Below are 57,325 nucleotides of genomic sequence, written 5' to 3'. Positions count from 1 at the left end.
GCGGCATGGCCGTCCTCGAACCGGCCGACGGCCTCGGCCCCGCCACCACCGTCGGGCTGGGCCTCGCCCACGCCGACCTCGGCACCATCGAGACCGTGCCGCGCAGCGCCACCTCGTACGGCCGCATCCTGGAGGGCCTGCCCGACGGGCGGCCGCCGGATCCGGTCGCCGTCCCCGACCTGCTCGGCGAGGAGGACCTCGACCCCCGCCACCGCGAGGTCGCCGCCCGCCTCGGCTTCGCCGCCAGCTATGCCGTACCGCTCGCCACCGAGGGCGCCGGGAAGCTCGGCGCCGCCGTCTGGCTCTACGACGAGCCCGCCGAGCCGCCCGAGCGCGCCCGCCACCTCGTCGGCCTCTACGGCCGGCATGCCTCCGAGCACCTCGCCCGCCTCCTCGAACTCCAACGCGCCCGCGCCACCCTGGCCACCCTCACCGAGGAACTGCTCCCGAGCCGGCTCCCCCGCGTCCCCGGTGTCCGGCTCGCCGCCCGCCGCCGCACCTCCGCCCGCGGCGGCGGCGACTGGTACGACGCGCTGCCGCTGCCCGACGGCGCCCTGGGCCTCGCCGTCGGGTCCGTCGCCGGCAGCGGGCCGAGCGCCCTGGCAGCGACGGGACGGCTGCGCGCCTCGCTGCGGGCGTACGCCGTGATGGAGGGCGAGGACCCCGTCGCCGTCCTCTCCGACCTGGAGCTGCTGCTGCGGCTGACCGAGCCGGCCCGCTCCGCCACCGCGCTCTTCGCGTACGCCGAACCCGCCGGGGTCCCCCATGCCGGCGGCCGGGGGAGCAAGCTCGTCCTGGCCGGGGCCGGGCACACGCCGCCGCTGATCGTGGGCGAGCGGCGCACGGAGTTCATCGAGACCTCGCTCTCCGCGCCGCTGGGCATGCTCGCCTGCTGGGAGGCGCCCAGCGTGGAGATCACCGTCGAGCCCGGCGAGACCGTGCTCCTCTACACGGACGGCCTGCTGCGGCGCACCGGCGAGTCCGGCGAGCCCGAGTCCATGGACCGGGCCTTCGCGCGGCTGCACGCCGCGGCCGCGAGCGTACCGAGGGCCGACCGGGCCGACCCGGGCGCGATCGCGGACCACGTGCTGCGGACGCTGTCGCCGGAGAACGGCGCATGCTCACGGGACGACGCGGGCGACGCGGGCGACGCGGAGGACGTGGTGCTGCTGGCGGCCCGTTTCGACTGATCCGCGCGGGTGACTTACGGCCCTGGGAGCGGCTGCCGCCCGACCGTACGATGGGGATTAGTTCAGCGTCGTACAACAGGAGGCGGACCCGTGGCCGAAGAGCTCACCCCGGAGACCCCGGACGAGGCCGAAGAGCCCATCAAGCAGCGCAAGAACGGCCTGTACCCGGGCGTGTCCGACGAGCTCGCCGAGAACATGCGGACCGGCTGGGCGGACACCGAGCTGCGCGACCTGCAGCCGATCCCGCAGGCCGACCGGACCGCCGCCCGGCGCGCCGCGCTGTCGCGGCGCTTCCCCGGCGAGCGGCTCGTCATCCCGTCCGGCAACCTGAAGACGCGGTCCAACGACACCGAGTACGCCTTCCGGCCGTCGACCGAGTACGCGTACCTCACCGGCGACGACACCCACGACAGCGTCTTGGTGCTGGAGCCCCGGCGCGGCGGCGAGGGCCACGACGCGACGCTCTACCTGCTGCCCCGCTCCAACCGCGAGAACGGCGAGTTCTGGCTGGACGGCCAGGGCGAGCTGTGGGTCGGCCGCCGGCACGCGCCGGCCGAGGCCGAGCAGCTGTTCGGCATCCCCGCCAAGGACGTCCGCGAGCTGGCGGCCGCCCTCAAGGAGGCCACCGGCCCGGTGCGCGTCGTGCGCGGGCACGACGCGGGCATCGAGGCCGCCCTGACCGACAAGGTCACCGCCGAGCGCGACGAGGAGCTGCGCGGCTACCTCTCCGAGGCCCGCCTGGTGAAGGACGCCTTCGAGATCGGCGAGCTGGAGCGCGCCTGCGCGTCCACCGCGCGCGGCTTCGAGGACGTCGTACGCGTCCTGGACAAGGCCCGGGCCACCAGCGAGCGGTACATCGAGGGCACCTTCTTCCTCCGCGCCCGGGTCGAGGGCAACGACGTCGGCTACGGCTCCATCTGCGCGTCCGGCCCGCACGCCACCACGCTCCACTGGGTGCGCAACGACGGCCCCGTGCGCGAGGGCGACCTGCTGCTGCTCGACGCCGGTGTGGAGACCACCACCTTCTACACCGCGGACGTCACGCGCACGCTGCCCGTCAACGGCCGCTTCACCGAGCTGCAGCGCAAGATCTACGACGCCGTGTACGACGCCCAGGAGGCCGGCATCGCGGCGGTCAAGCCGGGCGCCAAGTACCGCGACTTCCACGACGCGGCGCAGCGCGTGCTCGCCGAGAGGCTCGTCGAGTGGGGCCTGGTCGAGGGCCCGGTCGAGCGCGTCCTGGAGCTGGGCCTCCAGCGCCGCTGGACGCTGCACGGCACCGGCCACATGCTCGGCATGGACGTCCACGACTGCGCGGTCGCGCGGACGGAGACGTACGTGGACGGCGTCCTGGAGCCGGGCATGTGCCTGACCGTCGAGCCGGGCCTGTACTTCCAGGCGGACGACCTGACGGTGCCGGAGGAGTACCGCGGCATCGGCGTCCGCATCGAGGACGACATCCTCGTCACGGAGGACGGCAACCGGAACCTCTCCGCCGCGCTGCCGCGCCGGTCGGACGAGGTCGAGGCGTGGATGGCGGACCTCCAGGCCTGACGCGTCACCCTGGCCGGCCGGGTGCGGTGCCCGGCCGGTCAGGTCGCCACCGGCTGCCCCCGCCGGTCAGGTCGCCACCGGCTGCCCCCGCCGGTCAGGTCGCCACCGGCTGCCCCCGCCGGTCAGGTCGCCACCGGCTGCCCCGGCCGGTCAGGTCGCCACCAGCGGTGCGTCCGGCTTCCACTTGACGATCTTGTCGAAGCTCACCACCGCGCCGCCGCGCCCCGACCTGTTCCCGATGTGGACGTGGTCCGCCAGCTCCTCGATGAGGCTCAGGCCCCGGCCGTGCTCGGCCTCCGGCGTCGCCCTGCGGGGCGGGCGCGGGGGGCCCACGGGGAAGCCCGGGCCCGAGTCGGCCACCTCGATGCGGCACTTCTCGCCGTCCAGGTACGCGGTCACCCGGTACTCGGCGGAGCCGTCCCCGCAGCCGTGCTCGACCGCGTTCGCGCAGGCTTCGCTGAGCGCGAGCGACAGGTCGTACGAGATCTCCGGGTCGACGCCGGCGGTTTCCATGGTGCCCAGGAGGAGGCGGCGGGCGAGCGGCACGCTCGCAGCCTCGCGCCGCAAGTGGAGAGACCACCAGATGCTCATGCTCCAGCCTCCAGGCTGCGGCTCGACATATCGTTTCGTATTGCCCCCACTTGTCGGTCGTAAGCGCGACGTTGACGCCGAAACCCTCATTCGGCGGATGTGCGTAGCCCGTACGCCGTTGTATGTCGCAAAGGGAATCTTCCGGACCTGCCGTGTGGCGGCTCGGGGCGCGGTGCGATGATGGCCCGGCCATGTCTGCCCTTCTCGCCGCGCCACGGCTGCTGAGGGCCGCGGTGTTCGCCGCGGTCTGCGTCGTGCTGTCCGGAGTCGGGCACGCGCTGGCCGCCTGCGCGACCGTCCCGTGGTGGACGCTGGCCGTCGGGTTCGCCGGCGTCTTCGCCGCCGTCGCGCCGTTCGCCGGCCGGCAGCGGACCCTCCCGGTCATCGCCGCCTCGCTGGCGGGCGGGCAGCTGGCGCTCCACACGCTCTTCGGGCTCGGACAGGGCCGGCACCTGGAGCTCGGCGGCGCCCAGGCGGACGAGGCGCTCATCCGGACCGCCGCCAAGCTGGTGTGCGGGGCCGGAGCCTCCTCGCTCAGCCCCGCGGACGCCCGGCGGATCGTCACCCTGGCCGGCATCGACCCGGCGACCGCCGCCGCGGGGCACTCGGGGCACGTCGGCCATGCGGCCGAGTCCGCCGCCGGGCTGTGGCCCAGCCTGCCCATGGTCCTCGGCCACCTGCTGGCGGCCGCGGCGACCGGCTGGCTGCTGCGCCGCGGTGACCTCGCGCTGCTGAAGCTCGCCCGGCTCTCCGCGCACGGCGCCACCGAGGTCGCCGACGCCGCGCTCGTACGGAGCCTGCGCGCCGCCCTCGTCCTCGTACGCACCCTGGTCTCCGGGCTGCCCGCGCTGCCCGCGGGCGGGCCGCGTCCGCCGCGTACCGACGACGACCGTCCGGCGCCCGCCGCGGCGGAGGCACTTCTCCACACGGTGATCAGGCGCGGCCCCCCGGCCGTATCCACCTGCGTCCTCGCAGCCTGACACGGCCCACTCGACGGGAGCGGGCCGTGGTGCGCGCCCGCGCGCACGCCGCCTACCTCTCATCGCATGTGGAGTGTGTTCCCCCATGAACGTTTCGCGTACGAACGTGTCCCGCGTCGCCCTCGCCGCCGGCGTCGCCGTCTCCTCCGTCGTCCTGCTCTCCGGCACCGCCTTCGCGCACGTCAGCGTGCAGCCGCAGGGCGAGGCCGCCAAGGGCGGGTACGCCACCGTCAACTTCAAGGTGCCGAACGAGCGCGACAACGCCTCGACCGTGAAGCTGGAGGTCTCCCTCCCCGCCGAGCACCCGCTGGCCTCGGTCTCGACGCAGCCCGTCCCCGGCTGGAAGGCGGAGGTCACCAAGACCAAGCTGGCCACGCCGCTGGAGGTGCACGGCAAGAAGATCACCGAGGCGGCCACGAAGATCACCTGGACCGCGTCCGGCTCGAAGATCGCCCCCGGTGAGTTCCAGCAGTTCACGGTCTCGCTGGGCCGGCTCCCCGAGAACACCGACAAGCTCGTCTTCAAGGCCCTCCAGACGTACGACAACAACGAGGTCGTCCGCTGGATCGAGGAGCCGAAGGAAGGCGCCGCGGAGCCGGCGACGCCCGCCCCCGTCCTGAAGCTGTCCGCGGCGACGGACGACCACCACGGGGGCGGCGCGGCCGCCGGCGCCTCCGACGACGACAAGGCGAAGGCCAAGGGCCACGGTGCGGAGACGAAGGCGTCCGACGCCGGCTCCGCGGGCTCTTCCGACACCACCGCCCGGGTCCTGGGCATCGTCGGCATCCTGGTCGGTGCCGCCGGTGTCGCCTTCGGCGTCCTGGCCGGGCGGCGCCGTACCGACGCGTCGGCCTGACGGCGCGGCCCGCAACGCCCGCACCCTCCGAGAGAGAACCTGATGCACCTCCAGAAGTCAGACGACGCGCAGGCCCGTCCCCGCCGGCGTACCCCGCTCATCGCGGCGGTCGCCGGCGTGGCGGCGCTCGCCCTCGCCGCCGGCGGCTTCGCCCTGGCGCAGGGCGACGACTCCGAACCGTCCGCGAACGGGCCCATCGTCCTCTCCGGCGAGCAGTCGCAGAAGGCCGCGACCGTGCTCGACCGGCCCATGACCAAGCCCGACCTCGTCCTCACGGACACCAAGGGGCAGCCGTTCGACCTGCGCGAGCGCACCAAGGGCAAGCCGACGCTGATCTACTTCGGCTACACGCACTGCCCCGACGTGTGCCCGATGACGTTGAGCAACATCGCCCTCGCCAAGTCGAAGCTCCCCAAGGCCGACCAGGACAAGCTCCAGGTCGTCTTCGTCACCACCGACCCCGAGCGGGACACCGCCGCCGAGCTCGCCAAGTGGCTGCCCGCCGCCGGCGACCCCTCCTTCACCGGGCTCACCGGCGACTTCCCGACCATCCAGGCGGGAGCGCGCCAGCTCGGCATCGGCATCGACCCGCCGAAGAAGGAGAAGGACGGCACGGTCGTCTCCATGCACGGCGCGCAGGTGTTCGCCTTCTCGCCCAAGACCGACCAGGGCTACGTCCTGTACGGCGAGGACACCACCTGGCAGGACTACGCCAAGGACCTGCCGAAGCTCATCAAGGGGGAGGCTCCGTGACCCCGGTGACCCCCGTGACCTCCGGGATCCCCGGGATACGGCCACGGCCCCGTACCGCCGTGGCCGCCGCCACGGCCCTGGCGGCCGCCTTCGCCCTGGGCGGCTGCTCGTCCCAGGAGGCGGACGGGAAGCCGGAGCTGAAGGTCAGCGGTGCCTTCATGCCGAAGCCGGTCGGCGACATGGCCGCCGGGTTCCTCACCATCGGCAACAGCGGAGGCGCCGCCGACAAGCTCACCTCCGTCACCAGCCCGCTCTCCGACGACGTCCAGATCCATGAGGTGAAGGACCAGAAGATGCGGCGGGCGACGTCCTTCGAGATCCCCGCCAACGGTGAGCTGCGGCTCGAACGCGGCGGCAGCCACATCATGTTCATGGACATCAAGCGGGAGCCGAAGCAGGGCGACAAGGTCGCCGTCGAGCTGCACTTCGAGAGGTCCGACCCGATCACGGTGGACCTCCCGGTGGAAGCGGCCGGCCACAATCCGGCGCACCGATAGGGATCCGGGGGACACACCACCATGACAGCCACCACCGCCCTGTCCCGGCCGCGCGGGTTGTCCCGGCTGCTGCTCGTCACGGCCGTGCTGCTCGGCGCGCTGTTCACCGGCGCGGCACCCGCCTCCGCGCACGCCGCACTGACCGGGAGCGACCCGAAGGACGGGGCGGTGGTCGCCACCGCACCCAAGGGCGTCACGCTCACCTTCTCCGAGCAGGTCGCCATGGACGACGACTCGATCCGGGTCCTCGAACCGAGCGGCAAGCGCGCCGACACCAAGAAGCTGCGCGACCTGAGCACCGGAGCGGTCGTCCGCTACGGCGTCGACCTGCACGCCGGGCTGCCGAACGGCACGTACACCGTCGCCTGGCGCGCCGTCTCCGCCGACAGCCACCCGATCGCCGGCGCGTTCACCTTCTCCATCGGAGCGCCGTCGAAGACGAGCGTCGCGCTGCCGCGGCAGGAGGCGGGCGGCGGTGCCGTCGGCGTCCTGTACGACATCGCGCGCTATGTCTCGTACGCCGGTTACATACTGCTGGCGGGTGGCGCCGCCTTCATCCTGGCCTGCTGGCCGCGCGGCGCCTCGGTGCGTCCGCTGCAGCGGCTCGTCGTACGCGGCTGGCTGGCGCTGACCGCCGCCACGCTCGCGCTGTTGCTGCTGCGCGCGCCGTACACGGCGTCGGGGTCCCTCGCCGACGCCTTCGACCTGGGCGCGCTCGGCACCGTCCTGGAGACCAAGACGGGCGCCGCGCTCGTCTCACGGCTGCTGCTGCTCGGCGCGGCGGCGCTCTTCGTGGCCGTGCTCTTCGGCGCGTACGCGCGGAACGACGACGAGGCGCAGACGAAGGACCTGACCTTCGGGCTCGCGATCGGCGGCACGGTCATCGCCGCCGGCATCGCGGGCACCTGGGCGCTCTCCGAGCACGCCTCCGCCGGGCTCCAGCCGGGCATCGCGATGCCCGTCGACGTCCTGCACCTGCTGGCGATGGCCGCCTGGCTGGGCGGGCTCGCCGCGCTGCTCGTCACGCTGTACCGCCACCCGTCGATCGAGCGGGCGGCGGTACGGCGGTTCTCGCGGCTCGCGTTCGGGTCCGTGGTGGTCCTCGCCGCGACCGGGATCTACCAGTCGTGGCGGCAGGTCGGCTCCTGGTCGGCGCTGACCGGCACCTCGTACGGGCGGCTGCTGCTGGTCAAGGTCGCGCTGGTCGCCGTGCTCGTCGGGGTCGCGTGGACCTCGCGGCGCTGGACGGGGCGGCTGGCGGAGACGCCGGCCGCCCGGCCCGAAGAGGAGGAAGCGGAAGAGGCGCAGGAGGAGGAGCCGGTCACCGTGCCGGAGGACGGCGAGCGGGCCGCCCAGCTCGCCCGCCAGCGGGCCGCCGTGGCGGCCGCCCGCGCCAAGCGGTCGCGCGACGCCGACCCGGGGCGCGCCGGGCTGCGCCGCTCCGTCCTCGCCGAGGCGGCCATCGCCGTCGTCCTGCTCGCCGTCACGACCGTGCTGACGACGACCGAGCCGGGCCGTACGGAGGAGGAGGCGGGAGCGGGGCGTACGCAGCCGGCGGCGACCGCCCCCGTACCGAACCGGCCCGTCGACCTGCGGCTGCTCTTCGACACGGGCGGCGTGAACGGAAAGGGCACCGTACGGATCAGCCTCACGCCCGCCCGTTCCGGCGCGAACGCCCTGCACGTCTTCGTCGACGACGCGAACGGCCGGCCCCTCGACATCCCCGAACTGAAGGTGTCCTTCACCCTGGACGCCCAGCAGATCGGCCCGCTGCCCATCACACCGGACCGGGTCGCGGCAGGACACTGGAGCGCCGAGGGCGTACAGATCCCGATGCCCGGCGAGTGGCGGCTCCAGGTCACCGTGCGCACCTCCGACATCGACCAGACCACCATCGACAAGAACGTGAAGATCGGCTGACCGTGAACGACCACCTGGAACTCTCGAGGCGACGGCTGCTCGGCACCGTCGGGGCGGCCGGCGCGACCGGGCTGGTGCTGGGCGCGGCCGGCGGCGCCGCCACCTACGCCGCCACGTCCGGCGCGGAGCCGGGCACACCGCTGGCGGCGGTGGGCCGGGCCACCGTGCCGTTCCGGGGCGCGCACCAGGCGGGCATCGTCCAGCCGCTGCAGGCGCGCGGCCACCTGGTGGCGTTCGACCTGGCGCCGGGCGCGGGGCGCCGGGAGGCGGCCGCGTTGATGCGCCGCTGGTCGGCGGCGGCCGAGCTGCTGATGGCGGGCGAGCCGGTGGGCGACGGGGACAGCGGCGTGGCCCTGGACGCGGGACCCTGCTCGCTGACCGTCACCTTCGGCTTCGGCGCGTCCTTCTTCGACCGTACGGGGCTGGCGGCGCGGCGCCCGGCGCAGCTGGACCCGCTGCCCGCCTTCTCCTCCGACCGGCTGGACCCGAAGCGGTCGAACGGCGACCTGTGGGTGCAGATCGGCGCGGACGACGCGCTCGTCGCCTTCCACGCGCTGCGCGTGATCCAGCGGGAGGCGGGCGCGGCCGCGAAGGTGCGCTGGCAGATGAACGGCTTCAACCGCTCCCCGGGCGCCACCACCCACCCGATGACCGCCCGCAACCTGATGGGCCAGGTCGACGGCACCGGGAACCCGAAGCCGTCGGAACCGGACTTCGACGAGCGGGTCTTCGTCCCGAAGGGCGGCCCCCAGCCGTGGATGGCGGGCGGTTCGTACGCCGTCGTGCGCCGCATCCGGATGCTGCTGGACGACTGGGAGAAGCTGCCCCTGGCCCGGCAGGAGCGGGTCATCGGGCGCCGCAAGTCGGACGGTGCCCCGCTGACGGGCGGGAGCGAGACCACCGAGCTCGACCTCGACAAGACGGGTCCCGACGGCAAGCTGGTCATCCCCGACAACGCCCACGCCCGCATCTCCGCGCCGGAGCAGAACGGCGGCGCGGCGATGCTGCGGCGCCCGTTCTCCTTTCACGACGGCATCGGCCCGGACGGGACCCCCGACGCCGGGCTGCTGTTCATCGCCTGGCAGGCCGACCCGATGACCGGCTTCGTACCGGTGCAGCGCAAGCTGGACCGGGGGGACGCGCTGTCGCCCTTCATCCGCCACGAGGCGAGCGGCCTGTACGCCGTCCCGGGCGGCCCGGCCGAGGGCGAGTACGTGGGCCAGCGGCTGCTGGAGGGCTAGCCGCCTCGGGCACCGGCCCTCGCGGCGGACTGGGCCGAGCGGACTATGGTGACGGTATGTCGGCCACGCGCTATACGTATCTCGGTCCCGAGGGCACCTTCACCGAAGCGGCCCTGCGTACGCTCCCGGAAGCCGCCACCCGGGAGCTCGTGCCGATGGTCTCGGTGCCGGCGGCCCTGGACGCCGTGCGCAACGGGGAGGCCGCCGCCGCCCTCGTACCCATCGAGAACTCGGTGGAGGGCGGGGTGACCGCGACCCTCGACGAGCTCGCGGCCGGCGAGCCGCTGATGATCTACCGCGAGGTGCTGCTGCCGATCGCGTTCGCGCTGCTGGTGCGGCCCGGCACGAAGCTGTCCGACGTCAAGACGGTGACCGGGCACCCGGTGGCCCAGCCGCAGGTGCGCAACTGGCTGCGGGCCCATCTGCCGGAGGCGGTGTGGGAGTCGGCCGCCTCGAACGCGGACGGGGCCCGGCTGGTGCAGGAGGGCCGGTACGACGCCGCCTTCGCGGGTGCGTTCGCGGCGGCGACGTACGGGCTGGAAGCCCTGGTGACCGAGATCCACGACGCCGAGAACGCGGAGACGCGGTTCGTGCTCGTGGGCCGGCCCGGCCGGCCGGCCGCGCCGACGGGCGCCGACAAGACGTCGGTCGTCATCTGGCTGGGCGACGACCACCCGGGCGCGCTGCTGGAGCTGCTCCAGGAGTTCGCGGTACGGGGGGTGAACCTGATGCTCATCCAGTCGCGCCCGACCGGCGCCGGCATCGGCAACTACTGCTTCGCCATCGACGCCGAGGGCCACATCGCGGACCGCCGGGTCGGCGAGGCGCTGATGGGCCTGAAGCGCATCTGCCCGAAGGTGCGGTTCCTGGGGTCGTACCCCCGCGCGGGCGTGGCCCCCGAGGAGGTGCGCGCCGCGCGGCCCGGGACGTCGGACCACGACTTCACGGCCGCCTCGGACTGGCTTGCGCGCTGCCTGGACGGCCGGGCCTGAGGCTCGGGCTGAGCCGGGCCTGAGGCTCGGGGACGCATGGCTGGGGCTTGAGCCTGAGGCTCGGGTCTGAGGCCCGGCTGCCGCGCGCCGAAAGTTATCCACAGGGCCGCTTCTCGACCTGGGGACAAGTCGACACGGCAGACCCGACACACACCGCCAAGGTCGACAAATCGCCCCAGTCACCGTAGGTGCCCTCAGGTACCCCCACGGGGTGCCATGTCGCCCCTCGTCAGCCTCATCCCCTTGATCACCCCCTTAGGGGGTTGAATTCCCACTCGAATGAGCGCCAGAACGGGGTTTGACCAAGGAATCCCGTGGTTCGATGGCCGCATTCGCTGTGATCTTTTCCGGAGTCCACAGAACTTCCGCACAGTCTGTGGATAACTCAGCATTCGGACAGCCCCCTGTGGACAACACCCCCGCGCACACGGCCGCGTGACCCGCTTCGCCCTCCGTGCACCCGCTCCGCCCTCCGTGCGCCCGCCCACGGAATCGCTCCTTCCGGAGAAGGAAATCCCCCTTTATCACCCGTCACTCGGCGCACATGTTTCCCAGATGAGCCCACAACGGAGTGTCCGGCGATATCGGGTGGGGTGGCGCGAGCACGCGACGGTAGCCTGGTGGGGTGATTGACCTTCGCCTGCTCCGTGAGGACCCCGACCGTGTTCGCGCCTCCCAGCGCGCCCGTGGAGAGGACGTCGACCTCGTCGACGCCCTGCTCTCCGCCGATGAGCGGCGCAGGTCGTCCGGCGTCCGCTTCGACGAACTGCGCTCCGAGCAGAAGGCGCTCGGCAAGCTGATCCCCAAGGCGTCCCCCGAGGAGCGCGCCGAGCTCCTGTCGAAGGCCGAGCAGCTCAAGGCGGACGTCAAGGCCGCCGAAGCCGAGCAGAACGAAGCCGACGAGGAGACCCGCCGCCTCCTGCTCAAGCTCGGCAACCTCGTCCACCCCGACGTGCCCGTCGGCGGCGAGGAGGACTTCGTCGTCCTGGAGACGCACGGCACGATCCGCGACTTCGGCGCCGAGGGCTTCGCGCCCAAGGACCACCTGGAGCTCGGCGAGGCGCTCGGCGCCATCGACGTCGAGCGCGGCGCGAAGGTCTCCGGCTCGCGCTTCTACTACCTGACGGGCGTCGGCGCCCTGCTGGAGCTCGCGCTGGTCAACGCCGCGATCGCGCAGGCGACGGCGGCCGGGTTCACCCCCATGCTGACGCCGGCGCTGGTGCGCCCGCGCGCCATGGAGGGCACCGGCTTCCTCGGCCAGGCCGCCGAGAACGTGTACCACCTGGAGAAGGACGACTACTACCTCGTCGGCACGTCCGAGGTGCCCCTCGCCGCGTACCACATGGACGAGATCATCGACGCCGACAAGCTGCCGCTGCGCTACGCCGGCTTCTCGCCGTGCTTCCGCCGCGAGGCCGGCACGTACGGCAAGGACACGCGCGGCATCTTCCGCGTGCACCAGTTCGACAAGGTCGAGATGTTCTCGTACGTCGCCCCCGACGAGGCGGAGGCCGAGCACAAGCGGCTCCTGGAGTGGGAGAAGCAGTGGCTGACCTCGCTGGAGCTGCCGTTCCAGGTGATCGACGTCGCCACCGGTGACCTCGGCGCGTCCGCCTCGCGCAAGTACGACTGCGAGGCGTGGATCCCGACGCAGGGCAAGTACCGCGAGCTGACGTCCGCCTCCAACTGCGACGGCTTCCAGGCGCGCCGCCTGTCCGTCCGCATGCGCGACGGCAAGAAGGTCCAGCCGCTGGCGACCCTGAACGGCACGCTGTGCGCGGTCCCGCGCACCATCGTCGCCCTCCTGGAGAACCACCAGCTCGCGGACGGCTCCGTGCGCGTGCCGGAGGTCCTCCGCCCGTACCTCGGCGGCCGCGAGATCCTGGAGCCGGTCTCCAAGTGACCTCCCGCCCGTACGGCTTCCCGTACAAACTCGTCGCGACCGACCTCGACGGGACGCTGCTGCGCTCCGACGAGTCGATCTCGGCCCGTACGCGCGACGCGCTCGCCGCCGTGACGGCGGCGGGCGCCGCGCACATCGTCGTCACCGGGCGGGCGGTCCCGTGGACCCGCCACATACTGGACGACCTCGGTTACGACGGTCTGGCGGTGTGCGGCCAGGGCGCGCAGGTCTACCACGCCGGCGAGGACCGCCTGCTGACCTCCGTGACCCTCGACCGCCAGCTCGCGGGCCTCGCCCTCTCCAAGCTGGAGGCGGAAGTCGGCCCGCTGGCGCTCGCCGCGAGCCGCGACGGCCTCGACGGCGAGGTCCTCGTCGGCCCCGGTTACCGCGTCCAGGAGGGGCCGCTGCCGTACGTCGCGTACGACGACCCCACCGAGGTCTGGGCCGCCCCGCTGACCAAGGTCTACATCCAGCACCCGGATCTGGACGACGACGCCCTCGCCCTCGCCGCCCGCGAGACCGTCGGCGGCCTGGTCGACGTCGTCATGGCGGGCCCCGGCGTGGTGGAGATCCTCCCCCTGGGCCTCAGCAAGGCGACCGGCCTCTCTCTGGCGGCCCGCCGCCTGGGCCTGAAGGCCGCGGACACGATCGCGTTCGGCGACATGCCGAACGACATCCCGATGTTCGCCTGGGCCGCGCACGGCGTCGCCATGGCCAACGCCCACGACGACCTGAAGGCCGTGGCCCACGAGGTCACCGCCTCGAACGAGGCGGACGGCATCGCGGTGACGCTGGAAGCGCTCCTGGCCGGCGCCTGAGCGATCGAGCTCCTGACGCCCGCGCCGGAGAGCTCCTGAGCAGGGACCCCGGGTGGGGGCGGCCCGCACGGCCCGCATCGCGGGACGCGCGCTCGAAGCGGCCGCCCCCGGTCTCGGTGGGATCCCGCCCCACCAATGTCCCGCGCCCACGCGCCGCGGCGCCACCGGATTAACCACCGGTGACGCCGCGGGACCGCATGCGGAGGGGCCTCAGAAGTTGATCATGTGGCCCGCGAGGCCGTGCACGGCCTCCTTGACCGCCTCGCCCAGCGTCGGGTGCGCGTGGACGTTGCGCGCCACCTCGTGGACGGTCAGGTCCCACTGCTGCGCCAGCGTCAGCTCGGGCAGCAGCTCCGTGACGTCCGGCCCGATCAGGTGCGCGCCGATGATCTCGCCGTACTTCGCGTCGCTGATCAGCTTCACGAAGCCGGTGGTGTCACCGAGCCCGTGCGCCTTGCCGTTCGCCATGAAGGGGAACTTCGCGACCTTGACGTCGAAGCCCTTCTCCCGCGCCTGCTCCTCCGTCCAGCCGAAGCTGGCGATCTGCGGCTGGCAGTAGGTGGCGCGCGGGATCATCGGGTAGTCGAGCTCCATCGTCTCCGCGCCCGCGATGGTCTCGGCCGCCACGACACCCATCGCCTCGGCGGTGTGCGCGAGCATCAGCTTCGCGGTCACGTCACCGATGGCGTAGATGTGCGGCACCGAGGTGCGCGAGCGGCCGTCGACGTCGATCGCGCCGCGCTCGGTGAGCTTCACGCCGGTGTTCTCCAGGCCGTAGCCCTCGACGTTCGGCGCGAAGCCGATCGCCTGGAGCACCTTGTCGGCCTCCAGCACCTGCTGCTTGCCGTCCTTGCCGGTCACGGTGACCCGTACCTGCGGACCCGACTCGTCGATCGTCTCGACGCGCGTGGAGGTCAGGACGTCGATGCCGAGCTTGCGGTACTGCTTCGCCAGCTCCGCCGAGACGTCCTTGTCCTCCAGGGGCGCGATCCGGTCCAGGAACTCGACGATGGTGACCTTCACGCCGTAGTTGTGGAGCACGTACGCGAACTCGATGCCGATCGCGCCCGCGCCCGCGATCACGATCGAGCGCGGCAGCTCATCGGCGAGGATCTGCTCCTCGTACGTCACCACGCGCTCGCTGCGGCGCGTCCCCGGCAGCAGGCGCGGGGTGGCGCCGGTCGCGATGATGCAGTGGTCGAACGAGATGGTCGTCTCGCCGCCGTCGGCCAGCGCGACCCGCATCGAGTTCGCGTCCAGGAAGGTGCCCCGGCCCGTGAACTCGGTGATCTTGTTCTTCTTCATCAGGAAGTGGACGCCCTTGACCCGGCCGTCCGCCACCGTGCGGCTGCGCCGGAAGGCCTCGCCGTAGTCGAAGGACACCTCGCCGTCGACCTTGATGCCGTACGTCTTCGCCTCGTGCGTGAAGAGGTGCGCCAGCTCGGCGTTGCGCAGCAGCGCCTTGGTGGGGATGCAGCCGACGTTCAGGCAGACACCGCCCCAGTACTTCTCCTCGACCACCGCGACGCGCTTGCCCAGCTGGGCGGCGCGGATCGCGGCGACGTATCCGCCGGGGCCTGCTCCGAGTACGACGACGTCGAAGCGGTCTGACATGGCTTGCTCCCCAGGTTGTGAGTGCGTGCGAGTCGTTCGGCCCCACAGTAATCCCGGGGAGCAGCGGCCACCCGCCGTTGAGACGTACGCCCTACTCGTCCCCCGCCAGGGTCAGCGTCCGCAGCTTCTGCCCCGCGTACCAGGTCGCCGCCACCGTCACCCCGGCCAGCAGCACCGTCGCCACCGGCAGGGCGACGTCCGAGGCGATGAGCCCCTCGCCGCTGACCTTCTCGGCCACCGCCAGCGCCCACTGCTGGACGCTCAGCGTGCGCGCCCCGGCGATCAGGGAGCCGAACAGGGCCTCCCACAGCAGCGCGTACACGAGCCCGATGACCACCGCGTGGCGGCTGACCGTGCCGAGGAGCAGGAAGAGCGCGCTGTACGCGATCGAGGCGACGAGCGCGGCGACGGTGTACGCGACCGCCACCTGTTGGCCGTTGCCGTTGAGGATCAGCCCGGCGAGGAACGTCGGCACGGCCGAGAAGACCATGGTCACGGCGATGGCCACGATGAGCTTGGTGAAGATGATGGTGGGCCGCTTCACCGGCTTGGCGAGCAGATAGACGATCGAGCCGTCGTCGATCTCCGGACCGATCGCGCCGGTCCCGGCGATGACGCCGATCAGCGGCACCATCGTGGCGAGCGCGAACCCGCCCAGGACGTCGGCGGCGATCTGGTCGTCGGCGCCGTTGAAGGCGCGGACGGCCGCCGCGATGAGCAGCAGCAGCGCGGGCAGGACGAAGAGGATCGCGGCCCGGCGGCGGCCGAGCAGGGCCCGGTAGGTGAGCCGGGCGACAGTGGGGTTGTACATGGTCGTGAGGCTCCCTTCAGGCCGTGACGAGGTACGAGAAGACCGATTCGAGGGACTCGTCCGAGGGCGAGACCGTCAGCAGCCGGATGGAGTGCGCGCGGGCGACCCGCGGCAGCAGCTCCGTGAAGCGGCCGAAGTCCACCGCCTGGATGCGCAGGGCGCCTTCCGTCACGTCCACCTCGATGCCGGCGGTCGACGGGTCGGCGATCAGCGCGGCCGCCAGCGCCCGGTCGTCGCTGGAGCGGACCAGGTAGCGGTGCGGGCGGTCCGTCATCAGGCGCCGGATGCGGCGGAAGTCGCCGCTGGCCGCGTGCCGTCCGGCGACGACGACCTCGATGTGGGAGGCGAGCTGCTCGACCTCCTCCAGGATGTGCGACGAGAACAGCACCGTGCGCCCCTCGGCGCCCATCCGCCGCAGCAGCTCCATGAGTTGCATGCGCTGGCGCGGGTCCATGCCGTTGAACGGCTCGTCCAGCAGCAGCACCGACGGCTCGTGGACGAGGGCCGAGGCCATCTTCACGCGCTGCCGCATGCCCTTGCTGTACGTCGCGATCTTGCGGTCCTGCGCGTACTCCATCTCCACCGTGGCCAGGGCCTTCTGGGCCTCGGCCGCGCCCAGGCCGTGCAACTCGGCGTTGGCGACGACGAATTCGCGGCCGGTGAGGAAGTCGTACATCGCCTCCCGCTCCGGTACGACGCCGATGCGGCGGTAGACGGACTCGTTGCGCCAGATCTGCTCGCCGTCGAGGGTGACCGAGCCAGTGGAGGGGGCGAGGAAGCCGCCCATCATGTTGATCAGGGTGGACTTGCCGGCGCCGTTCGGGCCGAGCAGCCCGGTGACGCCGGGCCCGATGGTCATGCTGATGTCGTTGACGGCCACGACATTGCCGAACCACCGCGAGACGTGGTCGATGGAAAGAGTGCTCATGGGCGCAGCCCATTCCTTGGAAGGGTGGTGGTGGGCGACGGGAGGGCGGTCACAGCCCGACCTTTCGGTAGCGGCGCATCAGGACGCCGTACGAACCGGCGATGAGCGCGAGGACGACCAGCAGGTACACCGCTCCGGCCCCGGCGCCCGGCCCCGCCTCGGCGGGGAAGGACGAGCTGGCGCCGAGGAAGGCGGTCTGTACGCCGTCGATGAGGGTGATCGGCGAGAACAGGCCGAGCCACGGGACGGCGTCCAGGGAGTCCGTGCCCCAGGCGATGGCCTGGAGCGTGGAGACGGCGCCGTACGAGATGGTGAGCGCGGCGATGACGGCGGCGACGCCGAAACCGCGGCGGGGCGTCAGCGCGGCCAGGACGAGCCCGATGCCGCCGAAGAGCAGGGACAGCAGCGCCACGGAGACCAACCCCTGTGCGAAGCCCTTGGTCTGGTCGGCGAAGTCCATCTTCGCCAGCAGAGACCCGACGTAGAGGATGAGCAGCGGCGAGGCGGTCAGGATGAACAGCGCCGACGCCATCGCCCCGTACTTGGCGAGCACGTAGTCGACGCGCTCGATGGGGCGGGAGAAGTACAGCGGAACGGTCTTGAACCGCAGGTCGCGCGAGACGGACTGGGGCGCCTGGGCGGCCAGGTAGAGACCGATGAGCGCCTGCGTGAAGATCGCGTACCGGGTGTACTCCATGGGGAGTTGCGACATCTTGGTCGTGACGGCCACGGCGACGACGACCAGCGCGGGGATGCACATCACCGCGAAGAGGATCATCGGCAGGACCTTGGACTTGGCGCTGCGGCCCAGTCCGTACGCGCCGCGCAGCGACTGCGAGAAGAGCGAGCGGCGCGCGTACGCGCGGCCGAGGCGCGGCCCGTCGTAGCTGCGGTAGCCAATGTTGTGGATCTGGGTCTGGGACGGGGGCTGGGTCTGGGACGGGGGCTGGGTCTGGCTCTGGGTTTCGGCACTCATCGGGCCTGCGCCTCCAGGGGTTCGGCAGCGGTGGCTTCCGGCCGGAAGACCTCGGCGATGTGGTGCCGGCGCTGTTCCATCCGTACGAGCCCGAGGCCGAGCTCGGCGACGGTGTCGCGCACGGTGTCGTACGTCTCCTCGCCGGTCGCCTCCAGGAGCAGGATGTGCCCGGCGCCCGGCAGACCGTCCTCCACGCGCGCGTGGAGGCTGATTCCGGCCGCCGTGAGCGCCTCGCGCAGCGCCGCGGTGCCGTCGGGGTGGGTGTCGGAGTCGGTGACCTCGACCGCGAGGGTCGTGGTGACCTGGGTGAAGTCGCTGGTGGAGCTGGAGCGCAGCAGTCGGCCGCCGTCGATGACGACGACGTGGTCACACGTGCGTTCCAGCTCGCCGAGGAGGTGGGAGGTGACCAGGACCGAGATGCCGAAGTCGGTGTACACGCGGCGGATCAGGCCGAGCATCTCGTCGCGGCCGACCGGGTCCAGGCCGTTGGTCGGCTCGTCGAGCAGTACCAGCTGCGGGTCGTGGACCAGGGCCTGGGCGAGCTTCACCCGCTGCTTCATGCCGGTCGAGTAGCCGCCGATGGGGCGGTAGCGCTCCTCGTACAGACCGACGTGGCGCAGGGTGTCGGCGGTGCGCTCGCGCGCCGCGGCGGGCGGCAGGCCGGACATGCGCGCCATGTGGACGACGAACTCGGTGGCCGAGACGTCGGGCGGCAGGCAGTCGTGCTCGGGCATGTAGCCGACCCGCTCGCGGATGGCGCCGCCGCTGGTGGCGACGTCGAGGCCGAGGACCTCGGCGCGGCCCTCGGTCGCCGGGGACAGCCCGAGAAGAATCTTGATCATGGTGGACTTGCCGGCTCCGTTGGCACCCACCAGTCCGGTCACACCGGGCCCGATGTCCAGGGAGAGCCGGTCGAGAGCGGTCACCCGGGGGAACCGCTTGCTGAGGCTTTCGGTCGCGATCACAGTCACGCTTCGACGGTAGTGGCGCACACCACATCGGACGTCAGACCTGGCGGCTGGATCGGTGTCCGACTCAAGGCGTACGGGCCCGTAGGGGCCCCCGCCCTGGCGCCGGGTTTTCCACAGGCGGTGCACGACCCTTGACGCAGCCGCCGGGCATTGTCACATTCATCAGTGTCAAGTTACGACCGCGTACGGCACACAGACGGACGGGCGGGCGGCATGGCCACAGCGGGTTCTTCGGCAGATTCGGCGCTGGAACGCGACACGGAGCTGCGCGGGTTCAGGGAAGTGCAGCGCCTGGCGTACGAGTGCGCCGAAGCGGTCGCCGCGCGGCTCGAACCGGGCGTGACCGAGCGCGAGGCGGCGCGGATGCAGCGCGCGTGGCTGCGCGAGCGGGGCGTACGGGACTGGTTCCACCTCCCCTTCGCCTGGTTCGGCGACCGCACGGCGTTCGTGAACTTCCGGGTACCGCTGCAGTTCTTCCCCACGAACCGGCGGCTGGAGGCGGGGATGCCGTTCATCCTCGACATGGCGCCGGTGTACAAGGGCTTCACCGCCGACATCGGGTACTCGGGCTGCCTCGGCCTCAACCCGGTCCACGACAAGCTCCTGGCCGACCTGCGCGAGCACCGTGAGCTGATCCTGCGCGAGGTCCGCGAGCGGCGCCCGCTGCGGGAGATCTACGAGGACGTCGACCGGCTGATGGTGCGGCAGGGGTACGCCAACCGGCACCGCGCCTACCCCTTCGGCGTGATCGCCCACAAGGTCGACCGGGTCAAGGAGCGCCGCTGGTCCCCGACGCTCTTCGGCTTCGGTACGCAGTCGCTGAAGGGGCTGGCGAGCGACGCCCTGCACGGCCACCGGGACGGCTGGTCGCCGCTGTGGTCCCCGTACCGGTTCTCCGACCACCCGCCGCGGCCGGGGCTGTGGGCGGTCGAACCGCACCTCGGCTTCCGGGGGACGGGGGCGAAGTTCGAGGAGCTGCTGGTGGTCACGGACTCGCGGGACCCGGAGGAGAGCGCGTTCTGGCTGGACGACGATCTGCCGCACGTGCGGCGCTGGGCGGAGGGTGAGTGATGACGTCGCTGAACGCGCGGGAGCGCTGGGTCCGTACGGGCGGGATCGAGCTGTGCGTCGCCGAGCTGGGGGATCCGTCCCGGCCGACGGTGGTGCTGGTCCACGGCTACCCGGACTCCAAGGAGGTGTGGTCGGAGGTCGCGTCCCGGCTCGCCGACGACTTCCACGTCGTGCTGTACGACGTACGCGGCCACGGCCGGTCGAGCGCGCCGAAGCCACTGCGCGGCGGGTTCACGCTGGAGAAGCTCACCGACGACTTCCTGGCGGTCGTGGACGCGGTCAGCCCGGACCGGCCGGTGCACCTGGTCGGGCACGACTGGGGCTCGGTCCAGTCGTGGGAGTTCGTCACGGTGAAGCGCGCCGAGGGCCGGATCGCCTCCTTCACCTCGATGTCCGGCCCGTCCCTGGACCACTTCGGCCACTGGATCAAGCAGCGCATGACCCGGCCCACCCCGCGCAGGGTCGGCCAACTCCTCGGCCAGGGCGCGAAGTCCTGGTACGTGTACCTGCTGCACACGCCGAAGCTGCCGGAGCTGGCCTGGCGCGGGCCGCTCGGCAAGCGGTGGCCGGCGCTCCTGCGCCGCGTCGAGAAGCTGCCGGACACCGGCTATCCGACCGCGTCCCTGCCCTCGGACGCGGCACACGGCGCCTGGCTGTACCGGGACAACGTCCGGGCCCGGCTGCGGCACCCGCGCTCCGACGCGTACGCCCACGCACCCGTGCAGCTGATCGTGCCGACCGGTGACGTCTTCCTGTCGGAGCGGCTCTACGACGGCCTCGGCGCGTGGGCCCCGAGGCTGGTGCGGCGCACCCTGCCCGCCAGGCACTGGGTGCCGCGGACCCGGCCGGACCAGCTGGCCGCGTGGATCACCGAGTTCGTGACGGCCCACGAGGAGCGGGACCAGGGCGCCGAGCTGCCGGACCCGGTGGCCTCCGGGCGGCCGTACGCCGACCGGTTCGGCGGGCAGCTGGTCCTGGTCACCGGGGCGGCGGGCGGCATCGGGCGGGCCACCGCCTTCGCGTTCGCCGAGGCGGGCGCGCGGGTGGTGGCGGTCGACCGGGACGCGGAAGGCGCGGCCCGCACGGCCGAGCTGGCGCGGCTGATCGGGGCGCCGCGGGCCTGGGCCGAGGTGGTGGACGTCAGCGACGAGCAGGCCATGGAGAAGCTCGCCGAGAAGGTCGCCGCCGAGTACGGCACGGTGGACGTGCTCGTGAACAACGCCGGCATCGGCATGGCCGGTTCCTTCTTCGACACGACGAGCGAGGACTGGAGGAAGGTCCTCGACGTCAATCTGTGGGGCGTCATCCACGGCTGCCGGCTGTTCGGCCGGCAGATGGCCGAGCGGGGGCAGGGCGGCCACATCGTCAACATCGCCTCGGCGGCCGCCTTCCAGCCCTCCCGCGAACTGCCCGCGTACAGCGCGTCCAAGGCGGCGGTGCTGATGCTCAGCGAGTGCCTGCGCGCCGAGCTGGCCGGGCAGGGCATCGGGGTCACGGCGATCTGCCCGGGCATCGTGAACACCAACATCACCGCCACCGCGCGCTTCGCCGGGGTGTCGGAGGACGAGGAGAAGCGCCGGCAGAAGCGGACGGCCAGGCTGTACGGGCTGCGCAACTACCCACCGGAGAAGGTCGCCGACGCGATCCTGCGCGCCGTCGCCGCGAACCGGGCGGTGGTGCCGGTCACCCCGGAGGCCCGGGGCGCCCACCTGCTCTCCCGCCTCGCGCCCCGCGGCCTGCGGGCGCTGGCCCGGGTGAAGCCTCCGGTGTAGTCCGGGTCCGGTCGTACCATCCCTCGCGAGGGGGTGTCTTGTCGATCAGGCCGGGTCAGGGAGCGGGGTCTGGTGCATGGGGTCTCCCCAGGCCCCTTGGGGCCGAGGGGACGGATCGCAAGGCGGAGGAGGGAGCCACTGCGGAGCATTGGCGACCGACGACAACGCAGCGAGGCGCGGCACCAGGCGCCCCGAGCCCGGCAAGATCGGCAAGACACCCCCTAGAGGGTCCGGGCAGTGAGGGAGCGGATGTGGACGAGCGGGCCGAGTACCGGATCGAGGACCTGGCGCACCGCAGCGGCGCCACAGTCCGCACCATCCGCGCCTACCAGGACCGGGGACTGCTGCCGAAGCCGGAGCGGCGCGGGCGGTCCAACGTCTACGGCGACGCCCACCTGAACCGGCTCCGGCAGATCGCCGACCTGCTGGACCGCGGCTACACGCTCGCCTCCATCAAGGAGCTGCTGGAGGCGTGGGACGCGGGCCGGGGCCTCGGCGGGGTGCTGGGGCTGGTCGCGGAGGTGAACGGTCCGTGGACCGACGAGAAGGCGGACCGCATCACCCGGGCCGAGCTGGACGCCGCCTTCGGCGGCACGCCGGACGAGCGTGCCGTGGATGAGGCGATCGAGCTCGGCGTGCTCGAACGCGTCCCCGGACGCGACGACGAGTTCGTCGTACCGAGCCCCCAGGAGCTGGCCGTGGCCGCGGAGTTGTACGCCGCCGGGGTCCCGCTGCTGGCAATCGCCGGACATCTGCGGGAACTTCGCGGGCAGGTGGAGCACATAGCCCACCGTTTCCTGGAGTTCACCACCGAGCACGTCTTCGCGCGTTATCTGGAGCACCGGCCGCCGACGGACGCGGACGCCGCGGAGGCGGCGACCCTGGTGCGGCGACTGCGTCCGCTCGCCCAGCAGACGGTCGACGCCGAACTGGCCCGCGCCATGCGGACGTTCGCGACCCGCCACCTTCAGCAGCACCTCGCGCCCGACACCGCGCCTCCGCCGGACGAGGAGCCCCGGGCGGTAGCCCTGCCCGCCGCCACAATGCGCGCGGTACACAAGCTGGTCGGCCCCGAGAACGCCGCCGCGTTCATCGCGGCGGCCGCCGAACGTGAAGTCGCCGCACGGACATTGGACGCATTTGCGGCAAATCACCGCAAGAGTAATGAAGTTGATCAATCCACCTGAGGAACAAGGTGAGTTGTCCACAGATTCGTCAATTCCTCTGTGGAAAAGCGGTGTTGGCTGTGGATCAAACCTACCGACCGTAATTTCTATGGCAAGAGGTGCGTGATCCCTGACACGCTGTGCGCATGAATGGCATGGACGGCACAGGAGCCACAGGAGACCCGGGCGATCTGTACGACGCGGGCCGTGGGCACGGCGCGGGCAGTGAGCACGGCATGGACGACGGACGCACCGTGAAGGTGTCGAAGTACCTCTCGAAGCACCTGCGCCACCAGCCCGAGCGCATCGGCCTCACCCTCGACCCGCACGGCTGGGTGGGGATCGACGACCTGCTGCGGGCGGCCGCCGACCACGGCGTACGGATCAGCCGGGCCGAGCTGGAGCACGTCGTCGCCGTCAACGACAAGCAGCGCTTCACGATCGACCGCGAGGGCGACCGGATCCGCGCCAACCAGGGCCACACGGTCGGCGTCGACCTCGGCCTGCCCCCGGCGACGCCGCCCGCGTACCTCTTTCACGGCACCGTCGCCCGCGCGCTGCCCGCGATCCGCGCCGAGGGCCTGCGCCCCATGGCGCGGCACCACGTGCACCTGTCGCCGGACCGGGAGACCGCGACGCGCGTGGGCGCCCGGCGCGGCCGGCCCGTCGTCCTCACCGTGGACGCCGGGGCCATGGCGCGCGACGGCCACGTCTTCCACGTGACCGCCAACGGCGTCTGGCTCACCGACGCCGTGCCCCCGGCGTACCTGCGCTTCCCCGGCTGAGCGCCGGGTGGTCAGGCGAGCTGCGCGGGCGCCTCGGTCGCGATGCGCTCGAAGACCGCCGGGTCGGCGGCGAACCGCGTCTCCGGGATCGGCGTGTGGACGACGATCTCGGTGAAGCCCAGCTCCCGATGGCGCCCCGCGAAGTCCACGAAGGCGTCGACCGACTCCAGCACCGCGCCGCCCTCCGGCGTGAACCCGGTCAGCAGGACCTTTTCCAGTTCCGCCACATCCCGCCCGGCGTCCGCGCACGCCTTGGCGAGCCGCTCCAGCTGTCCGCGTATCGCCTCCCGCGACTCCTCGGGCGTGCCCGTCTCCGCCAGCTTGGGGTCACCGGTCGTCACCCACGCCTGGCCGTGCCGCGCCGCGAGCTTCAGGCCCCGCGGTCCGGTCGCCGCCACCGCGAACGGCAGCCGGGGCCGCTGCACGCAGCCGGGGATGTTCTGCGCCTCGTGCGCGGAGTAGAAGCGGCCCTCGTGCGTGACCGTGCCCTCGCTCAGCAGTCGGTCGAGCAGCGGCACAAACTCCCCGAAGCGGTCGGCGCGCTCCCGCGGCGACCACGCCTCCTGCCCCAGCGCCGTCGCGTCGAACCCGGTGCCGCCCGCGCCGATGCCCAGCGTCACGCGACCGCCGGAAAGGTCGTCGAGCGTGATCAGCTCCTTGGCGAGCGTGACCGGGTGCCGGAAGTTCGGCGAGGTGACCATCGTGCCGAGCCGTATCCGCCCGGTCGCCGCGGCCGCCGCGGTCAGCGTCGGTATCGCGCCGAACCAGGGGCCGTCGCGGAACGGCACCCGCCACGAGAGGTGGTCGTAGGTGTACGCCGCGTGGAAGCCGAGCTGCTCGGCCCGCAGCCACGCGTCGCGGCCGCCTTCGTGCCAGCGGCGGTACGGAAGGATCACGGTACTCAGACGCATACGACGACCCTACGTGGCACCACTGACATTCCCTCCGGCCCCGGGCGATCACCCGCACCCCGGGCCTTCCCCCGCCTCAGGGGCCACGCCCTTCCCCGCGCCTCACGGGTCCCGCCCCTTCCCCGCGCCCCATGGACAACTTCTGTCGCCGTCCGGTCACTCTCGGCCAATCCCGGTGGCTCACATGTGCATATGCCCGCACTACCGTGCATCCGGTACGGGACAATGGAACGGTGACCTTCTCAGCGACCTCTCCCCGACCGCGGCCGACGGATCACAGACGTCCCCGCCTGATCGCCACCGACCTGGACGGCACGCTTCTGCGCGACGACAAGTCGGTTTCCGACCGTACGGTCGCCGCGCTCGCCGCCGCCGAGGAGGCGGGGATCGAGGTCTTCTTCGTCACCGGCCGCCAGGCCCGCTGGATGGACGTCGTCGCCGGCCACGTCCACGGCCACGGCCTGGCGATCTGCGCCAACGGCGCGGCCGTCGTCGACCTGCACGCCGGCGGCAGGCTGGTGGAGGTCCGCCCGCTGGAGCGGGACGCCGCCCTCCACGTCGTACGGGCCCTGCGCAGGGAGGCGCCCGGCACGGCGTTCGCGGTCGAGCTCACCACCGGCTTCCACCACGAGCCGCAGTACACCCCCCTCTTCATCGACGCCGGCGCCACCGTCGCCGAGGTGGAGAAGCTGCTGCACGAGGACGAGCCCGGCACCGGCGCGCCCATACTCAAGATGCTCGCGCACCACAGCGAGCTCACCCCGGACGGCTTCCTCGCCCTCGCCCGCGCCGCCGCCGGCGACCGCGCCGCCATCACCCGCTCCAGCACCACCGCCCTGCTGGAGATCAGCGGCCTCGGCGTCTCCAAGGCCAGCACCCTCGCCCTGTGCTGCGCCGAACGCGGCATCTCCGCCGACGAGGTCGTCGCGTTCGGCGACATGCCCAACGACATCGAGATGCTGACGTGGGCCGGCCGCTCGTACGCGATGGGCAACGCCCACCCGGACGTCGTCGCCGCCGCCTCCGGCCGTACCGCCGCCAACAACGAGGACGGCGTCGCCGTCGTCATCGAGTCCATCCTCGCGGGCGTCTGAACCCCCGAACCCGCGAGGTCACCCGCGCAGCCGCACCCCGTGCTCGCGCAGCCAGCGCACCGGGTCGACGGCGGAGCCGTAATGCGGAGTGAGCCGCACCTCGAAGTGCAGGTGCGGCCCCGTCGAGTTGCCCGTGGTCCCCGCCTGCCCGATCCACTGCCCCGCCCGCACCCGCTCGCCCTTGCCCACGCCGGGCGCGGCCAGGTGCGCGTACTGCGAGTACCAGCCGTTCTCGTGCCGTACGACCACCTCGATGCCGAAGGACCCCCCGCACGACACCGACTGCACCCGCCCCGCTCCGATCGACCGCACCGGCTCACCGAGCTCCACCGCGAAGTCCTGACCCGTGTGGCGGTGGGACCAGCGCCCGCCCGCGCTGTCGAACCGGGCCGACAGCCGGTAGTCCGCCACCGGCGCCACCCAGGCGGGGCCCCTGCCGCGCGCGCCACGGCCTCCGGCCGCCGCGGCCTTCCCGTCGCGCCGGTCGATCCGTACCGCGCCCCGGCACCGGCCCGCCGCCACGCTGCGCTGCGCCTCGGCGTGGAGCCGCTGTTGCGCCCGCTCCAGCCGGGCCTCGATCTCCCGCTTGATCGCCGCGAGACGGGAGGTGCGCAGGTCCAGCGCGTGCCATGCCGCACGCGCGTTCTGCTCCGCGATCGTGAGGCGGCGCTCGGCCGCGCCGGCCTGCTCCATGAGCCGGTTGACGGACCGGGCCGCCTGTCCGGCGAGCCGCTGCGCGGTCATCACCTCGTTCGGGTCGTCGGCCAGCAGCAGCCGCGCGGTCAGGGCGAGGGAGCCACCCGTGCGGTACTGCAGCCGGGCGACCTCGCCCACCCGGTCGTGCAGGACGGCCACCTCGCGCCGCTTCTCGCCGAGCTCCTCCTGGAGCCGCGCGGCCGTGGCCCGCTGCGCGGCGGCCGCGCGCCGGCCCTGCTCGTACGCGTCGGTGGCCCGCCCCGCCTCCTCGTACAGCCGCGCCACCTCGGCCCCCGCCGCGACGGGACCGTCGTGCCGCTCGTGCCGTTCGTACTGTTCGTGCCCGGCGGCCTGCGGGGGCGGCGGCAGCAGGACCAGCACGGCCACCACCAGCACGAGCAACGGGCGGCCGACGGCCGTGCGGGGACGGAGAACCATGCTGGGATGGTGACGCCGTGGCCCCCGGTTCCCGTGGACCCGGAGGACCCCGTACCGCCGACCGGCTTACGCCCGTACGCCCACCCGGCCTACCGCGCCGCCCCACCGGCGTACAGCGCCGGTTTACGGCGGTGCGCGACAGGGGCGCGCCGCAAGGGTGCACAGCAGGGGGGCGCGACAGGGGTGGGCAACAGAGGTGCACGACAGCGGCTTGCTCCAGCGGCTTGCCTTCAGCGGCTTCCTACAGCGGCGCCTCCCACACCACCGTCGTACCGCCGCCGCCCGCCCCCAGCCCCGGTGCCAGGCGGCTGGAGCCGCCCAGTGACTCCGCCCGCCGGGCCAGGTTCCGCAGGCCGCTGCGCCGCCCGCCCTCCGGGACGCCCACCCCGTCGTCGGCGACGGTCAGCCGTACGCCCTCGGTGCCGTCCGCCAGCCTCGCCGTCGCGTCCACCACCACCTCGATGCGTCGCGCCCGCGCGTGCCGGAAGGCGTTGGACAGCGCCTCGCGCAGCGCGGCGATGAGGTTCTTGCCGGTCAGCTCGCCGACCGCCGCGTCCACCGGGCCGACGAAGCGGTACGAGGGCTTGAAGCCCAGCGGTACGGCCGCCGTGTTGATCTCCCTCAGCACGCGCGTGCACAGCCCGGCCGGCGCCTCGCCCGGTCCCTGCTGGAGCGCGAAAACGGCGCTGCGGACCTCCTGGATCGTGGTGTCCAACTCCTCCACCGCCTTCGCCACGCCGTCGCGGACGGCGGGTACCGCCGAGCCGCGCTGGACGCTCTCCAGCGTCATCCCCGTCGCGAACAGCCGCTGGATGACCAGGTCGTGCAGGTCGCGGGCGATCCTGTCCCGGTCCTCGTACACCGCGAGCCGCTCCCGGTCGCGCTGCGCCTCCGCCACCATCAGCGCCAGTGCGGCCTGGGAGGCGAACCGCGCCGCCAGCGCGCGCTCGGCGCCGGTGAACGGGCGGGCTCCGGGCGCGCGCGGGGTGGCGAGCGCGCCGAGCACCTGGCCGCCGCTCCACAGCGGCAGCAGCATGCCCGGCCCGTACGGCCGGACCAGCGCGGCGTTGACCTCTCGCATGCGCGGGTCGCCCGCCGCGTCCCCGACGTACACGGCCTCCCCGGCCAGGAGCCGCTCGACGACCGGGCTCCCGCGCGGGATGACCACGCCCAGCGCCTTGCCGGCCTCGGGTTCGTCGGAGTCGACCGCGACGACCTCCAGGCCCTCGTCGGCCGGCAGCAGCACGACTCCGGCGGCCGCGTCGGCAAGCCGCCGGGCCTGTTCGGCGACGACGGCGAGCGCGTCGTCGGTGTCCCCGCCCGACAGTAGGGCCGTGGTGACGGCGACCGATCCGTCGATCCACCGCTCGCGCCGGCGGGCGGCCTCGTAGAGCCGGGCGTTGCCGATCGCGATCCCCGCCTCGGCGGCCAGAACGCGCACCATGCGCAGCTCGGACGGGGTGAACTCGCCACCGCCCCGCTTTCCCGTCAGGTACAGGGTGCCGAAGTCCTCGCCCTGGACACGGACCGGCACCCGGAGGAAGGTCCGCTTCGGCGGGTGCGACGCGGGCGGCGAGCCGTCCGTCACGCCGTACTCGACGAGGGCGGCCAGACCGCCCCCGCCCTCCTCGTCGAGGACCCGGAGGGCGGCGTACCGCGCGTCGGCGAGCTCGGCGGCGGTCCGGCAGATCCGCTCCAGGGTGGCGTCCAGTTCCAGCCCGGTGCCGACCGACCGCATGGCCTCCAGCAGCCGCGGCACGCGAGGATCCGTCATGAACCCGAGCGTAATAAGTCCCTTTTAGGGGCGAAAGTCAGGCACGGGCCGCCGCATGGAGCGCATCGGCCGCCTGCTCCCGCTCCCGCATGCGCCGCAGCGGCCCCTCCGTGGCGGCCAGTTCGGCGTACGGGCCCCGCTGCACGATCCGGCCGCCCTCCAGGACGACGACCTCGTCCACCGCCTCCAGGCCGTGCAGCCGGTGCGTGATCAGTACGGTCGTACGGCCCTCGGTGGCGCGCAGCAGATCGTCGGTGAGCGCGTCGGCGGTGGCCAGGTCGAGGTGCTCGGCGGGCTCGTCCAGTACGAGGACGGGGAAGTCGGCCAGCAGCGCGCGGGCGAGCGCGAGCCGCTGGCGCTGACCGCCCGAGAGCCGGGCGCCGTGCTCGCCGACCAGCGTGTCCAGGCCGTCCGGCAGCGCGTCGGCCCACTCCAGCAGCCGGGCCCGGTCCAGCGCGCGGCGCAGCTCGTCGTCGCTCGCGCCCGGACGGGCCAGGCGCAGGTTCTCCCGGATGGTGCTGTCGAAGATGTGGGCGTCCTGGGCGCACAGCCCGACGAGACGGCGTACGTCGTCGCCGTCGAGCGCGCCCGCGTCCACGCCCCCGATCCGGTACGTGCCCGCGCGGGCGTCCAGGAACCGCAGCAGGACCTGGGCGACGGTGGTCTTGCCCGCCCCGGAGGCGCCGACGACGGCGACCCGCCGGCCGGCCTCCAGCCGCAGGTCGAAGCCGGCGAGGGCGTCCCGCTCCTGTCCGGCGTACCGGGCGGAGAGTCCCCGCACCTCGACCGGGAAGGGCCCCCCGGGCGCTGCCGCCGGCTGTTCCGGCTCCTGCACGGGGACGGGCGCGTCGAGCACCTCGTACACCCGCTCGGCGGCGCGCCGGACGCGCTGGCGGTACTGGACGGCCAGTGGAAGCCCGATGACGGCCTCGAACGCGGCGAGCGGGATGAGGACGACGACGGCGAGCGACACGCCGTCGAGCCGGCCGTCCCGCACCGCCTGCACGCCCACGAGCGCGGCCGCCGCCACCGTCAGCCCGGTGACCAGCGCGGAGAGCCCGCCGCCCAGCGCGGTGGCGGACGCCTGCCGGGACGCGATGCGCGTCAGCGCGGCATCGGCCTCGCGCACCCGCTCCGCACGCCCCTTGAGGGCTCCCGCCACCGTGAGCTCGGCACACCCGCGCAGCAGGTCGACGGCGCTCACGGCCAGAGCCCCTCGCGCGGGCGCGAGCCGCTGCTCGGCCCGCCGAGCGGTCGCACCGCTGACCAGCGGCACGCCCGCCCCCGCGAGCAGGAGCCCGGCCGCCAAGACGGCTCCCGCCTCGGGCAGCAGCCACGCCGTGAAACCGACCGCCCCGGCGCCGACGACGACGGCGGTCCCCACGGGCAGCAGCCACCGGAGCCAGTAGTCCTGGAGGGAGTCCACGTCGGAGACGAGCCGTGACAGCAGGTCACCCCGGCGAGCCGTGCGCAGCCCGGCGGGTGCGATCCGCTCCAGCCTCCGGTACACGGCGACCCTCACGTCGGCGAGCACCCGCAGCACGGTGTCGTGCGCCACGAGCCGCTCGGCGTACCGGAACACGGCCCGCCCGGTCCCGAACGCCCGCGTCGCCGTCACGGCGACCATCAGGTACAGCACGGGCGGCTGCTCCGAGGCCCGCGAGATGAGCCAGCCGGACACCCCCATGAGCCCGACGGCCGACCCCAGTGCCAGACTCCCCAACCCCAACGCCACCCACAGCCGCGCACGCCACTGCGCGGCCATCCCCCGAACCCGCCGCAACGCGACACCCATCGGCCCGGCACCCAAGGCCACGTCCGCGCCTGCCCCGGAAGCTCCCGCCTCCAGCCACCCGGCAACGCCCGCACCCGGGAACGCCTCCGCATCCCCGCGGCCGGCAACACCCGTGGCCGTGGGCGCCCCCGCATCCCCGCGGCCGGCAACGCCCGCGGCCGGGAGCGCCCCCGCATCCCCGCGGGCGCCGCCCTCGGGGCGCGCAGCCGCCACCTCCGCCGCCACGCGGCCCGCAGGGCCCGCGCCCGCGCCGACACGCGCACCCGCCGCGTGGCGCGAAGCGCCCGCGCCGGGGCCCGTGGGGGCGTCAGCCCCCACGAAGAACCTCTCCTCCGGGGTCCGGGGCGGAGCCCCGGTTACGGGAAGGGGAGGGGTAGGGGAACACCCCCCCAGCACCACCACCCGATCCGTGACCTCCAGCAGCGCCGGCCGATGCACCACCAACAGCACCGTCCGCCCCGCCGCCAGCCTCCGCACCGCGGCCACCACCCCCGCCTCGGTCTCCCCGTCCAGCGCCGCCGTCGGCTCGTCGAGCAACAGCACGGGCCGGTCCGCCAGGAACGCCCGCGCCAGGGCCAGCCGCTGCCGCTGCCCCGCCGACAGCCCGGCGCCGTCCTCACCCAGCACGGTCCCGGCCCCCGCCGGCAACGCGTCGACGAACTCCGCCGCCCCCGCGTCCCGCAGCGCCCGCGCCACCGCCGCGTCGTCCGCGTCAGGCCGGGCCAGGCGCACGTTCTCCGCGATGGTCCCGGCGAACAGGTACGGCCGCTGAGGCACCCACGCCACCTGCTCCCGCCACCGCTCCAGGTCCAGCGACCCGAGCTCGACGCCCCCGACCAGCACGCGGCCGCCATCGGCCACCGGCTCCGCGAAGCCCAGCACCACATCCAGCAGCGTCGACTTCCCGACCCCGCTCGGCCCGACGAGGGCCACGGTCTCGCCCTCCTCGACGACCAGGGACGCCGCGTCGAGCGAGGGCTCGGCGCGCCCGGCGTGGCGTACGGTCACGGCGTCCAGTTCAAGGCGCACCGGCCCGGCGGGCACGGTGCCCGTGCCCCCCGCCCGCACCGGGGTCTCCAGGACGTCGAAGATCTCCTCCGCGGCCGAAAGCCCCTCCGCCGCCGCGTGGTACTGCGCCCCCACCTGCCGCAGCGGCAGATACGCCTCGGGCGCCAGGACCAGGATCACGAGCCCCGTGTAGAGGTCCAGGTCCCCGTGGACCAGGCGCATGCCGACGCCGACGGCGACCAGCGCCACCGACAGCGTCGACAGCAGCTCCAGGGCGAACGACGACAGGAAGGCGATCCGCAGGGTCCGCACGGTCGCCTGCCGGTACTCCGAGGTGATCGTCCGGATCGACTCCGCCTGCGCCTTCGCCCGCCCGAAGACCTTCAGGGTCGGCAGCCCCGCCACCACGTCCAGGAAGTGCCCGGACAGCCGGGACAGCAGCTTCCACTGCCGGTCCATCCGCGCCTGGGTGGCCCAGCCGATGAGCACCATGAAGATCGGAATCAGCGGCAGCGTCCCCACGATGATCGCCGCGGACACCCAGTCCTCGGTCACGATCCGCGCGAGGACGGCCACCGGGACGACCACGGCCAGCCCGAGCTGCGGCAAGTACCGGGCGAAGTAGTCGTCGAGGGCGTCCACGCCCCGGGTGGCCAGGGCCACCAACGATCCGACGCGCTGCCCGCTCAGCCACCCCGGCCCCAGCTCGGCCGCCCGCTTCAACAGCCGCCCCCGCAGCTCGGACTTGACCGCCGCGCTGGCCCGGTGGGCGGCGAGCTCGGTCAGCCAGGACACGAGCCCCCGCCCCGCCGCGACCGCCGCCAGCAGCAGGATCGGCGTCGTCAGGTCGGACGCCCCCAGCCCACGCTGGAAGGCGCCCACCACCACCTCGGCGATGAGCATCGCCTGGGCGACGACCAGACCCGCGCCGAGCAGACCGAGCACCACCACCGCCGCCAGGAAGAGGCGAGTGGCGCGGGCGTACCGGAGCAGGCGCGGGTCGATCGGTTTCACGTGAAACATTCCCTACGAGCGACTAGTGAGCGGCGTCGGCGATGTGCTGCGTACCGATGCGCTTGCGGAACACCCAGTACGTCCAGCCCTGGTACAGCAGCACCAGCGGCGTGGCGATCGCCGCACACCAGCTCATGATCTTGAGCGTGTACGGGCTGGACGCCGCATTGGTGACCGTGAGGCTCCACCGCGGATCCAGTGAGGACGGCATGACGTTCGGGAAGAGGGTCAGGAAGAGCATCGCGACCGCGGCCGCGATCGTGACGCCGGACAGCGCGAACGACCAGCCCTCGCGCCCCGCCTTGATGGCCACGACCGCACCGATGAGCGACACCACGGCGACGACCATCACCACCAGGCTCGACCCGTCACCCCGCGAGACCTGCGTCCAGCTCAGGAAGGCCAGGGCGAGGGCGGCGGTGATCAGCCCGAGCGTCAGCGCCAGCTTGCGCGCCCGCATCCGGATGTCCCCCACCGTCTTCAGCGCGGTGAAGACCGTGCCGTGGAAGGTGAACAGGGTCAGGGTGACGAGCCCGCCCAGAAGAGCGTACGGGTTGAACAGGTCCGCGAGCGTGCCCACGTACTCCTTGGTGGCGTCGATCTTCACCCCGCGCACGATGTTCCCGAAGGCCACGCCCCACAGGAAGGCGGGGATCAACGAGGTCCAGAAGATCGCCTGCTCCCAGTTGTGCTGCCACCGCTCCTCCGGCCGCTTGGCGCGGTACTCGAAGGCCACACCGCGCACGATCAGGCACACCAGGATGAGCAGCAGCGGCAGGTAGAAGCCGGAGAAGAGCGTGGCGTACCAGTCCGGGAAGGCGGCGAAGGTCGCACCGGCCGCGGTGAGCAGCCACACCTCGTTGCCGTCCCAGACGGGTCCGATGGTGTTGATCAGCACCCGCTTCTCGACCCGGTTGCGGGCGAGCAGCTTGGTGAGGACACCGACTCCGAAGTCGAATCCCTCCAGGAAGAAGTAGCCCGTCCACAGGACGGCGATGACGACGAACCAGACGTCGTGGAGTTCCATGCCTCAGCTCCCAGTCCTTGAGTGAAGGGCCATCAGTACGAGAAGGCCATCGGCCGGTCGGCGTCCTGACCGGCGCCCCGGTCGTGGCCGCCGATCTTCGTGGGCGGGTTCAGGTCCGCCTCGGTGAGCTCGGGCGGCCCGGCCTTGACGTACTTGACCAGCAGCTTGACCTCGACCACGGCGAGCACCGCGTACAGCGCGGTGAAGACGATCATCGAGATGAGGATCTCGGCCTGGGAGACGCCGGGGGAGACGGCGTCGCGGGTGCGCAGCACGCCGTAGACCGCCCAGGGCTGGCGGCCCATCTCGGTGAAGATCCAGCCCCAGGAGTTGGCGATCAGCGGGAAGGCCAGCGTCCACAGGGCGACGAGCCAGTACAGCTTGGTGAACTTCGCGCTCAGCGGCGTGCGGAAGAGGACCAGGTTCGGCACCTCGTCGTCGCCGGTCCGCAGCCGCTCGGGCAGCAGGAACCGCTTCCGGGTCAGCCACAGCCCGAGGAGGCCGAGCGAGAAGGACGCCATGCCGAAGCCGATCATCCAGCGGAAGCCCCAGTAGGCGACGGGGATGTTGGGCCGGTAGTCGCCGGGACCGTACTTCTCCTGCAGCGCCTCCTGAGTGTCGTTGATCCCGGGGACGTACGACTCGAAGTCGCTGTGGGCGAGGAAGGACAGCAGGCCCGGGACCTCGATGGCGACCTTGTTGTGGCCCTTGTCGACGTCTCCGTACGCGAAGACCGAGAAGGGCGCCGGGCTCTCGCCGTCCCACAGGGCCTCGGCCGCGGCCATCTTCATCGGCTGCTGCTCGTACATGACCTTGCCGAGGAAGTCACCGCTGATCGCGGTGAACATGCCGCCGATCACGACGGTGACCAGGCCCAGCCGCAGCGAGGTGCGCATCACCGGAACGTGCTTCTTGCGGGCCAGGTGGAAGGCGGCGATGCCGACCATGAACGCGCCGCCGGTGAGGAAGGCCGCGGACATGGTGTGGAAGACCTGCGTGAGGGTGGTGTTCTGGGTGAGCACCAGCCAGAAGTCGGTGAGCTCGGCCCGCCCGGTGGCGGCGTTGATCTTGTAACCGACGGGGTGCTGCATCCAGGAGTTGGCCGCGAGGATGAAGTACGCCGACAGGATCGTGCCGATCGAGACCATCCATATGCAGGCCAGGTGGATCCGCTTCGGCAGCTTGTCCCAGCCGAAGATCCACAGGCCGATGAAGGTCGACTCGAAGAAGAAGGCGATCAGCGCCTCGAAGGCGAGCGGGGCGCCGAAGACGTCACCGACGAAGCGCGAGTAGTCGGACCAGTTCATGCCGAACTGGAACTCCTGCACGATGCCGGTGACGACACCCATCGCGATATTGATCAGGAAGAGCTTCCCCCAGAACTTCGTCGCCCTGAGGTACTTCTCCTTCTCGGTCCGCACCCAGGCGGTCTGAAGACCGGCGGTGAGGGCGGCGAGGGAGATCGTCAGCGGAACGAAGAGAAAGTGGTAGACGGTAGTGATACCGAACTGCCACCGCGCCAGGGTCTCTGGCGCCAGAGCCAGGTCCACGACATCTTCTCCTTACGGCCTTGCATCTACGGTCTGTCCGCCCTCACCGCCCTCTGATTCCGGTGGATCACGGGACGAACCAGGCGAGCTTGTGAATGCGTTCACAATCACAAGCAATTATGACTCACACGAAATCCGTAGCACTACCCGGGGGTCCCTCTTCCCTAGAACTTCAACATATTGTTGAATTTCTCGGTATGAAGATCCGCATCTCCTGGCCCGCCGGCCACGCCACCGCGACCATCGAAGAAACCCCCACGAGCAAGGCGCTCGCAGGGGTTCTCCCGATCACGTCCACCGCCCGTACCTGGGGCGAGGAGGTCTACTTCGACACGCCCGTCTCCACGTCACCCGAGCCCGACGCCCGCCAGGTGGTGGAGCCGGGCACCGTCGCCTTCTGGACCGAGGGCGACGCGCTGGCCCTCCCGTACGGACCCACGCCGATCTCGCGCGGCGACGAGTGCCGCCTCGCGAGCCCGTGCAACGTGCTCGGCAGCCTCGACGGCGACCCCCGCGTCCTCGCCACCGTCCGCGACGGCGACCCGATCCGCGTGGAGCTCGCCGGCGACTAGGCCGTGCCGTAGAGGTCCGTCAGAACCTCTCCTTGCGGAACGACTCCGCCACCCGCAGGAAGACGTCGTTCCCCTCGCTCTCGCCGATCGTCACCCGCACACCCTCGCCGGGGAACGGCCGCACGACCACGCCCGCCTCGTCGCAGGCCTCCGCGAAGGCCACGGTCGCCTCACCCAGGCGCAGCCAGACGAAGTTCGCCTGCGTCTCGGGCACGGTCCACCCCTGGGCCACCAGCCCCTCGTACACCCGCGTGCGCTCGCACACCAGCGAGCCCACCCGCCCCAGCAGCTCGTCCTCGGCGCGCAGCGAGGCCACCGCCGCGTCCTGCGCCAGCTGGCTGACGCAGAAGGGCAGCGCCGTCTTGCGCAGCGCCGCGGCGACCGGCTCGTGGGCGATGGCGAAGCCCACCCGCAGACCGGCCAGGCCGTACGCCTTCGAGAACGTCCGCAGCACGCAGACGTTCGGCCGGTCGCGGTAGATCTCGATGCCGTCGGGCACGTCGCTGTCGCGGATGAACTCGCGGTACGCCTCGTCCAGCACCACCAGCACATCGGACGGCACCCGGTCCAGGAACCGCTCCAGCTCCGCCCGCCGCACCACCGTGCCGGTGGGGTTGTTGGGGTTGCAGACGAAGATCAACCGCGTCCGGTCGGTGATCGCGTCCGCCATCGCGTCCAGGTCGTGCACATCGCCGTCGGTGAGCGGGACCTGCACCGGCGTGGCACCGCTGATCCGGGCGATGATCGGGTACGCCTCGAAGGAGCGCCACGCGTACATCACCTCGTCGCCGGGGCCGGCGGTCGCCTGCACCAGCTGCTGGGCCACGCCCACCGAGCCGGTGCCCGTGGCCAGGTGGGACACGGGAACCCCGAAGCGCTCGGAGATCTCGGCCATCAGGCCGGCGCACGCCGCGTCCGGGTAGCGGTTGAAACCGGACGCGGCGGCGACCGCGGCCTCCATCACGCCCGGCAGCGGGGGGTACGGGTTCTCGTTCGAGGACAGCTTGTACGCGACCGGGCCACCCGCGCCGGGCGCCGCGGCGGGCTTGCCCGGCTTGTAGGTGGGGATGTCGTCCAGCGCGGCCCGCAGCCTCGGGCCCGTACCGCTCGCGCCGCTCGTCCCGCTCGTCTCGCTCACCGTGGTCCTCCTCGACCGTCCGTACCACCAATACTGCTCACCTTATGAGGATTCCGCCGCCCTGCGAATGCCCTGCGGGCAACGGTCACGACACGCGGGCGTGGGCGCGACGGGAGAGGCGGCGGCACAGCCGGGGGCGCTCGGCAGGGTGGCGCGCGCTGGTGGCTCACGCCGTGGCGCGCATCCCCCGTAGTGGTGAGTTGAGCCCTCTCCGAGACCCCGGGCATATGGCATGCGCGTACGCGCCGACAAGTTGCGGAGCCCTGCCCATCCGCTGAACGACCTGTGTTTTTAAGGTTGTTGGGGGTCGGACACCATGCAGAAACGTCCCTGTCAACGGATGAATATGCGACCGGCTCAACCTGCCACTCTCGCCCTACTATCGGCACGCCATGACAGCAGCAGGGAAGCACCAGGTGAGCCGGGCACAGACCCGGGGAAGCCGGCAGGGTCGAGCGGGCATCCGGGACGTGGCCGCCGCAGCCGGGGTCTCCATCACGACTGTCTCCGACGCGCTCAACGGCAAGGGCCGGCTCCCGGACGCCACCCGCCGCCATGTCCGCGAGGTCGCCGACCGACTGGGCTACCGCCCGTCCGCCGCGGCCCGCACGCTCCGTACCGGCAAGTCCGGCCTCATCGGCCTGACCGTGACGACCTACGGGGATGAACCTTTCACCTTCACCGAATTCGCGTACTTCGCCGAGATGGCCAGGGCCGCCACCTCCGCCGCGCTCGCCCGCGGCTACGCCCTGGTCATCCTGCCCGCCACCTCCCGCCATGACGTCTGGTCGAACGTCGCCCTCGACGGCACCGTCGTCATCGACCCCTCCGACCACGACCCGGTCGTCACCGAGCTCGTCCGCCAGGGCCTGCCCGTCGTCTCCGACGGCCGCCCGGCCGGCACCCTCCCGGTGACCGCCTGGGTCGACAACGACCACGAAGCCGCCGTCCTCGACCTGCTCGACCACCTCGCCGCCGCCGGCGCCCGCCGCATCGGTCTGCTCACCGGCACCAGCACCGACACCTACACCCGCCTCTCCACCACCGCGTACCTCAACTGGTGCGAGCGGGTCGGACAGGACCCGGTCTACGAGGCGTACCCGGCCCACGACCCGTGCGCCGGCGCCGTCGCGGCCGACCGGCTGCTCGCGCGCCCGGACCGCCCGGACGCCGTCTACGGCCTCTTCGACCCCAACGGCACCGACCTGCTCGCGGCAGCGCGGCGCTACGGACTGCGCGTACCCGACGACCTGCTCCTGGTGTGCTGCAGCGAGTCCACCGTGTACGCAGCCACCCAGCCGCCCATCACCACGCTCTCCCTCAAGCCGCGCCGGATCGGCACCGCGGTCGTCCAGCTCCTCATCGACGCCATCGAGGGCATCGACTCCGACCGGCCGGTCGAGCAGGTCATACCGACCGAGCTGATCGTGCGGACGTCGTCCCAGCGGCGCTCCACCCGTACGACCGTCAGCCCTCCCCGATCGCCCTCACAGGAGTGAAAGCGGACCCGCCCCGCGTCATGACCAGGGGCAGATCTTCCCAATTGGGGCGAAACAACCAGTAGCCCAGGGGTGGACCCGGATTCACCACCCCTGGTGCGTCACACAGCTGGGGCCTCATTCCTATGATGGGCGGACGACACCGCGGGCCGCCCCGACCAGGCCGGTCTGCCAGGTGTAGGGCGTCGCGACGGTGGTGGAGGGGTCGATGACTCAGGGGGCCGGTCAAGGACCCGTGGTGCGGACGGCGACGTTGCGTGACTTCCGCGTACCGCCGTACGCGCAGGTTCCGGTGCAGGGTCACGCCGGGCACCCCGGCAACGCGTTCCCGGAGGGGGAGTTCCCCGAGGGGTACACGCCCACCGAGCGCGACCTCCCGGTGATCAACAGAGGCGACACCGTGCAGGTCGCCACCGCCCCGCCGCCGGCTCCGGCACCCCTCACCGAGCCCGCCCCCGCCCCCGTACCGGGCCCCGGCCCGCTCTACGTGGTCGGGGACGTCCACGGGTACCTCGACGAGCTGGTCGCCGCCCTGCGCGAGCAGGGCCTCATCGACGCCGACGGTCACTGGGCCGCGGGCAACGCCCGCCTCTGGTTCCTCGGCGACTTCACCGACCGGGGCCCCGACGGGATCGGTGTCATCGACCTCGTCATGCGGCTCTCCGCCGAGGCCGCGGCGGCCGGCGGCTACTGCAAGGCCCTGATGGGCAACCACGAGCTGCTGCTGATCGGCGCCAAGCGGTTCGGTGACACCCCGGTCAACTCCGGCGCGGGCACCGCCACCTTCCAGGCCGCCTGGCTCCTCAACGGCGGCCAGAAGAGCGACATGGACCGGCTCCAGGACGTCCACCTGCAGTGGATGTCCCGGCTGGACGCGATCGTCGAGGAGGACGGCCATCTGCTGCTGCACTCCGACACCACCGCCTACCTGGAGTACGGCTCCACCATCGAGGACGTCAACGACACCGTCCACGAGATCCTCACCCGCAACGACGCGGACGAGTGCTGGGACCTGTTCCGCAAGCTCACCAAGCGCTTCGCCTTCCGCGACGAGGGCGGCCCCCTGGCCGTACGCGAGTTGCTGGCGGCCTACGGTGGACAACGCATCGTGCACGGCCACAGCCCGATCCCGTACCTGCTCGGCGAAGTGGGCTCCGAGGACGGCGAGGACGGCGGCGGCCCGTCCGTCGAGGGGCCGCACGTGTACGCGGACGGGCTCGCGATCGCCATGGACGGCGGTGTGACCATGGCCGGAAAGCTGCTGGTCGTGCAACTCCCCTTGTACAACTGAGCCCTGCCTCGTCGCGAGCCGGTCAGGCGATTTCCGGAATTCCCCTGTCACCTCCTGCCATAACCGCTCTACCATCGGGCTATCCGTAGCAGGCTCTCCTCCGTTTCCGCCCACCTGCCCGTTCTACGCGGGCAAACCGGCCCTACGGAGCATCGGGGGATGCACATGAACAGCGCTCCGCACCTGCTGACCGAGGACCGCTCCGAGTACGAGCGTCTCCTCGACGAGGCACTGCGCAACGCGCAGGAACGTCCGGAACTCGCCGCGATCGGGCAGCGGCTCAACGCCGAACAGCTGCGCACCATGGCCCTGAACGCGACGGCGCTCATCACCGGGGCCGCCGCCGCCGAGTACGACCACTTCGTGAAGGTGCGCGAGGAGTCGCGCAAGCCCACGCGCCTGTCGGCCCTCGACTCCGTGCTGTCCGGCTCCGACGACGGGACGGTGAGCGGCCCGGGCGCCGGTCTCGGCGTCGTCGTCACCGTGCTCGCACCGGTGCTGGCCGGCACCGCCGCGCTCATCTTCCTGCTCGTCGGCTATCTGCTCATGGCCCTCGATCCGGCGCCGTCCTTCGCGAAGCCGCTGCTCACCGCCGGTTGGTTCTTCGCCGGCGTGACGGCTCTGAGCATCCTGGCCGCCGCCATCGGCCTGCTTATCGCCGCCCTGCGCAACAGCTCGACGCAGGTGCCCGCCCAGGAGCCCGGCGGTGAACTGCCGGACGAGATAGCGCGGGCACGCGAGGCCTGGCGGCACGCGCTGCTGGAGCGGGGCATCGTCCCGTTCCTGCGCGACGCCCTGGTCGACCCGGGAGCCGATCCGGACTCCGGCACCCCGCCGCGCCCGCTCGGGCGGATGCCGAAGGTCGGTTACAGCGGCCCGGACTTCTCCAGCCCGAGCGAGGGCGGTTCGGCGTCGCGGCCGGCCTTCACCAGTCCGGACTTCACCAGCCCCGACTTCGCCGGTCCGGAGTTCGGGAGCCGGGACTTCGGCGGCCCCGAGCACCGGTCGGAATGACCGGTGCTTCGGGGCGCGTGTTTCACGTGAAACATCCGTTCGGCACCGCGAGAGCGGATGGCCCCCGGGTCAGTCCGCCAGCGGCAGGTAGACCCGGTTTCCGGCAGCGGCGAACTCCGCGGACTTCTCCGCCATCCCGGCCTCGATCTCGTCCTGCTTGAGATCGCCGCCGTGCTCCCGACGGATGTCCTGCGAGATCTTCATCGAGCAGAACTTCGGACCGCACATGGAGCAGAAGTGCGCGGTCTTCGCCGGCTCCGCGGGCAGCGTCTCGTCGTGGAACTCCCGCGCGGTGTCCGGGTCGAGAGCCAGGTTGAACTGGTCCTCCCACCGGAACTCGAACCGCGCGTCCGACAGCGCGTCATCCCACTCCTGAGCGCCCGGGTGCCCCTTGGCCAGGTCCGCCGCGTGCGCAGCGATCTTGTACGTGATGACACCAGTCTTCACGTCGTCCCGGTTCGGCAGGCCGAGGTGCTCCTTCGGCGTGACGTAGCAGAGCATCGCGGTGCCCCACCAGGCGATCATCGCCGCGCCGATGCCGGAGGTGATGTGGTCGTAGGCCGGGGCCACATCCGTGGTGAGCGGGCCGAGCGTGTAGAACGGCGCCTCCTCGCAGATCTCCTGCTGGAGGTCGATGTTCTCCTTGATCTTGTGCATCGGGACGTGGCCCGGGCCCTCGATCATCGTCTGCACGTTGTGCCGCTTGGCGATCTGGTTCAGCTCGCCGAGCGTACGCAGCTCCGCGAACTGCGCCTCGTCGTTGGCGTCCGCGATCGAGCCGGGCCGCAGACCGTCACCGAGCGAGAACGTGACGTCGTACGCGGCGAGGATCTCGCAGAGCTCCTCGAAGTTCTCGTACAGGAACGACTCCTTGTGGTGCGCCAGGCACCACGCGGCCATGATGGAGCCGCCACGGGAGACGATGCCGGTCTTGCGGCGCGCCGTCAGCGGCACGTAACGCAGGAGCACACCGGCGTGGACCGTCATGTAGTCGACGCCCTGCTCGGCCTGCTCGATGACCGTGTCCTTGTAGATCTCCCAGGTGAGCTCCTCGGCCCTGCCGTCGACCTTCTCCAGCGCCTGGTAGAGCGGCACGGTGCCGATCGGCACGGGCGAGTTGCGCAGCACCCACTCGCGGGTGGTGTGGATGTTGCGGCCGGTGGAGAGGTCCATGACCGTGTCGGCGCCCCAGCGGGTGGCCCAGGTCATCTTCTCCACCTCCTCCTCGATGGACGAGGTGACCGCGGAGTTGCCGATGTTGGCGTTGACCTTCACCAGGAACCGCTTGCCGATGATCATCGGCTCGATCTCCGGGTGGTTGACGTTCGCCGGCAGCACCGCGCGGCCCGCCGCGATCTCCTCGCGGACGACCTCCGGGGAGACGTTCTCGCGCAGCGCGACGTACTCCATCTCCGGCGTGATCTCGCCGCGGCGGGCGTACGCGAGCTGCGTCACCGCCTGTCCGTCCCGGCCCCGGCGGGGCTGGCGCGGACGGCCCGGGAAGACGGCGTCGAGGTTGCGCAGCCCGCCGCGCGGCGAGGTGTGCTTGATCCCGTCGTCCTCGGGGCGGACCGGGCGGCCGGCGTACTCCTCGGTGTCGCCGCGCCCGATGATCCAGTTCTCCCGCAGCGGCGGCAGGCCGCGGCGTACGTCGGTCTCGACATTCGGATCGGTGTACGGCCCTGACGTGTCGTACAGCGTCACGTCCTTGCCGTTGGTGAGGTGCACCTTGCGGACCGGCACACGGAGGTCGGGGCGCGAGCCCTCGAGGTACCCCTTGTGCCATCCGATGGACTTCCCGGCCTCGTCGTTCTGGTTCGAGGCAGGCGTGCGTGCGTCCTGAACGGTCATCGTGACCTACTCCCTACGCCGGCATTACCCGGTAACAGGTTCGGCGGTCGACGCAGCGGTTCCCGTACGTCTCGTACGGAGATCAGCGCCCTCTCAGCCCGGTGCTCCGAGCTCCCGCGTGTGCAAAGGTGTCACCACGCTAGCGTCCTTGCGGCCGCGCTGAACAGAGGGGGCCCCACGTTCTTGCGATGATCGGTCCGTGACTTCCTCGCACGAGACTCCCGAGCCGGACCGGCACGCACTCGGTCATGCGCACAGCCATGCGCACAGCCACGGCCCCGCCGCGCCGGTCTCCCGGCATCTGCGCAAGGTCATCGCGGCCGTACTGATCCCCTTCGCCACGGCGGTCGTCGTCGGACTGGCCATCCTGTGGCCGGGCGGCGCCCCGGCGCACGAGCGCACCGGCGTGGGCTTCGACCGGCAGACCGAGCAGGGCACGGTCGTCCGCGTCGAACGGGTGGACTGCAAGGACGTGAACGCCGCCCAGGTTCCGCCGACCGGCGACACGACGACGCCCCAGGGGCGCGAGGCGGTCAACGCGCAGCAGGGCAAGTGCGCGAAGGCGACGGTCGAGGTCACCACGGGCAAGGACAAGGGCCGCAGGTTCGTGGAGGTGGTCCAGCCGGACTCTCCCCGCCAACTCGACGAAGGCCAGGGCGTCGTGGTGGCGTTCGCGCCCGACGCACCCCGCGATCTGCAGTACTCCGTCACGGACGTGGACCGCAGGATCCCGGTGGCGCTCCTCGCCGGTGTCTTCGCGCTGGCGGTGGTGGCCGTAGGCCGGATGCGCGGCCTGATGGCGCTGACCGCCCTCGCCCTGAGCTTCCTCGTCCTGACGCTCTTCATCCTCCCGGCGATCCTGCAGGGGTCCAACCCGCTGGTCGTGGCGGTGGTGGGGTCGAGCGCGATCATGCTGATGGCGCTCTATCTGTGCCATGGCCTGACCGCCCGCACATCGGTGGCGGTGCTGGGCACGCTCATCTCGCTGCTGCTGATCGGCCTGCTCGGCTCCGCCTTCATCGGCTGGGCGTCGCTCACCGGCAACACCGACGACTACACCGGCCTGATCCACGGGCTCTACCCGAACATCGACATGTCCGGTCTGCTGCTGGCCGGCGTGATCATCGGCTCGCTCGGTGTGTTGGACGATGTGACGGTGACCCAGACGTCGGCCGTGTGGGAACTGCACCAGGCCGACCCGAAGATGGGCCCACGGGCGCTGTACCGGGCCGGCATCCGCATCGGCCGCGACCACATCGCCTCGGTGGTCAACACGCTGGTGCTGGCCTACGCGGGCGCGGCCCTCCCGTTGCTGCTGCTCTTCTCCATCGCGGAGAGCAGCGTGGGAACGGTCGCCAACAGCGAGATCGTGGCCCAGGAGATCGTACGGACGCTGGTCGGCTCGATCGGGCTGGTCGCCTCGGTACCGGTCACCACCGCGCTGGCCGCACTCGTCGTCTCCGCCGACCGGCCGGGCGGCAACGGAGTGTCCGGTCCCGCCGCCGCGACGGCGACGGCGGGACGGGGCGGCCGGGGCCGACGGCGCAAGAGGTGACGGGTTCCGAGAGGTGGCCGGTTCCGAGAGGTGGCCGGTTCCGAGAGGTGGCCGGTTCCGAGAAGTGGCCGGTTCCGAGAGGTGGCCGGTTCCGAGAGGTGGCCGGTCAAGAGGGTCAGCCGGCGTTCTCCTCGGCGAGGATCCGGCCGAGCGCATCCTCCAGGTCCTGCTCGAAATCACCGAGCGTGAGCTCCTGGCCCAGCGGCACCAGCTTGTCGGTGCGGTCCAGGAACGCCACCAGCGGCGGCGCGCTCGCCCGGAACAGCGCCCGGTCGGCGCCGACCTGCAGGCGGATGCTGACGTCCGACAGGTCCTCCGGCCCGGTCGGCGCGATGTGCACATCGCCCTCGCCGCTCGGCGCGTTGATCCCGTCCAGCAGCAGTTCCCGGCCGAACGTCCAGGTCACCGGCGCGTCTCCGGGCAGGTGGAAGGTCATCCGGACCGCGAAGGGATCCTTTGTCTCGTAGCCGAGCTCGACCGGAATCCTGAAGCAGAGCTCCTCGGAAACGATGAAACTCATCAGGACCTCGGCCTGAACGGACTCGCGCATCATGTACCCCGCAGTGGATGAAGCAGTGGTGAACAACGCCCTCTTGGTTTAATCGTCATCGTCCGGGAGGGACTGGAGGATTACAAGGAGTGAGTTTTCAGGTACTGCGGGCGACTCGATCTTGCTGCGACGATTCTGCACAGCCGCGCCGCGTCGCCGAGGAAGGAAGGCTGCCACTCTAGTGGCAGCCTTCTGCGGGGGTGAGGTTTCGCGGGGACCGTTCCCCCGCCCGGGCTAACACCCGTTCTGGTGGCCGGAAACGTGAAGGAGCGGGGGGGGCAGACCGCCGCCGTCACCAGTCGTCGCGGGACGACGAGGACGACGTGAACTTCCGTACGACGTAGATCAGTCCGCCGACGAGCGCGACGAAGACCAGCACCTTGAACAGCAGTCCGACCAGCATCATGACCGCGCTCGTGATCAGACCACCGAAGACCAGCACCGCGATGAGGGGTATGGCAACCCACTTCACCCACCACGGCAGCCCCGCCAGAAGCTCCTTCACCGCCATCGTCCCTGCCTCGTCTCTCTGCGCCGCCGGATCTGTGGACCTTGACGTCTTCGATGCTAGGCGCGCGCAGGCGGCCGGCGGGGACTCCGCACCCCTCGCTCTTCCCTGATCCTTCCCCTAGGGAGTCAGCTCTCGGGGGGAGAGAACACCACCAGGACCCGCAAGTCCTCGGTGATGTGGTGGAACTTGTGCGCCACGCCGGCCGGGACGTACACCACGCTGCCCCGCCCGACCTGTGTCGTCTCCAGCCCCACCGTGATCGACGCCCGGCCGCTGACGATGACGTACACCTCGTCCTCGTTGTGCGGCTTCTGCGGGTCGAGTTCGCCGGCGTCGAGCGCGTACAGGCCGACCGACATGTTCCGCTCGCGCAGGAACTGCAGATACGCGCCGTCGTTGGCGGCGCGTTCCGCCTCCAGCTCGTCCAGTCGGAATGCCTTCATCGCCGTGTCCCGCCCCTGCGCTCGCTCCGGTCCTGTCTGCCACGATCAGACACATGATGAATTTCGTAGTCAAGACGATCGCGAACGCGGCCGCCCTGGCGGTGGCGATCTGGCTGCTCCAGGACATCACGCTCACCGGTGACAGCACGGGCAAGAAGGCGCTGACGCTGGTCCTGGTCGCCCTGGTCTTCGGCGTGGTGAACTTCCTCGTCAAGCCGGTGGTGAAGCTGCTCACCCTGCCGCTGTTCATCCTGACGCTCGGCCTGTTCACGCTGGTCGTGAACGCGCTGATGCTGCTGCTCACGTCCTGGCTCGCCGACGAGCTCGACCTGAGCTTCCACGTCGAGGGCTTCTGGACCGCCGTCCTCGGCGGCCTGATCATCTCGATCGTGTCGTGGGCCCTCAACGTCATCCTTCCCGACGGCAGGGACTGATGGACGACACCCGCCACGGAGAGGGCACCAGAGCGGTACGGGCCGGGCTGCCCGAGCCGCGCAAGTACGAGCCCACCCTGCCCGGCCCGGTGTTCGCCGCCCACTACCACCTCCCGGGCGAGCCGACCGGCCCGTACACGTACGGGCGGGACGAGAACCCGACCTGGACGCGGCTGGAGCACGCCATCGGGGAACTCGAGGCGCCCGAGGACCCGGACCGCGTGGAGACCGTGACCTTCGCCTCCGGCATGGCGGCCATCTCGGCGGTGTTGTTCTCGCAGCTCAAGGCCGGGGACGCGGTCGTCCTGCCGGCCGACGGCTACCAGGCGCTGCCCCTGGTGCGCGAGCAGCTGGAGGCGTACGGGATCGAGGTACGCACCGCGCCGACCGGCGGCGACGGGCAGCTGACCGTCCTGGAGGGCGCGCGGCTGCTGTGGATCGAGACGCCGTCCAACCCGGGCCTGGACGTGTGCGACGTCCGGCGGCTGGTGCGAGCGGCGCACGCCGGGGGCGCGCTCGTCGCGGTCGACAACACCCTGGCCACCCCGCTCGGGCAGCGCCCGCTGGAGCTCGGCGCGGACTTCTCCGTGGCCAGCGACACCAAGGGCATGACCGGCCACGGCGACATCCTGCTCGGCCACGTCACCTGCCGCGACGCACGGCTGGCCGCCTCGGTACGACGCTGGCGCAAGATCGTCGGAGCGATTCCGGGCCCCATGGAGGCCTGGCTCGCGCACCGTTCCCTGGCCACGCTGGCGCTGCGCGTCGACCGCCAGTGCGCGAACGCGCTGGCACTCGCCGAGGCCCTGGACGGCCGCGACGACGTCACCGGACTGCGCTACCCCGGGCTGCCGGGGGACCCGTCCCACACGGTGGCCGCGGGTCAGATGAGGCGCTTCGGGTCGGTCGTCTCCTTCGTCCTGCCCGACCGGGCGTGGGCCGAGCGCTTCCTCGACGCGCTGCGGCTCGTGGACGACGCCACCAGCTTCGGTGGCGTGCGCTCCACGGCGGAGCGCCGCGCGCGATGGGGCGGGGACGCGGTGCCGGAGGGCTTCGTCCGCTTCTCCGTCGGCGCCGAGGACACCCGCGACCTGGTGGCGGATGTGCTGCGGGCGCTGGACGAGGCGGCGTCGGCTCAGCCGGAATGACCGGGGACGCTACGCGGAAAGGGCGGTCCGAGCCTCCCCCCTCGTGGCTCGGACCGCCCCGCTTGACGCGCGGAGACTCCGCGTGAACAAGGCTAGTTGACTCAGCGTCAGTGTCCAATCACAGTAGCGACAGCGACCTATCGACTTATTTATAGTTGGACGGTCCTGAGGAGCCGTCAGGCAAGCGCTGTCCTGCCGACGCGCCGGGAAGGTGGGAGGGGTCGGGCATGGACCTTGCCCTGCTGCGCACGTTCGTCGCGGTGCACCGGGCCGGCTCCTTCACCCGCGCCGCCGCCCTGCTGGGCCTCTCCCAGCCCGCCGTGACGAGCCAGATCCGCACCCTGGAGCGGCAGCTGGGGCGTCCGCTGTTCCTGCGCCAGGCCCGCGGCGTCACGCCCACCACCATCGGCGACGAGCTCGCCCACCGGGCGGCCCCGCACCTGGACGCACTGGTCGAGATCGTGGAGACGGGGCTCGACGAACAGACCGGCGTCCGCACGCTCCACCTCGCCGGGCCGCCTGAGTTCACCGCCGTACGCGCCCTGCCCGCCCTCACGCCACTGATCTCGCAGGGGCTCACGCTGCGGACGTCCCTGGCCGGGGCCGCGGAGGAGGTCCTGGAAGGGCTGGCCGCCGGGCACCACGACCTCGCCCTCACCACGGCCCGGCCCCGCGGCGGCCTGCTCACCGCCACCCCGCTCTGCGACGAGGAGCACGTACTGGTCGCCTCCCCGCGCTGGGCCGCCCGGCTCGGGCCCGGCGTCCTGCTCCGCAAGGGCGCGGTCGTCCTGGAGCAGCTGCCCGTGGTCGAGGTCCACGAATCGCTGCCGTTCGTCACCCGCTACTGGGCCGCGGTCTTCGACTCCAAGCCGGCCGCCGCGGCCACCGTCATCGCCCCGGACCTGCGCGCCGTCCTGGAGTCGGCCGCCTCGGGCGCGGGACTCGCCGTACTGCCCCGCTATCTGTGCGAGGACGACCTGGAGCGGGGCCGCCTGGTGGCGCTGCTCGACCCGCCCGTGCCGCCGCTGCGTACGTACTTCCTCGTCGTGCGCGCCGGCACGCTGGGCCTGCCGTACATCGCGCGGGCGCACGAGTCGCTGCTGCGGGCCGCCGCCGACTGGTGACGAAGGAGTTTCAGGAGGGGCGATGCGGGCCATTTTGAAGCCATGACCGAACGTCCAGTGGTCAAGCGCACCGCACGCGCCATCCTCCTCGACGGCGACGACCTGATCCTGATCAAGCGTACGAAGCCCGGTATGGATCCGTACTGGCTGACGCCGGGCGGCGGAGTCGAGCCGGATGACGCCACGGTCGTCGACGCGCTGCACCGGGAGGTCCACGAGGAGCTCGGCGCCAAGATCACCGATGTGGTGCCCTGCTTCGTCGACACCGTCGAGCACATCGTCGACGGCGGTGTCTCGGGTGTGAAGGTGCAGCACTTCTTCGTCTGCCGGCTGGAGTCCATGGACCCGGCCCAGCGGCACGGCCCCGAGGTGGACGAGCCACAGGGCGAGTACGAGGTCGTCCGGGTGCCCTTCAGCCGCGTCGGCATCGCCGCCGTCCACCTCGTACCGCTGTCGCTGCGGCACTACCTGGACGGCAACATCGAGGGCGTGCGCGCGATGCACGCCCCCGACCTGGGGTAACGGGCCGCCGTCGATCAGCCAGCCGCGGCGACCAGCTCCTCGAGCGAGTCGTGCCGGATGCGCTCGTACGGCATGCCGACGCCCCGCAGCGCGTCGACGCCGCTGCGGATCATGCCGGGCGGACCGGAGAGGTACGCGTCGTACTCGTTCCACGGCCCGTACTCGCGCACCATGTCGGGCAGCTGCGTCTTGCCGTCGATGACGGCGCGTACCTCCAGCCACGGGTGCGACTGCTGGAGCCGCAGCATCGTGTCGATCTCGTACAGGTCGTGGTCGGAGCGTGCGCCGTAGAAGACCTCGACGGGGCGTCGCGCACCGTGCTCGGCCACGTCCTCGACCAGCGCCTTGATGGGCGCGATGCCGGTGCCACCGCCCACGCAGAGCAGGCCGCTGTCGGTGGTGTGGTCGACGGTCATCGAGCCGGCGGGCGGGCCCAGGCGCAGGACGTCACCGGGGCGGGCGTGCTGGACCAGCGCGTTGGACACCCAGCCGGCGGGGACGGCCTTGACGTGGAAGGTGAGCAGGCCGTCCGGGCGCGGCGCGGAGGCGAACGAGTAGTTCCGCCAGATCCGGGGCCACCACGGCGTCTCGACGCTCGTGTACTGCCCGGCGAGGAAGGGGTACGGCTGGTCGGGGCGGACCGTGATGACCGCGATGTCCGGCGTTCTCAGGTCGTGCGAGACCACCTCGGCGTGCCACCAGGCGGGGGCGTGCTTCTCGTTCTCGGCGGCGGCGTCGATCATGATCTGGGAGATGGTGGTGTACGTACGGACCCAGGCGGCCTCGGTCTCGCCGTCCCAAGTCGTCGTCGCGTACCGGCTCAGCGCGCCGAGGAGGGCCTCGCCGACGGCCGGGTAGTGCGACGCCTCGGTGCCGTACTTGCGGTGGCCGCGACCCAGGTGCTGGAGGTACTCGGTGAGCACGTTGGGGTCGTCCATGTGCTCGGCGGCGGTCAGCAGCGCCTTGAGAAGCCGGTCGCGCTGGGCGTCCATGGCGGCGGGGAAGAGGGACCGCAGCTCGGGGTGGCGGGTGAAGAGCAGGGCGTAGAAGTACGAGGTGACCTTGTCGGCCACGGGGGCCACCTCGGCGAGCGTGCGCCGTACGCGTCGGGCGTCGGGAGAGCCGGTCTCCGGGGCTTCGGGCCGGGGGGCTTCGGGCCGGGCGCCCTCGGGCGCCTGGGAACGGGTCTCGGGCGCTGCGGCGGGTGCTGTGGTGGGTGCCGCCGCGGCCGCGGCGGACTCCGGCGCCGGGTGGTCCTCGGCGGCGGGATGCTCGGCGGCACGGCCCTGCCCCGGCCAGTCCCCGGGAGCGGCGGGCTCGTCGGCCGGGTGCCCGGTGGGCGGGGGTGTGCGGGTCGCGCTGTCGCGCACCATCCGTATCGACGTCAGAGGGCGGCGAGGGGCGCCTATTCGCTCCTGGGCCGCTCCCTCCTCGCGTCCCGGCTCGGCGTCGGAGGGGGCCGGGCCGACCGTGACGGGTTTGCGCGGCGTGAACCAGCCGCTGCCCCCGCCGCTGTCACCGGAAGTGGCGTTGTCGGCCGACGTGGTGGTCGGAGCGTCCATAGAGTGCCTCGCCTCGAACATCTTTCGGTCGGTGTCCGGACTTCCACGGGCCCGGAACGTGGCTCACATACCCGCTCTGCCCGTGTCATCTCATCGCTGCCCGCCGCCACAGTAGCCTCGGCGCGCTGCGGGCCTGGATGAGCGTCATCCTTTGTGACGTTGACCGCAGCTGGTTTGTCGCAGCATGGCACCAGTCACCGGTTCGCCGGAGTGAGTGGGGAAAGCCCGGATTTTCGCACCCGCTTCCCGTTAGGCTCACTTGCCTCCATGTCCTGCCGACCGGATCTCCGCGTCGGACATGGAATCACCGAATGCAACACACTCGTCCAGCTCCACCTCCAACTCTGCACAGAGCCGGTGCCTGATCTTCACGTCTTCAAGGGGCGCGGACGATGTTTCACGTGAAACCACCCGCGAGCACGTCCTCCCGGCCCGGGTAGCGCCCGGGCCGGGAGGACGGAGGCGAAGGAAGCCGCCCGACGTCTCACACGGCCGCCGTCTTGGTGGCCGGCTCCTGGGTTGTCGCACCGGCGACGACCCGGCTTGTGCGGCGACCGGCCCGGCGCTCCAGGGCGCTGGACAGGACGGCCAGAGCGAGCGCGGAGGCGGCGAGCACGGCGCCGACCCAGTTCGGAGCGGTGAAGCCGAAGCCGGCCGCGATCACGATGCCGCCGAGCCAGGCGGAAAGCGCGTTGCCGAGGTTGAAGGCGCCGATGTTGACGGCGGAGGCCAGGGTGGGCGCGCCGGAGGCCTGGTCCAGGACCCTCTTCTGCAGCGGCGGTACGGTCGCGAAGCCGAGGGCGCCGATCAGGAAGATCGTGACCGCGGCGGCGATCTGCTGGTGTGCGGTCACCGTGAAGAGGGCGAGCACCAGGGCAAGGGCGCCCAGCGATCCGTACAGCAGCGGCATGAGCGCCCGGTCGGCCAGCCTGCCGCCGATCAGGTTGCCGCCGACCATGCCGAGGCCGAACAGCACGAGCAGCCAGGTGACGGAGGACTCCGCGAAACCGGCGGCCTCGGTCATCATCGGCGTGATGTAGGTGATCGCGGCGAAGACGCCACCGAAGCCGAGCACGGTCATCGCCATGGCGAGCAGCACCTGCACGTTGCGGAACGCCGCGAGCTCATGGCGCAGCCGTACGCCTTCGGGCCTGGGCTGTTCGGGCACCAGCCTGGCGACGCCCAGCAGACCGAGCACGCCGAGGGCCGCGACGACGAAGAAGGTCGCCCGCCAGCCGACGGTCTGGCCGATGAACGTGCCGGCCGGTACGCCGACGACATTGGCCACGGTCAGACCGGTGAACATCATCGCGATCGCGCCGGCCTTCTTCTCCGGGGCGACCAGGTCGGCCGCGACGACCGAGCCGATGCCGAAGAAGGCGCCGTGGGCGAGCGAGGCGACGACCCGGCCGAGGAGCATCAGGCCGAAGGCGGGCGCGATGGCGGACAGGAGATTCCCGACGATGAAGAGCCCCATGAGCAGCATCAGCATCCGTTTGCGGGAGACCCTGGTGCCCAGGACGGTCATCACCGGGGCACCGAGGACCACGCCGAGGGCGTAGCCGGTGACGAGGTAACCGGCCGTGGGGATCGACACTCCGTAGTCACCGGCGACCTGGGGCAGCAGTCCCATGATCACGAACTCAGTGGTTCCGATACCGAACGCCCCGATGGCCAGGGCGAGGAGCGCTAGCGGCATGGGTTCTGCCTCCAAGATGATTGCGTGTGCGCCTTACGAGCGTCGACAATAATTGCAGGCGCTGGTTAATTGCAAGCGCGGGCTATTGCGGATGTCGTCTATCCTGGTGGCCAAGCCGCTCCGGGACGGAGGAGAGACCCCCATGACAGCGACAGACCCGGCCCTCACCGCCCTCTCGCAGGGCTGGTGCGCACTCTCCCTCCTGCACGGGAAGATCGAGGCCCATATCGAGCGGGCGCTGGAGGGACAGCACGGTCTGAGCGTGCGTGAGTACTCACTGCTCGACGTCCTCAGCCGCCAGCACAACGGTCCGGGCGGCCACCTCCAGATGAAGCAGGTGGCCGACGCCGTCGTCCTGAGCCAGAGCGCGACCACCCGCCTGGTCACGCGCCTTGAGGACCGCGGCCTGCTCACGCGTTATCTGTGTGACACCGACCGGCGGGGCATCTACACGGACGTCACGCCGGCCGGCCTGGCCCTCCTCGAGAAGGCCCGGCCCACCAACGACGCCGCTCTGCGCGAGGCGCTCGACGAGGCCGCGAAGAACCCGGACCTCGCCCCCCTCGTCAAGGCGGTGGAAGAGCTGCGCGCTCCGGCCGCCCTCCCCTAACGTGCAGGCCATGAACGATCTTCACATCAGGCCCGCACGCTCCGCCGATCTCCCCGCGATCGTGGCGATGCTCGCCGACGACCCCCTGGGGGCCCAGCGCGAATCGCCCGACGACCTCTCCCCTTACACAGCCGCCTTCGAGCGGCTGTCCAGCGACCCCAACCAGCAGCTGGTCGTCGCCGTACGCGACGACCAGGTGATCGGAACGCTGCAGCTGACGATCATCCCGGGGCTTACTCTGCGCGGCTCCACCCGGTCGGTCATCGAGGGAGTACGGATACACGCCGACGAGCGGGGCCATGGACTCGGCACACAGCTCATCGAATGGGCGGTCGAGGAATCACGGCGCCAGAACGTCCAACTGGTCCAGTTGACGTCCAATGCGTCGCGCACCGATGCCCACCGCTTCTACGAGCGGCTCGGCTTCACGGCATCGCACGTCGGATTCAAGATGGCCCTCTAGAGAGCCGCTCCTGTGTTTCACGTGAAACACAGGAGCGGAGCCTCACAGGCCACGCCAGCCGCCCTCGTCCACGCCACCGGGCACGGCGTCGCCGGCCTCGTACGGCTCCCGAGTGAACACGAACGACCCCAGATCGAGATGGCTCACCGAGCCGTCCTCCCGCCGCACCACCCGCAACGTCTCTCCCGAGTAGTAGCCGTCGAGGCCGATCCAAGTGGACTCACTTTTCGCCAGGAAGCGCGACGCGCGCCCTTGACCCCGCAGCGGGCGCAGTTCCACTCCTCCGTCGGCCACCGCCGCCAGACCGTAGGCGTACGTCCCCCAGTACCAAGGGCCGGTCAGCTCCAGCAGCGCCGGATCGACGCCGGGCAGCGGCCGCCACGGCTCGGGAATGCGCGGCTCGGCCTCCGCCACGATCCGTACGAGATCGGCGGCGACGGCGCCGGGCAACAGTCCGGAGGTGGCATTGGCGAGCACCACGGCCGCCAGCCTGTCCGCCACGCTCACCCACAGCCCGGCGAGGAAACCCGGCAGTGAGCCGCTGTGCCCGATGAGCGTGCGGCCGTCCCTGCGCACCAGCTGCAGTCCGAGGCCGTACCCGCTGTCCCAGTCGCCGCTCTCCGGCGGAGCGGCAGGCGTGCGCATCTCCCGTACCGACTCCGCGCGCAGCACACGGTCGTCGCCCTCGGCGAGAAAAACCGCGAACCGGCAGAGGTCACCGGCCGTCGACCAGAGCTGCCCGGCCGGCGCCATCAGCCCGAGGTCCTCCACCGGCTCCGGCAGCATGACGTCCGCCCAGGGATGCACCGCCCAACCACCGGCGTGCGGCGTGACGGGCTGCGTGCTCGTACGGTGCAGCCCCAACGGCTCCAGGATCTCGGTGCGCAGCGCCTCTTCCCACGGCACCCCGCGCACTGCCTCCACGAGGGATCCGAGGAGCGTGTAGCCGGTGTTGGAGTAGTGGTGCCGTCGGCCCGACGGGTGCAGAAGCGGTCGCTCTCCGAGCACGTCGGCGAGCTCCGGCCGCAGCGTCCCCGGCGTCCGCTCCCACCAGGGGGCGGGTGACTCGGCGGCGAGTCCTGCGGTGTGACCGAGCAGTTGAGCGATCGTCACCTCACCCACTCCCGTACCGGGCAGGTGCTTCTCCAGCGGGTCGGCCAGGTCGAGCAGCCCCTCATCCCGCAGCCTCAGCACCAGCACGGCTGTGAACGTCTTGGTGATGGAGCCCACGCGGTACTGCGTATCGGCGTCCGGCGCATGCCCGTCCACACAGCTGCGCGAGCCCGTCCACACCACCTCGCCGTCCCGGACGACGGCGCCGACGAGGGAGGGCGTACGGCCCTCGGCCTGGGCGGTGGCCACCCGGTGCAGGAGGGCCCGTTCGGTGCTGGGCAGCAGAGCTTCGAAGGTTGAGGTCATGCCCCAGGTGTATCGGCCGGGGCCGCGGGGCGTCGACCGGCTTTCCGCCCCCCGGGAAATCCCCATCTCGGATCAAGCTTGACCTTGACACGGTGGCAGGCCCTTCACTGCTTGCCGAGGAGGTGGTCACGATGACGACCACACAACGGGAAGCAGACGCCGTAGGAGTGCTCCGGGGGTTGGAGGACGGCCGTTCGTCCACGCGGCTGCGGGCAGCTCTGGCAGTCGGCACGACGCCTGACCCCCGCTTCGTCGACAAGCTCGTCGAACGGTGCGCGATCGAGCCGGAGTTCTTCGTCCGCGACATGCTGACCTGGGCGCTGGCCCGCCACCCGGTGTCCGTGACGCTTCCCCGGCTGCTCCGCGAAACCCGCTCGGAGCGGGCGCAGGCACGGAGTCAGGCGCTGCACACGCTGTCCAAGATCGGTGATCGGCGGGCATGGCCGGCGATCACCAGGACACTCCTGACCGACGCCGACGAGGAGGTGGCGCGAAGCGCCTGGCGGGCCGCGGTCGTGCTCGTGCCGGAAGGCGAAGAGGCCGCTTTGGCCACGGTACTGGCGACACAGCTCGGGCGCGGCGAACGGGAGACTCAGCTGAGCCTCAGCCGGGCGCTGGTCGCGCTGGGTGATGTGATGGTGCCGACGCTGCTTGCCGCAACGGCGGCCCCCGACCCGCGCGTGCGCGTGCACGCGCTCGCCACACAACGACTGCTGCGCGACCCGGACACCAGGTTCGAGTTCGCGATCGAGGAGGCGAAACGGGTCGTGGCTCTCGGCGGGTCCGGACAGGAGGGACTGTAGGACGTGTTGATCGGCGAGGTGGCGCGACGGTCCGGGGTCAGTGCCCGCATGCTCCGGCACTACGAGTCACTCGGTCTGGTGCGCCCTTCCGGTCGTACCGACTCGGGCTACCGGCAGTACTCGGGGGAGGACATCCAGCGGATCTTCCATATCGAGACCCTGCGATCGCTGGGGCTGTCACTACGGGAGATCGGGCGTGTGTTCGTCGATCCCGGCTTCACCCCCTCGGCCCTCGTCGACGACCTCATCCAGCAGACGCGGGAGCGCATCGCGGCGGAGACCGAACTGCTCACGCGGCTGCGCCGGATCGATGCCGCGGACCCCGCCGGCTGGGAGGACGTCCTCCAGGTCGTCGCACTCCTCCAGGCCCTGGCGTCGAAAAGCCCCAGCGCGCGTCAGCGCGCGGCCATGTCCTCGGTCGACGAGGCTCCGCCGCCGACGGAGGCCCTGGTCGAGGCGGCACTGAACGAGACGGACCCGAACGTCGCCGGGGCCCTTCGATGGGCGCTGGCGAGATCGGGTGACCACGCTTCGGCGCTGCTGGCGCAGGGCCTCGGCTCGCCCGTGGCCGCGGTGCGGGAACGCGCCGTTCGCTCCCTCGCCGAGATGCCCGGCGACGGAGCCACCACGCATCTGCGGGATGCCCTCGCCCACCCCGACGTCGTGGTCCGCGGGCATGCGGCTGTGGCGCTCGGGACGCATGGGATGACCGACACGCTCCCGATCCTCATCGAGATGATCGTGGAGGGCAGAAACGACACCGACGCGGCCGATGCGCTGAGCGTGCTGGCCGGCGACGCCACGACGGCGGACCGGATCGCGACCACACTCGTCGACCACCTCGCCCCTGACACGACTGCGGCGCCCGCACGCGGACGACTGACGCAGGCGCTGGCGGGCATTCCCGGGACGAGAGCGTCACATGCCCTCATGGAGCTGGCGCACGACGCGGACCCCTCCGTGGCGCTGACCGCCGCGTACCTTCTTCAGCTGCGCGACGCGGGCTGACTGTCGGGTCCGACGGCTCACGTCTGCGCCATGTCGACGAAGCGTGAGTAGTGGCCCTGGAAGGCCACCGTGATCGTCGCCGTCGGACCGTTACGGTGCTTCGCCACGATCAGATCGGCCTCGCCCGCACGCGGTGACTCCTTTTCGTAGGCGTCCTCACGGTGCAGCAGGATCACCATGTCCGCGTCCTGCTCGATCGAACCCGACTCACGGAGGTCCGAGACCATCGGCTTCTTGTCGGTGCGCTGCTCGGGCCCACGGTTCAGCTGGGAGAGGGCGATGACCGGGAGCTCCAGCTCCTTCGCCAACAGCTTCAGGTTTCGCGACATGTCCGAGACCTCCTGCTGGCGGCTCTCGGCACGCTTGGAGCCGCCCGACTGCATCAGCTGGAGGTAGTCGATCACGACGAGCTTCAGATTGTTGCGCTGCTTCAGGCGCCGGCACTTGGCCCGGATCTCCATCATCGACAGGTTCGGCGAGTCGTCGATGTAGAGCGGCGCCTGGGAGACGTCCGGCATGCGGCGCGCCAGGCGGGTCCAGTCCTCGTCCGTCATCGTGCCGGAGCGCATGTGGTGCAGCGCCACGCGCGCCTCCGCGGAGAGCAGACGCATGGCAATCTCGTTGCGGCCCATTTCGAGCGAGAAGATCACGCTCGGCAGGTTGTGCTTGATCGAACACGCGCGGGCGAAGTCGAGGGCGAGCGTCGACTTACCCATGGCGGGACGGGCCGCGATCACGATCATCTGGCCGGGATGGAGGCCGTTCGTCAGGGCGTCGAAGTCGGTGAACCCGGTGGGAACGCCGGTCATCTCGCCGCTGCGCGAGCCGATCGCCTCGATCTCGTCGAGCGCGCCCTCCATGATGTCGCCGAGGGGGAGGTAGTCCTCGCTGGTGCGCTGCTCGGTGACGGCGTAGATCTCCGCCTGGGCCTGGTTGACGATCTCGTCGACGTCCCCGTCGGCCGCGTATCCCATCTGCGTGATCTTCGTGCCCGCCTGCACGAGGCGGCGCAGCACCGCGCGCTCGTGGACGATCTCCGCGTAGTACGACGCGTTGGCCGCGGTCGGGACCGACTGGACCAGGGTGTGCAGGTAGGGGGCGCCGCCGACACGGTTGATCTCGCCGCGCTTGGTCAGCTCGGCGCCGACCGTGATGGGGTCGGCGGGCTCGCCCTTGGCGTAGAGGTCGAGGATCGCGGTGTAGATGGTCTCGTGGGCCGGCTTGTAGAAGTCGTGGCCCTTGATGATCTCCACGACGTCCGCGATGGCGTCCTTGGAGAGCAGCATGCCGCCGAGCACCGACTGCTCGGCGTCCAGGTCCTGCGGCGGCACCCGCTCGAAACCGCCGGCACCGCTGTCCCACGGGCCGTCTTCGCTGCCGCGCTCGTGCTGCTCCTCGCGACTCCGGGCACGG

At 71.7% G+C, this 57,325-nt stretch carries 50 protein-coding genes (2 of these 50 running past the window's edge); 29 read left to right on the top strand and 21 right to left on the bottom strand.

Going from position 1 to position 57,325, the window contains the following annotated elements; translation table 11 throughout:
• Together AC07FJ_RS15855 and AC07FJ_RS15850 are read left to right on the top strand one after the other, a co-directional pair.
• Positions 1-1,190: the 3' portion of a PP2C family protein-serine/threonine phosphatase gene (locus AC07FJ_RS15855; protein ID WP_479049522.1), read on the top strand. The gene continues 415 nt to the left of window position 1, outside the view; 1,190 of the gene's 1,605 nt are visible here — the last part of the coding sequence; the start codon falls outside the window, past its left edge; its stop codon occupies positions 1,188-1,190.
• Between the two features lie 90 nt (positions 1,191-1,280).
• On the top strand, positions 1,281-2,744 hold the full coding sequence (locus AC07FJ_RS15850; protein ID WP_479049317.1) for an aminopeptidase P family protein: 1,464 nt from the start codon (positions 1,281-1,283) through the stop codon (positions 2,742-2,744).
• A gap of 150 nt (positions 2,745-2,894) precedes the next feature.
• On the opposite strand, the gene AC07FJ_RS15845 is transcribed toward AC07FJ_RS15850, so the two are convergent.
• Positions 2,895-3,335 carry an ATP-binding protein gene (locus AC07FJ_RS15845; RefSeq protein WP_361424006.1) on the bottom strand — a complete coding sequence of 147 codons (441 nt, stop codon included), beginning with the start codon at positions 3,333-3,335 and terminating at the stop codon, positions 2,895-2,897.
• A 191-nt stretch (positions 3,336-3,526) separates the two neighbouring features.
• On the opposite strand from AC07FJ_RS15845, the gene AC07FJ_RS15840 reads away from it, so the two are divergent.
• The 9 genes from AC07FJ_RS15840 (at position 3,527) to AC07FJ_RS15800 (ending at position 13,295) form a co-directional block, all read left to right on the top strand.
• A complete protein-coding gene (locus AC07FJ_RS15840) occupies positions 3,527-4,315 on the top strand; it encodes a hypothetical protein (protein WP_479049315.1) in 789 nt (262 codons plus the stop codon).
• A gap of 85 nt (positions 4,316-4,400) precedes the next feature.
• Positions 4,401-5,171, top strand: a complete 771-nt coding sequence (locus AC07FJ_RS15835; RefSeq protein ID WP_479049313.1) for a YcnI family copper-binding membrane protein — start codon at positions 4,401-4,403, stop codon at positions 5,169-5,171.
• Positions 5,172-5,213: 42 nt separating this feature from the next.
• Complete coding sequence (locus tag AC07FJ_RS15830) at positions 5,214-5,924, top strand: SCO family protein (RefSeq protein WP_479049311.1); 711 nt, start codon at positions 5,214-5,216, stop codon at positions 5,922-5,924.
• Positions 5,921-6,421 carry a copper chaperone PCu(A)C gene (locus AC07FJ_RS15825; protein WP_479049309.1) on the top strand — a complete coding sequence of 167 codons (501 nt, stop codon included), beginning with the start codon at positions 5,921-5,923 and terminating at the stop codon, positions 6,419-6,421. The genes AC07FJ_RS15830 and AC07FJ_RS15825 overlap by 4 nt, the downstream gene beginning before the upstream one ends.
• A gap of 21 nt (positions 6,422-6,442) precedes the next feature.
• On the top strand, positions 6,443-8,341 hold the full coding sequence (locus tag AC07FJ_RS15820) for a copper resistance protein CopC (RefSeq protein ID WP_479049307.1): 1,899 nt from the start codon (positions 6,443-6,445) through the stop codon (positions 8,339-8,341).
• Complete coding sequence (gene efeB, locus AC07FJ_RS15815; protein WP_479049520.1) at positions 8,338-9,582, top strand: iron uptake transporter deferrochelatase/peroxidase subunit; 1,245 nt, start codon at positions 8,338-8,340, stop codon at positions 9,580-9,582. The genes AC07FJ_RS15820 and efeB overlap by 4 nt, the downstream gene beginning before the upstream one ends.
• A 56-nt stretch (positions 9,583-9,638) precedes the next feature.
• Positions 9,639-10,574: a prephenate dehydratase gene (pheA, locus tag AC07FJ_RS15810; RefSeq protein WP_361424024.1), complete on the top strand. Its 936-nt coding sequence runs from the start codon at positions 9,639-9,641 to the stop codon at positions 10,572-10,574.
• A 625-nt stretch (positions 10,575-11,199) separates the two neighbouring features.
• On the top strand, positions 11,200-12,477 hold the full coding sequence (serS, locus tag AC07FJ_RS15805) for a serine--tRNA ligase (protein WP_479049305.1): 1,278 nt from the start codon (positions 11,200-11,202) through the stop codon (positions 12,475-12,477).
• Positions 12,474-13,295, top strand: coding sequence for an HAD family hydrolase (locus AC07FJ_RS15800; protein WP_361424030.1), 822 nt, complete (start codon positions 12,474-12,476; stop codon positions 13,293-13,295). Before serS ends, AC07FJ_RS15800 begins: the two co-directional genes overlap by 4 nt.
• Positions 13,296-13,505: 210 nt before the next feature.
• On the opposite strand, the gene lpdA is transcribed toward AC07FJ_RS15800, so the two are convergent.
• From lpdA to AC07FJ_RS15775, 5 genes are all read right to left on the bottom strand, one after another.
• Complete coding sequence (gene lpdA, locus AC07FJ_RS15795; protein WP_479049303.1) at positions 13,506-14,909, bottom strand: dihydrolipoyl dehydrogenase; 1,404 nt, start codon at positions 14,907-14,909, stop codon at positions 13,506-13,508.
• 91 nt (positions 14,910-15,000) lie between these two features.
• Positions 15,001-15,720 carry an ABC transporter permease subunit gene (locus AC07FJ_RS15790; protein ID WP_479049301.1) on the bottom strand — a complete coding sequence of 240 codons (720 nt, stop codon included), beginning with the start codon at positions 15,718-15,720 and terminating at the stop codon, positions 15,001-15,003.
• Between the two features lie 16 nt (positions 15,721-15,736).
• On the bottom strand, positions 15,737-16,648 hold the full coding sequence (locus AC07FJ_RS15785; protein WP_479049299.1) for an ABC transporter ATP-binding protein: 912 nt from the start codon (positions 16,646-16,648) through the stop codon (positions 15,737-15,739).
• Between the two features lie 49 nt (positions 16,649-16,697).
• Complete coding sequence (locus AC07FJ_RS15780; RefSeq protein WP_479049297.1) at positions 16,698-17,624, bottom strand: ABC transporter permease; 927 nt, start codon at positions 17,622-17,624, stop codon at positions 16,698-16,700.
• Positions 17,621-18,589 (bottom strand): ABC transporter ATP-binding protein, encoded by a 969-nt coding sequence (locus tag AC07FJ_RS15775; protein WP_479049518.1) that lies wholly within the window; start codon positions 18,587-18,589, stop codon positions 17,621-17,623. The genes AC07FJ_RS15780 and AC07FJ_RS15775 overlap by 4 nt, the downstream gene beginning before the upstream one ends.
• Before the next feature lie 219 nt (positions 18,590-18,808).
• Between AC07FJ_RS15775 and AC07FJ_RS15770 the strand changes: the two genes are divergently transcribed.
• The 4 genes from AC07FJ_RS15770 (at position 18,809) to AC07FJ_RS15755 (ending at position 23,389) form a co-directional block, all read left to right on the top strand.
• Complete coding sequence (locus tag AC07FJ_RS15770) at positions 18,809-19,666, top strand: M24 family metallopeptidase (protein ID WP_479049295.1); 858 nt, start codon at positions 18,809-18,811, stop codon at positions 19,664-19,666.
• Positions 19,666-21,438, top strand: a complete 1,773-nt coding sequence (locus tag AC07FJ_RS15765; protein WP_479049293.1) for an SDR family oxidoreductase — start codon at positions 19,666-19,668, stop codon at positions 21,436-21,438. Before AC07FJ_RS15770 ends, AC07FJ_RS15765 begins: the two co-directional genes overlap by 1 nt.
• 251 nt (positions 21,439-21,689) lie before the next feature.
• The gene (locus AC07FJ_RS15760; protein WP_479049292.1) at positions 21,690-22,625 is read left to right on the top strand and encodes a MerR family transcriptional regulator; all 936 of its coding nucleotides are present in this window, start codon (positions 21,690-21,692) and stop codon (positions 22,623-22,625) included.
• Positions 22,626-22,840: 215 nt separating this feature from the next.
• Positions 22,841-23,389, top strand: a complete 549-nt coding sequence (locus tag AC07FJ_RS15755; RefSeq protein WP_479049516.1) for an RNA 2'-phosphotransferase — start codon at positions 22,841-22,843, stop codon at positions 23,387-23,389.
• Between the two features lie 11 nt (positions 23,390-23,400).
• Here the strand turns inward: AC07FJ_RS15755 and AC07FJ_RS15750 are convergent, their stop codons facing one another.
• Positions 23,401-24,300: an LLM class flavin-dependent oxidoreductase gene (locus AC07FJ_RS15750; protein WP_479049291.1), complete on the bottom strand. Its 900-nt coding sequence runs from the start codon at positions 24,298-24,300 to the stop codon at positions 23,401-23,403.
• Between the two features lie 233 nt (positions 24,301-24,533).
• Here AC07FJ_RS15750 and AC07FJ_RS15745 point away from each other — a divergent pair, with 233 nt between their 5' ends.
• Positions 24,534-25,394: an HAD family hydrolase gene (locus AC07FJ_RS15745; RefSeq protein WP_479049289.1), complete on the top strand. Its 861-nt coding sequence runs from the start codon at positions 24,534-24,536 to the stop codon at positions 25,392-25,394.
• 18 nt (positions 25,395-25,412) lie between these two features.
• On the opposite strand, the gene AC07FJ_RS15740 is transcribed toward AC07FJ_RS15745, so the two are convergent.
• From AC07FJ_RS15740 to AC07FJ_RS15720, 5 genes are all read right to left on the bottom strand, one after another.
• Positions 25,413-26,528 (bottom strand): M23 family metallopeptidase, encoded by a 1,116-nt coding sequence (locus AC07FJ_RS15740; protein WP_479049287.1) that lies wholly within the window; start codon positions 26,526-26,528, stop codon positions 25,413-25,415.
• 241 nt (positions 26,529-26,769) lie between these two features.
• The gene (locus tag AC07FJ_RS15735) at positions 26,770-28,302 is read right to left on the bottom strand and encodes a sensor histidine kinase (protein ID WP_479049285.1); all 1,533 of its coding nucleotides are present in this window, start codon (positions 28,300-28,302) and stop codon (positions 26,770-26,772) included.
• A 37-nt stretch (positions 28,303-28,339) separates the two neighbouring features.
• A complete protein-coding gene (gene cydD / locus AC07FJ_RS15730) occupies positions 28,340-32,128 on the bottom strand; it encodes a thiol reductant ABC exporter subunit CydD (RefSeq protein ID WP_479049283.1) in 3,789 nt (1,262 codons plus the stop codon).
• 13 nt (positions 32,129-32,141) lie between these two features.
• Positions 32,142-33,146 (bottom strand): cytochrome d ubiquinol oxidase subunit II, encoded by a 1,005-nt coding sequence (cydB, locus tag AC07FJ_RS15725; RefSeq protein WP_479049281.1) that lies wholly within the window; start codon positions 33,144-33,146, stop codon positions 32,142-32,144.
• Positions 33,147-33,178: 32 nt separating this feature from the next.
• Positions 33,179-34,696 (bottom strand): cytochrome ubiquinol oxidase subunit I, encoded by a 1,518-nt coding sequence (locus AC07FJ_RS15720; RefSeq protein WP_479049279.1) that lies wholly within the window; start codon positions 34,694-34,696, stop codon positions 33,179-33,181.
• Between the two features lie 197 nt (positions 34,697-34,893).
• Here AC07FJ_RS15720 and AC07FJ_RS15715 point away from each other — a divergent pair, with 197 nt between their 5' ends.
• Complete coding sequence (locus AC07FJ_RS15715) at positions 34,894-35,268, top strand: cyclophilin-like fold protein (RefSeq protein WP_479049277.1); 375 nt, start codon at positions 34,894-34,896, stop codon at positions 35,266-35,268.
• A gap of 19 nt (positions 35,269-35,287) precedes the next feature.
• Here AC07FJ_RS15715 and hisC read toward each other — a convergent pair whose 3' ends face one another.
• Entirely contained in the window at positions 35,288-36,406 is a 1,119-nt protein-coding gene (gene hisC, locus AC07FJ_RS15710) for a histidinol-phosphate transaminase (RefSeq protein WP_468285968.1), read from the bottom strand.
• Between the two features lie 392 nt (positions 36,407-36,798).
• On the opposite strand from hisC, the gene AC07FJ_RS15705 reads away from it, so the two are divergent.
• The 3 genes from AC07FJ_RS15705 to AC07FJ_RS15695 all read left to right on the top strand — a co-directional run bounded on the left by AC07FJ_RS15705 (position 36,799) and on the right by AC07FJ_RS15695 (position 40,210).
• Positions 36,799-37,905 carry a LacI family DNA-binding transcriptional regulator gene (locus AC07FJ_RS15705; RefSeq protein ID WP_468285971.1) on the top strand — a complete coding sequence of 369 codons (1,107 nt, stop codon included), beginning with the start codon at positions 36,799-36,801 and terminating at the stop codon, positions 37,903-37,905.
• A gap of 193 nt (positions 37,906-38,098) precedes the next feature.
• Entirely contained in the window at positions 38,099-39,196 is a 1,098-nt protein-coding gene (locus tag AC07FJ_RS15700; protein WP_479049275.1) for a metallophosphoesterase, read from the top strand.
• Positions 39,197-39,355: 159 nt separating this feature from the next.
• Positions 39,356-40,210 carry a hypothetical protein gene (locus tag AC07FJ_RS15695; protein WP_479049273.1) on the top strand — a complete coding sequence of 285 codons (855 nt, stop codon included), beginning with the start codon at positions 39,356-39,358 and terminating at the stop codon, positions 40,208-40,210.
• A 69-nt stretch (positions 40,211-40,279) separates the two neighbouring features.
• Here the strand turns inward: AC07FJ_RS15695 and thiC are convergent, their stop codons facing one another.
• Positions 40,280-42,061, bottom strand: coding sequence for a phosphomethylpyrimidine synthase ThiC (gene thiC / locus AC07FJ_RS15690; RefSeq protein WP_361424087.1), 1,782 nt, complete (start codon positions 42,059-42,061; stop codon positions 40,280-40,282).
• A 199-nt stretch (positions 42,062-42,260) separates the two neighbouring features.
• Between thiC and AC07FJ_RS15685 the strand changes: the two genes are divergently transcribed.
• Positions 42,261-43,616 carry a YibE/F family protein gene (locus tag AC07FJ_RS15685; RefSeq protein ID WP_479049271.1) on the top strand — a complete coding sequence of 452 codons (1,356 nt, stop codon included), beginning with the start codon at positions 42,261-42,263 and terminating at the stop codon, positions 43,614-43,616.
• A gap of 115 nt (positions 43,617-43,731) precedes the next feature.
• Here the strand turns inward: AC07FJ_RS15685 and AC07FJ_RS15680 are convergent, their stop codons facing one another.
• The 3 genes from AC07FJ_RS15680 to AC07FJ_RS15670 form a co-directional block, all read right to left on the bottom strand.
• The gene (locus AC07FJ_RS15680) at positions 43,732-44,166 is read right to left on the bottom strand and encodes an SsgA family sporulation/cell division regulator (RefSeq protein WP_361424341.1); all 435 of its coding nucleotides are present in this window, start codon (positions 44,164-44,166) and stop codon (positions 43,732-43,734) included.
• A gap of 292 nt (positions 44,167-44,458) precedes the next feature.
• Positions 44,459-44,677 (bottom strand): DUF5326 family protein, encoded by a 219-nt coding sequence (locus AC07FJ_RS15675; RefSeq protein WP_479049269.1) that lies wholly within the window; start codon positions 44,675-44,677, stop codon positions 44,459-44,461.
• A 125-nt stretch (positions 44,678-44,802) separates the two neighbouring features.
• Positions 44,803-45,120 carry a cupin domain-containing protein gene (locus tag AC07FJ_RS15670; RefSeq protein WP_361424096.1) on the bottom strand — a complete coding sequence of 106 codons (318 nt, stop codon included), beginning with the start codon at positions 45,118-45,120 and terminating at the stop codon, positions 44,803-44,805.
• A gap of 53 nt (positions 45,121-45,173) precedes the next feature.
• On the opposite strand from AC07FJ_RS15670, the gene AC07FJ_RS15665 reads away from it, so the two are divergent.
• From AC07FJ_RS15665 to AC07FJ_RS15650, 4 genes are all read left to right on the top strand, one after another.
• Positions 45,174-45,554, top strand: a complete 381-nt coding sequence (locus AC07FJ_RS15665) for a phage holin family protein (protein WP_361424099.1) — start codon at positions 45,174-45,176, stop codon at positions 45,552-45,554.
• Complete coding sequence (locus tag AC07FJ_RS15660; RefSeq protein WP_479049267.1) at positions 45,554-46,702, top strand: cystathionine gamma-lyase; 1,149 nt, start codon at positions 45,554-45,556, stop codon at positions 46,700-46,702. Before AC07FJ_RS15665 ends, AC07FJ_RS15660 begins: the two co-directional genes overlap by 1 nt.
• Positions 46,703-46,929: 227 nt before the next feature.
• Positions 46,930-47,826 carry a LysR family transcriptional regulator gene (locus tag AC07FJ_RS15655; RefSeq protein ID WP_479049265.1) on the top strand — a complete coding sequence of 299 codons (897 nt, stop codon included), beginning with the start codon at positions 46,930-46,932 and terminating at the stop codon, positions 47,824-47,826.
• A gap of 42 nt (positions 47,827-47,868) precedes the next feature.
• On the top strand, positions 47,869-48,348 hold the full coding sequence (locus tag AC07FJ_RS15650) for an NUDIX domain-containing protein (RefSeq protein WP_468285993.1): 480 nt from the start codon (positions 47,869-47,871) through the stop codon (positions 48,346-48,348).
• A 14-nt stretch (positions 48,349-48,362) separates the two neighbouring features.
• Here the strand turns inward: AC07FJ_RS15650 and AC07FJ_RS15645 are convergent, their stop codons facing one another.
• Positions 48,363-49,910, bottom strand: a complete 1,548-nt coding sequence (locus AC07FJ_RS15645; protein ID WP_479049263.1) for a globin domain-containing protein — start codon at positions 49,908-49,910, stop codon at positions 48,363-48,365.
• A 484-nt stretch (positions 49,911-50,394) separates the two neighbouring features.
• Positions 50,395-51,609 (bottom strand): MFS transporter, encoded by a 1,215-nt coding sequence (locus AC07FJ_RS15640; RefSeq protein WP_479049261.1) that lies wholly within the window; start codon positions 51,607-51,609, stop codon positions 50,395-50,397.
• A gap of 142 nt (positions 51,610-51,751) precedes the next feature.
• Between AC07FJ_RS15640 and AC07FJ_RS15635 the strand changes: the two genes are divergently transcribed.
• The gene (locus AC07FJ_RS15635) at positions 51,752-52,219 is read left to right on the top strand and encodes a MarR family winged helix-turn-helix transcriptional regulator (RefSeq protein ID WP_468285999.1); all 468 of its coding nucleotides are present in this window, start codon (positions 51,752-51,754) and stop codon (positions 52,217-52,219) included.
• A 10-nt stretch (positions 52,220-52,229) separates the two neighbouring features.
• Entirely contained in the window at positions 52,230-52,682 is a 453-nt protein-coding gene (locus tag AC07FJ_RS15630) for an N-acetyltransferase family protein (RefSeq protein WP_479049259.1), read from the top strand.
• Between the two features lie 42 nt (positions 52,683-52,724).
• Here the strand turns inward: AC07FJ_RS15630 and AC07FJ_RS15625 are convergent, their stop codons facing one another.
• Entirely contained in the window at positions 52,725-54,101 is a 1,377-nt protein-coding gene (locus AC07FJ_RS15625) for a serine hydrolase domain-containing protein (protein ID WP_479049257.1), read from the bottom strand.
• Positions 54,102-54,232: 131 nt separating this feature from the next.
• On the opposite strand from AC07FJ_RS15625, the gene AC07FJ_RS15620 reads away from it, so the two are divergent.
• Positions 54,233-54,904: a HEAT repeat domain-containing protein gene (locus tag AC07FJ_RS15620; protein ID WP_479049255.1), complete on the top strand. Its 672-nt coding sequence runs from the start codon at positions 54,233-54,235 to the stop codon at positions 54,902-54,904.
• A gap of 3 nt (positions 54,905-54,907) precedes the next feature.
• Positions 54,908-55,912 (top strand): HEAT repeat domain-containing protein, encoded by a 1,005-nt coding sequence (locus tag AC07FJ_RS15615; protein ID WP_479049253.1) that lies wholly within the window; start codon positions 54,908-54,910, stop codon positions 55,910-55,912.
• A 17-nt stretch (positions 55,913-55,929) separates the two neighbouring features.
• Here AC07FJ_RS15615 and dnaB read toward each other — a convergent pair whose 3' ends face one another.
• Positions 55,930-57,325: the 3' portion of a replicative DNA helicase gene (gene dnaB, locus AC07FJ_RS15610; protein WP_361424136.1), read on the bottom strand. Its footprint extends 95 nt past the window's final position; 1,396 of the gene's 1,491 nt are visible here — the last part of the coding sequence; the start codon falls outside the window, past its right edge; its stop codon occupies positions 55,930-55,932.

The organism is Streptomyces sp. NPDC045998, from assembly GCF_056430285.1.
The sequence above is the reverse complement of the archived record's forward strand: the minus strand, read 5'-3'. Positions and strand labels throughout refer to the sequence as shown.

Coding starts and splice junctions, on each gene's coding strand:
- AC07FJ_RS15670 (WP_361424096.1), bottom strand. CDS start 45,120: ATGAAGGCATTCCGACTGGACGAGCTGGAGGCGGAACGCGCCGCCAAC.
- AC07FJ_RS15820 (WP_479049307.1), top strand. CDS start 6,443: ATGACAGCCACCACCGCCCTGTCCCGGCCGCGCGGGTTGTCCCGGCTG.
- AC07FJ_RS15735 (WP_479049285.1), bottom strand. CDS start 28,302: ATGACGGATCCTCGCGTGCCGCGGCTGCTGGAGGCCATGCGGTCGGTC.
- AC07FJ_RS15650 (WP_468285993.1), top strand. CDS start 47,869: ATGACCGAACGTCCAGTGGTCAAGCGCACCGCACGCGCCATCCTCCTC.
- AC07FJ_RS15680 (WP_361424341.1), bottom strand. CDS start 44,166: ATGCGCGAGTCCGTTCAGGCCGAGGTCCTGATGAGTTTCATCGTTTCC.
- AC07FJ_RS15715 (WP_479049277.1), top strand. CDS start 34,894: ATGAAGATCCGCATCTCCTGGCCCGCCGGCCACGCCACCGCGACCATC.
- AC07FJ_RS15845 (WP_361424006.1), bottom strand. CDS start 3,335: ATGAGCATCTGGTGGTCTCTCCACTTGCGGCGCGAGGCTGCGAGCGTG.
- AC07FJ_RS15765 (WP_479049293.1), top strand. CDS start 19,666: ATGACGTCGCTGAACGCGCGGGAGCGCTGGGTCCGTACGGGCGGGATC.
- lpdA (WP_479049303.1), bottom strand. CDS start 14,909: ATGTCAGACCGCTTCGACGTCGTCGTACTCGGAGCAGGCCCCGGCGGA.
- AC07FJ_RS15655 (WP_479049265.1), top strand. CDS start 46,930: ATGGACCTTGCCCTGCTGCGCACGTTCGTCGCGGTGCACCGGGCCGGC.
- AC07FJ_RS15830 (WP_479049311.1), top strand. CDS start 5,214: ATGCACCTCCAGAAGTCAGACGACGCGCAGGCCCGTCCCCGCCGGCGT.
- thiC (WP_361424087.1), bottom strand. CDS start 42,061: ATGACCGTTCAGGACGCACGCACGCCTGCCTCGAACCAGAACGACGAG.
- AC07FJ_RS15660 (WP_479049267.1), top strand. CDS start 45,554: ATGGACGACACCCGCCACGGAGAGGGCACCAGAGCGGTACGGGCCGGG.
- pheA (WP_361424024.1), top strand. CDS start 9,639: ATGTCGGCCACGCGCTATACGTATCTCGGTCCCGAGGGCACCTTCACC.
- AC07FJ_RS15840 (WP_479049315.1), top strand. CDS start 3,527: ATGTCTGCCCTTCTCGCCGCGCCACGGCTGCTGAGGGCCGCGGTGTTC.
- AC07FJ_RS15740 (WP_479049287.1), bottom strand. CDS start 26,528: ATGGTTCTCCGTCCCCGCACGGCCGTCGGCCGCCCGTTGCTCGTGCTG.
- AC07FJ_RS15770 (WP_479049295.1), top strand. CDS start 18,809: ATGGCCACAGCGGGTTCTTCGGCAGATTCGGCGCTGGAACGCGACACG.
- AC07FJ_RS15620 (WP_479049255.1), top strand. CDS start 54,233: ATGACGACCACACAACGGGAAGCAGACGCCGTAGGAGTGCTCCGGGGG.
- AC07FJ_RS15645 (WP_479049263.1), bottom strand. CDS start 49,910: ATGGACGCTCCGACCACCACGTCGGCCGACAACGCCACTTCCGGTGAC.
- AC07FJ_RS15780 (WP_479049297.1), bottom strand. CDS start 17,624: ATGAGTGCCGAAACCCAGAGCCAGACCCAGCCCCCGTCCCAGACCCAG.
- AC07FJ_RS15790 (WP_479049301.1), bottom strand. CDS start 15,720: ATGTACAACCCCACTGTCGCCCGGCTCACCTACCGGGCCCTGCTCGGC.
- AC07FJ_RS15675 (WP_479049269.1), bottom strand. CDS start 44,677: ATGGCGGTGAAGGAGCTTCTGGCGGGGCTGCCGTGGTGGGTGAAGTGG.
- cydD (WP_479049283.1), bottom strand. CDS start 32,128: ATGTTTCACGTGAAACCGATCGACCCGCGCCTGCTCCGGTACGCCCGC.
- AC07FJ_RS15755 (WP_479049516.1), top strand. CDS start 22,841: ATGGACGACGGACGCACCGTGAAGGTGTCGAAGTACCTCTCGAAGCAC.
- AC07FJ_RS15665 (WP_361424099.1), top strand. CDS start 45,174: ATGATGAATTTCGTAGTCAAGACGATCGCGAACGCGGCCGCCCTGGCG.
- AC07FJ_RS15705 (WP_468285971.1), top strand. CDS start 36,799: ATGACAGCAGCAGGGAAGCACCAGGTGAGCCGGGCACAGACCCGGGGA.
- AC07FJ_RS15835 (WP_479049313.1), top strand. CDS start 4,401: ATGAACGTTTCGCGTACGAACGTGTCCCGCGTCGCCCTCGCCGCCGGC.
- AC07FJ_RS15635 (WP_468285999.1), top strand. CDS start 51,752: ATGACAGCGACAGACCCGGCCCTCACCGCCCTCTCGCAGGGCTGGTGC.
- AC07FJ_RS15625 (WP_479049257.1), bottom strand. CDS start 54,101: ATGACCTCAACCTTCGAAGCTCTGCTGCCCAGCACCGAACGGGCCCTC.
- cydB (WP_479049281.1), bottom strand. CDS start 33,146: ATGGAACTCCACGACGTCTGGTTCGTCGTCATCGCCGTCCTGTGGACG.
- AC07FJ_RS15785 (WP_479049299.1), bottom strand. CDS start 16,648: ATGAGCACTCTTTCCATCGACCACGTCTCGCGGTGGTTCGGCAATGTC.
- AC07FJ_RS15640 (WP_479049261.1), bottom strand. CDS start 51,609: ATGCCGCTAGCGCTCCTCGCCCTGGCCATCGGGGCGTTCGGTATCGGA.
- AC07FJ_RS15630 (WP_479049259.1), top strand. CDS start 52,230: ATGAACGATCTTCACATCAGGCCCGCACGCTCCGCCGATCTCCCCGCG.
- AC07FJ_RS15695 (WP_479049273.1), top strand. CDS start 39,356: ATGCACATGAACAGCGCTCCGCACCTGCTGACCGAGGACCGCTCCGAG.
- AC07FJ_RS15750 (WP_479049291.1), bottom strand. CDS start 24,300: ATGCGTCTGAGTACCGTGATCCTTCCGTACCGCCGCTGGCACGAAGGC.